The sequence below is a fragment of the Erwinia magellanica genome (assembly GCF_039023495.1).
Taxonomy (GTDB): domain Bacteria; phylum Pseudomonadota; class Gammaproteobacteria; order Enterobacterales; family Enterobacteriaceae; genus Erwinia.
Genome location: NZ_JBCHVC010000001.1, coordinates 632,637 through 689,521, shown reverse-complemented (window position 1 = coordinate 689,521; position 56,885 = coordinate 632,637). Strand labels below are relative to the sequence as shown.

The following is a 56,885-nucleotide window of genomic DNA, read 5'->3' as shown; positions in this document are numbered from 1 at the left end:
CTCAATACGATCAAGCGCGCCCCGCGCTCTCGCCCGCTGCAACCCAATCTCAGGCGTCACGTCAAGATAGAGCGTTAAATCTGGTGCAAAATCACCCAGTACGCTCTGCTTAAGCTGCGCCATCAGCTGAGTATCCATGCCACGTCCGCCGCCCTGGTACGCCTGGGAAGAGAGATCGTGACGATCACCCACCACCCAGGCACCTCTGGCCAGAGCTGGCTTGATAACATTCTCAACCAGCTGAACCCGCGCCGCGTAGAGCATCAGCAGCTCTGCGCGATCGGTCACCTGTTCGCCCTCAACGCCCTGTTTGATCAGATCGCGGAGTTTTTCCGCCAGCGGCGTGCCGCCCGGCTCACGTGTGAAGAGAATGTCGCTGATGCCCTGCTCGCGCAATGTCTCCACCACAACCTCACGGGCCGTGGTTTTCCCTGCGCCTTCAAGGCCTTCAATAACGATAAATTTACTGTCCATTTTTTTCCTTCACGGCAAGACGCCACGCCTGAACCGCACGATTATGGCTGGCAAGATTGGTGGTGAACGTATGTCCGCCTTTGCCGTCAGCAACAAAATAGAGGTAATCCGTTTTCAGCGGATGCGCGGCCGCTTCAAGAGAGGCCTTGCCGGGCATCGCAATCGGTCCTGGCGGCATCCCGGAAATGGTGTAGGTATTATAAGGCGTTGGCGTCTCCAGATCTTTACGCGTCAGCGAACCTGTGTAGCTCTCCCCCATACCATAGATAACGGTTGGATCGGTTTGCAGACGCATGCCAATGCGCAGACGATTGATAAAGACCGAGGCTACTTTACTGCGCTCCTCACTCACCGCCGTCTCTTTTTCGATAATAGAGGCCATGGTGACTAAATCGTTTTTATCTTTATAAGGAAGGCCGTCAATTTTATCCTGCCACTGCGCCTCCACCAGCTTTACCATACGATCATGCGCACGCTTAAGCAGCGCCACATCGGTGGTATTGGCGGTATAAGCATAGGTTTCAGGGTAGAACCACCCTTCCACATCCTGTTCAGGCAGATCCATCGCGGCAGCAACCGTTGCCAGCTTGTCATCTTTCAGCGTGTGTTTGATATAGGGAGCCGCACGGAGTTCAGCCAGCCACTCCTGCATACGGGTGCCTTCGACAAAACGCACCAGGAACTGTGCTTCTTTACCACTGCTCAGCAGCTCCAGCATCTGGCGTACCGTCATACCCTGAGAAAAGCGATAGGTGCCCGCCTTGAAGTTTGCCAGCTCCGGCTCCAGCTTCAGCAGCCAGCCAAACCAGAGCTTTTGCGGCACAATATGCTGCTGATTGAGTTCAGCCTCCAACACCACCCGCCCGGAACCTGCCGGCAGCGTGAAAATCGTCTCTTTATTGATGGTCAGCGATGAATCAGCGAACTGGCGGATCTGCCAGTAGCTGAACGCCAGCAGGGCCACAACAATTACGACCATGCCGGTTACTACTTTTTTTACAACAGTCATGAAATTTCCCTGTTAATCGTCATGCAGGCGTAGCAGGTTAAAAATAGTGCGCGAGGCATAATGCCAGCTATCGATCTGATTCACCGGCAGTAGCGGCATCAGCGCATTGGTGATAAACACCTCTTCTGCCTCTGCCAGCGTCTCTACCGGCAGGCTGACTTCGTGCACTGGCATCCCCAGGCTGTGCAGCTGTTGGATCACCTTTTGCCGCTGAATGCCGTTGACGCCACACTGGCTGAGATCGGGCGTAAAAACCTGATCGCCCTTGCGCCAGAATAAATTTGCCGCACAGCATTCCACCAGGCTGCCGTCACTGTCAAGCACCAGCGCCTCGTCGGCTGCGGTCTGGTCAAGCTCTGTACGGATCAGTACCTGCTCAAGCCGGTTAAGATGTTTGATCCCGGCCAGCAGCGGATTTTTCCCCAGCCTAACGCTGCTCAGCGCCAGCCTGGCACCCGTCTGCTGAAGGCGCTGGTAATGGGCCGGATAGTCAGAGAGAAAAATCATCCGCGAGGGCTGTGCACAGCCCTGAGCGCTGTACCCGCGCCCGCCCGCTCCTCTTGATACAAGCGCTTTCAGCACCCCTTCCGATCGCGTTGCGGCGGCGATCTGCATTTCAGCAGCCAGCGCATCCCAGTCCACGTTGCGGATCATCAACCGTTCGCAACCAGCCTTCAGCCGTGAAAGATGCGCTTTTAGCGAGACAACTTTCCCCTGGAGTATTCTGGCTGTAGTAAAGCAGCCGTCACCAAACTGCACCGCACGATCGCGAGCTTCTACCCTTTCCTGCGGCTCTCCGTTTATCCAGACCATATGTTCCCCTGAGCGATCGTTTCACAGCGGTAAAGATTACCCTGACGCCGCGGCAGATTCATCTGCTTGTCTCCGGAGAATTGTACCGGGATGAAAAAGTGCGGCAGCAGCCGAAAAATCCCACAAAAAAGGCCCGCTAAGCGGGCCTTCAGAAGGTTAAGGCAGCAATCAGATTTTGCGGAAAATCAACGAACCGTTGGTTCCACCAAAGCCGAAGGAGTTACACAGGGCATACTCCAGTCCTTTTACCTGACGTGCAGTGTGCGGCACAAAATCCAGATCGCAACCTTCATCCGGGTTATCCAGATTAATGGTTGGCGGGATCACCTGGTCGCGCAGGGCAAGAATAGAGAAGATTGACTCTACTGCGCCCGCTGCGCCTAATAGGTGACCGGTCATAGATTTGGTTGAGCTGACCATTACGCTGTTTGCACTGGCGCCAAAGATGGTCTTTACCGCCCGTGTCTCGGCTTTATCACCGGCTGGCGTCGAGGTGCCGTGCGCGTTGATATAACCAATCTGTTCTGGCGATAATTGCGCATCCTTCAGAGCGTTTTTCATCGCCAGCGCAGCACCTGCCCCATCTTCCGGCGGCGAGGTCATGTGGTAAGCATCGCTGCTCATGCCAAAACCAACCAGTTCGGCATAAATTTTTGCGCCACGTTTTTTGGCGTGCTCGTACTCTTCCAGCACCACCAGTCCTGCGCCATCGCCCAGCACAAAGCCATCACGATCCCGGTCCCAGGGACGGCTTGCCGTCTGGGGGCTATCATTACGGGTTGAGAGGGCACGTGCTGCGCCAAAACCGCCAATACCCAGTGGGGTACTGCCCTTTTCGGCACCGCCTGCCAGCATCACGTCGGCATCATTATAAGCAATAATGCGCGCCGCCTGACCAATGTTATGCACACCGGTAGTACAGGCAGTAGAGATAGCGATGCTTGGACCTTTCATGCCATACATAATAGTCAGGTGACCCGCTATCATGTTTACAATCGTGGAGGGAACGAAGAAAGGACTGATTTTACGCGGGCCGCCGTTGACCAGCGAGGCGTGGTTTTCTTCAATCAGACCGAGACCACCGATACCGGAGCCGATAGCAGCACCAATACGATCGGCATTCTCATCCGTAATAGAGAGACCGGAGTCCTGCATGGCCTGAATGCCAGCAACTACGCCGTACTGAATGAAGGCATCCATCTTGCGCTGATCTTTGCGCGAGATAAATTCTTCACAGTTAAAATTCTTTACTAAGCCAGCAAAACGCGTTGCGTAGGCACTAGTATCAAAATGGTCGATCGGGCTGATGCCACTCTGACCGGCAACAAGAGCATTCCAGGTAGACTCTACGGTATTGCCGACAGGAGACAACATGCCAAGACCGGTCACAACTACACGACGCTTAGACACGTTCGTCCTCCAGGGAGGGAAAAAATGACAATGACACTATGTGGGACTTTCAGAAAAAACTCAGGCGGTCGAATGACCGCCTGGAGAGGCTCACTTACGCCTGGTGACCATTGATGTAATCAATAGCAGCCTGAACGGTGGTGATTTTCTCAGCTTCTTCGTCCGGAATCTCGGTATCAAACTCTTCTTCCAGAGCCATTACCAGCTCAACGGTATCAAGAGAATCAGCGCCCAGATCTTCTACAAAAGAGGCAGTATTAACAACTTCTTCCTGCTTAACGCCAAGCTGCTCGCCAATGATTTTCTTAACGCGTTCTTCGATAGTGCTCATACTATTAAATTTCCTATCAAAACTCGCTTTCGCGATGGTTTTCGTAGTGTATAAAATGTTGAAAAAGATGCAACTAAATCCCGGCTGGTCCAACCACGATTTTACGCTATTTTGCGGGCATTACCGCAAATAACGCAAATAGTTTCGTGATTATCAGACCATATACATTCCGCCATTGACGTGCAGCGTCTCACCAGTGATGTACGCAGCCTCGTCAGAAGCTAAAAATGCAACGGCATTGGCGATTTCCTGCGCGTCGCCAAGGCGACCCGCTGGCACTTCCGCCAGAATGCCCGCACGCTGCTCTTCAGTCAGCGTACGCGTCATGTCGGTTTCAATGAAACCGGGAGCCACAACGTTAACGGTGATACCACGTGACGCGATTTCACGCGCCAGTGACTTGCTGAAGCCGATCAAACCCGCTTTTGCTGCCGCGTAGTTTGCCTGGCCCGCATTACCCATCGTTCCGACAACGGAGCCAATGGTAATGATTCGGCCTACGCGTTTTTTCATCATAGCGCGCATTACCGCTTTTGACAGGCGGAATACGGAAGTCAGATTGGTGTCCAGGATATCCTGCCACTCATCCTCCTTCATACGCATCAGAAGATTATCACGTGTAATGCCTGCATTATTGACTAAAATGTCCACTTCGCCAAATTCAGCACGAATATTTTCCAACACGCTGTCGATAGAGGCGCTGTCGGTCACATTCAGCAGCATGCCACGGCCGTTGCTGCCCAGATAGGCAGTGATGGCATCTGCGCCACTTTGGCTGGTCGCTGTACCGACCACCTTTGCGCCACGGGCTACCAGTGTTTCTGCAATGGCGCGGCCAATGCCGCGACTTGCACCGGTAACCAGTGCGATTTTTCCTTCAAAGCTCATGTTCATCCTCGTCTGACTGTTAAAGCGCCGCTGACAGGCTGGCCGGATCGTTCACCGGTGCCGCGGTCAGGGTGTCAACAATACGTTTCGTCAGGCCGGTCAGCACTTTTCCAGGGCCAACTTCCAGCAATGACGTTACGCCTTCCTGCGCCATAAATTCTACACAGCCCGTCCAACGGACCGGATTGTACAACTGACGCACCAGCGCACTACGAATGGCCTCAGGCGAGGTTTCGCACTTCACATCAACGTTGTTAACCACCGGCATTTCCGGGGCGTTGAAGGTCAGTTTTTCCAGTGCCTCCGCCAGTTTGTCGGCGGCAGGTTTCATCAATGCACAGTGAGAAGGTACGCTCACAGGCAACGGCAGAGCACGTTTTGCGCCGGCAGCTTTACAGGCTGCACCGGCACGCTCTACCGCTTCTTTATTTCCGGCAATAACAACCTGACCAGGCGAGTTAAAGTTAACAGGTGATACTACCTGACCCTGTGCAGACTCTTCACAGGCTTTAGCAATAGCCGCATCATCCAGACCAATAATAGCCTGCATGGCACCGGTGCCTTCCGGAACCGCTTCCTGCATCAGTTTGCCTCGCAATTCAACAAGTTTGATCGCCTGTTGAAAATCGATCACGCCTGCACAAACCAGCGCACTATACTCGCCCAGGCTGTGTCCCGCCAGCATTGCTGGCTTTGAACCGCCTTTTTCCTGCCAAACGCGGAAAATAGCAACAGATGCGGCCAGAAGTGCCGGCTGAGTTTGCCAGGTTTTGTTCAACTCTTCAGCAGGCCCCTGCTGGACGAGTGACCACAGGTCATAGCCCAAAGCCGTGGAAGCTTCACGGAAAGTTTGTTCAACGGTGGGATTTTCTGCGGCCAGTTCAGCCAGCATGCCTACCGTTTGCGATCCCTGTCCCGGGAAAACCATAGCAAATTGCGTCATTGTTATTCCTGTTAATCAAAAACGAACCAGCGCCGAACCCCAGGTGAATCCACCCCCGAAGGCTTCCAGCAGAATAAGCTGACCGCGTTGTATGCGGCCATCACGCACGGCCTCGTCTAATGCACAAGGCACTGAGGCGGCGGAAGTATTCCCGTGGCGGTCAAGCGTGACCACTACCTTTTCCATACCCATGCCGAGTTTGCGGGCGGTGGCGCTGATAATACGCAGGTTAGCCTGATGCGGCACCAGCCAGTCGATAGACTCACGCTCCAGGTTATTAGCCTGTAGGGTCTCTTCAACGATGTGCGCCAGCTCGGTTACGGCCACCTTGAACACTTCGTTACCCGCCATGGTGACGTAAGAAGGTTGATCCTGATGCTCACGATCCTGGTTGGAAAGCGTTAACAGATGTCCGTAGCGGCCATCCGCGTGCAGATGCGTGGAGATAATGCCCTGCTCTTCGCTGGCACCCAGTACCGCAGCACCGGCGCCGTCGCCAAACAGAATAATAGTGCCGCGATCCGCCGGATCCAGCATACGGGCCAGCACGTCGGCACCAATCACCAGCGCATTTTTCACCGCGCCGTTTTTGATGTACTGGTCGGCAACGCTCAGGGCATAGGTAAAGCCAGCGCAGGCTGCTGCAAGGTCAAAAGCTGCGGCGTCCTCAATTTCCAGCATCTGCTGGATCATGCAGGCTGAACTTGGGAAGGCGTGGCTGGAAGAGGTGGTTGCCACCACGATCAATCCGATGTCATTTTTATCAACACCGGCCATTTCCAGCGCGCGCAGCGCAGCCTGATAGCCCATTGTTGCAACGGTTTCATCAGGTGCCGCTATGCGACGCTCACGGATACCGGTGCGGGTGACAATCCACTCGTCCGAAGTATCCACCATTTTTTCCAGATCGGCGTTAGTCCGCACCTGTTCGGGCAAATAGCTGCCCGTACCGATAATTTTCGTATACATGTACGTCATTCACTCTTAGGTAATACAGCCTGAAGGCGCGCAGCAATTCGCTCTGGAACTTGCCGCTGCACCGCCTGTTCTGCCTGTTCTATCGCCGCAGTGAATGCGCGTTGATTCGCTCCGCCGTGACTTTTAATCACGGAACCGCGTAATCCTAACAGACAGGCGCCATTGTACTGGTCGGGATTGAGGTGGCCGAAGCGCTTCGCCAGACGTTTTTTCAGGACACGTCCTAACAGCGTCATCCACCAGGCCCTTTTTTTACCTTCGCCCTGTGATTTCAACAGCGAAAGAAACATTCTTACCACACCTTCCATGGTTTTCAGGGTGACATTGCCCACGAAACCATCACAGACAAGCACATCCGTTTCACCGGTAAGAAGGTCGTTGCCTTCGAGGTATCCAATAAAGTTAATATCTGGCAATTCACGCAGTATAGCTGCGGCATCGCGAATACTGGTTAAACCTTTGGTCTCTTCCTGACCAATATTTAATAATGCCACGCGGGGATGCGGCACTGACAGGATTTCCTCTGCCATCACCGCGCCCATAATCGCAAACTGCACCAGCATCGTACTGTCTGAGTCGACGTTCGCACCCAGGTCCAGTATCACTGTTTTCCCCTGCTGCTGATTTGGCAAGACCGTCATCAGCGCGGGGCGCTCGATACCGTCGAGCGGCTTGAGCAGCATTTTTGCCAGACCCATCAGTGCTCCCGTATTGCCGGCACTGACACAAGCCTGCGCTTTCCCCTCTTTAACCAGCTCAAGCGCCATGCGCATAGAGGAGCCGCGGCTTTGGCGGATCGCCTGGGAGGGTTTGGCATCACTGGCAATAACCGACTCGGCAGCAATAATCTGTAGACGTGCCAACAGCGCTGAATCAGCTTTTGCGAGTAATGACGAGATGTTGTCGGGATCGCCGACCAGAAGAAGATGCAGTTGCGAGTTAGAGGCCAGTGCCTGCATTGCAGCAGGCACTGTCACGCAGGGACCGAAGTCCCCGCCCATGGCATCTATCGCCAGGGTCAGACGTGGCAAAGTATCGCCTTGCGAATCCGCAAGAATTACTTAACGATGACCTTGCGACCGCGGTAGTAACCATCCGCAGTGATGTGGTGACGCAGATGCGTTTCGCCAGAAACTTTATCTACGGAAAGAGAGGCAGTGGTCAGAGCATCGTGTGAACGACGCATGCCACGTTTGGAACGGGTTGGTTTATTCTGTTGTACGGCCATGGACCTTACTCCTATTACTTACGCTTTAAACTGGCTAATACGGCAAATGGGTTTGGTTTTTCTGCCTCTGCAGGCAATTTTCCAAAGACCATGTCCGCCTCGGACACTTCACAGTGTTCAGAATCATGCACCGGAACGACAGGCAGGGCGAGGATAATTTCATCTTCAACCACTGCCAGCAGATCGATTTCGCCAAACTCGTTGACCTCGACCGGCTCGTACGCTTCCGGCAACGCCTCAGCCTGTTCGTCAGTAACGACCGGGCTGAAACAATACGTCACGTGGACCTGATGCGGGAATGTCTGGTTGCAGCGCTGGCAACAAAGCGTGACGGAAACCGCCGCAGTACCGTTAAGTACCGCTAAACGCTGGTTGTCGATAGCGAACGACATGGAGCATTCTACATTACTGTCCACACTCACTACCGATTCGGCAATACGCTCCACCTGTTCAGGGGTGTAGACGCCCTGATAATCAAGGCGTTTTTGAGCGGTACGAACCGGATCGAGAGTCAGGGGTAATTTTACCTTTTGCATAGGGCGCGCATATTAACTTTGTAACGAGATAGAGTCAAAGAAAAAGGCCGTTTTACAGCATCTTTCACCCAATATTCGCATCCAGTGCGGCGCACAGTTTAAAATGCCTTGAAGTGATTCGCTATCTATTCTGGAAAAAAATATGACTCAACTGGTACTTGCTTCAACTTCTTCCTACAGGAAGTCTCTGCTTGAAAAGCTGGGCCTGCCCTTTATCACTGCTGCTCCACAGGTTGATGAATCAGCGCAACTTGATGAATCTGCTACCGATCTTGTTATGCGGCTGGCTGCGGAGAAGGCCAAAGCCGTGGGGAAAAACTATCCCGCACATCTGATTATTGGTTCCGATCAGGTTTGTGTGATTGATGGCAAAATAACCGGAAAACCGCACACTGAAGAGAACGCTCACCAGCAGTTAAAGCTGGCGAGCGGGCATAGTGTTATTTTTTATACCGGGCTGGCGCTTTTTGACAGTAAACGGAATCAACTACAGGTGGTGTGTGAGCCTTTTAGTGTCGATTTCAGAACGCTAACTGAGAAAGAGATCGTTAATTATGTGGCAAAGGAGCAGCCACTTAACTGTGCAGGCAGTTTCAAAAGCGAAGGGTTGGGTATTACGCTGTTTGAACGGCTTTCAGGGCGCGACCCCAATACGCTGGTTGGGCTTCCGCTGATTGCGCTGTGCGAAATGTTACGTAAGGCTGGCGTGGACCCCTTGATGGGGTAGCGGTTAAGCGGCGGAAGGCGCGTGGTCTGGATGAAGTGGAGACACGGTTCGGGATGATGGCGTTTTATATGGCTTGTTTTGAAGGCACGTTGTCTGAGGGAACTGGTGGTAAGGTTCGGGAAGATGGCGTTTTATATGGCTTGTTTTAAGGGCACGTTGTCTGAGGGATGTGTTGCCTGGTCAGGGAGAGGGGGCTGAACACAAAAACGCCGTGAACCCCTCCCTGGGGGCTGCGAAGCGGCGTCCATGCCGCTTAGCTTTTGCTTATCAGCCCCCTCTCCCTTCCCCACAGCATTGGTGTTGCCTGTTACAGAAAACCAAAACCAACTTCCAAATCCAAATCCAAATCCAAAGCCAAAGGCAAAGCCAAAGCCAAATCCAGCATCAAATCTGGTTTTGACCTGTGTGAACGCCAAACTCACCAACAACACCGAATTCGTTGGGTGGCACCCCGGAGTGCAATAGCCGAGTGTCTGCCGCAGGGATGCGGCAGCCAGGCTTACGCTAATGCCGCGCTAAATATCAAAGTTAACATTTCGCACTGCGGCGTTCCGGATAAGGCACTCCGGAGTGACGCATTTGCACCGATCCGGTTTTGACCTGTGTGAACACCAGACTCCCCAGCAACCCCGAATTCAATGGGTGGCACCACGGAGTACGTTAGCCGAGTGTATGCCGCAGGGATGCGGCAGCCAGGCTTACGCTGATGCCGCGCAACATATCAAAGTTAACATTTCGCACTGCGGCTTCCCGGATAAGGCACTCCGGGGTGACGCCCTTTCCACCGACCAGATTTTGACCTTTGTGAAAACCTGGCCCACCAACAACACTGAATTCAATGGATGGCACCACTTCACCGCCCCCGGTTTTATCTGCACCCTACTCCTGACCAAACAGCGGGATCGCCTTACCGGTAATATAGCGTTTGCGCAATTTTGCGGAGACGATATCCATCGCCATCACAACCACCACCAGAATCAGGGTGATAAACATCACCACGTCCCAGTTCCACAAGCGCATATTCTCGGCATAGACCAGACCGACACCGCCCGCACCGACAAAACCCAGTACCGCAGCCGATCGGGTGTTAGACTCAATCTGATAGAGACTCAATGCCAGAAATGCCGGGAAGGACTGGGTAAAAATGGCGTAACGATGTTTTTGTAATGAATTAGCCCCCACTGCATTCAGCCCCCTGCCCGGCGAGCGCTCTACTGCCTCGTGCCCTTCCGCATAGAGCTTGCCCAGCAGACCCACATCCTGCATCACAATTGCCAGCACGCCAGCCAGCGGCCCCATTCCAACGGCACGCACGAAAATCAGCCCCCAAATTGCCATATCGATACCACGAAGAATATCCAGCAGACGGCGTATCACCATCGCCACAGGGCGCAGCGCTTGGGATGACATCACGTTACGTGCGGCCAGAAACGACAGCGGTAACGCTATCAGCGTGGCGGTAATGGTGCCGGCAAAAACAACTGCCAGCGTGATGAAAATTTGATTGAAATAGTAAGCAAACGGCCAGTTTGCCACATCGTGCCAGACAAACATCCGCAGAAAATAACGACCAATTTGCGAACAGCCCGTGGCTAACTGCGCCCAGGAAATGCCGAACATATTAAAAAAGAAGAGATAATAAAGCAGCACGGCGGTAGCGATCATGCCAAGCCTGCGCAGATAGCGACGTTGCAAAGAGAACAGCTCGCTGTGCTTCGCTTTCATACTGTTTAAAGAGTCAGAACCGGCCAAGGCGATCATGCTGCTCTCCCCTCCACCACCCAGCGGCGCAGATGGCCGGAAAAAGTATCCAGAAGCGACACCACCACAATAATCAACAAAATGGTCATACTTACCTGATCGTAGCGATCCAGCTTGATATTGGTCATCAGCTCCTGACCAATTCCTCCGGCCCCTACCAGCCCGAGAATGGTGGACTGGCGGAAATTTACCTCCAGACGCATAAAGCTGTAAGAGAGAAACACCGGCTTCACCTGCGGCCAGAGCGCAAAGCGCATCCTTTGTATGGGGCCAGCCCCACAGGAGGCCATGCCTCGTCCTGGCTTGTCCGATGCGCTCTCGATAGCTTCATAGAAGAGTTTGGTGAGGCTGCCGATAGTGTGCAGCGCCAGCGCCAGAAAACCTGGGATGACGCCGATCCCAAAGGCCATCACAAACATCACCGCCCAGGCCAGTTCCGGCATGGTGCGTAAAAAGGCTACCGCGGTGCGGATGGCATAGCGTAGCCAGACCGGGGAGTGAGTGTTGTCAGCGGCAAGAAACGCGAGGAAAACGGCAGCCATCACCGACAGCAGCGTTGCCGCCAGCGCCAGATTAAGCGTTTCCCAGATTAACGGCAGCTGAATATGCAGCCGGTAACCCCAGTAAGCCAGCGAGCCTTGGGTATGTCCGTCAGCAAACAGCCGGTTCCAGTGCAACACTGGCAGCGTTTCGCCAAGGTAATCAAAAAAATGAGGAAGCGACGTCCAGAGGGTAGTCAGGCTGAATTCGGCGAGATTGCCGGAAGCCAGATAAAGAGCCAGAAGGATCAGCGACCAGAGGAGCGTATCGCGTTTCTGCCTGCCACGAACTTGCTGATAATAGCGCTCAAAATCAGTGTTATGCATAAATTAACCGGTTAAGAGTTGAAACAAAAAGAGCGCCTGCTCAGTGACCTGAGTCAGGCGCTCCCGCAGGGCGACTTAGCGCGCGCCCTTAGTCAGTTCACGCTTCATATCAATGATATTCTGGTAATCAGCCACGGTAGCGGGGCCGATATGCTGTGTGCCGCCCATCGCTTTGATAAAGCAGCTGTGGTTCTCTGTATCCAGCTTTTTGATGGCGGCGACCAGCTTAGGTTTGAAATCGGCATCCAGCTTGTTGCTCACCAGGATCGGGCCGTTAGGGATCAGCGGCGATTCCCAGATAATACGGATTTGCTTCATCAAATCGGGGTGATCCATGCGGATCATGCGGGTAAATGCCCCGCTGGTGAAGCCGGTGTCGTAATCGCCGATCATGGAAGCCCAGGTCACTGCGCCTTCAAACTGACCATTCAGTACGCCTAAAACATCCTGCTCATGGCCGCCGGAGAAGGTCACGCTTGAGAAGAAGCCGTTGTACTTATCATCCACGCTGCCGCCAAACTCTTTCCTGAAGGTCTGATTAGGGATAAGGAAGCCCGAGGTGGAGTCCGGGTCAGCCATCCCGAAAGATTTGCCTTTCAGATCTGACAGTTTCTTATAAGGGCTGTCAGCTTTCACGATAACCACTGAGTGGTAACCTTTTGATTTATCCGTGTCGTCTACCGCAATACCCACAACCTCTACCGCTTTGGGATCTTTAATATAGACAGAGGCATAGGAAGAGGGAGACATGCTCAGCACCATATCCACTTTGCCGCCCAGCAGCCCCTGAATAACGCCGGAGTAGTCGGAAGAGTTACGTAGTCTGGTCTCTGTCCCCAGCTCTTTATCGAAGAAATCCTTTACGCACTGGTTATCACCGATCTGCTGCGTGGCGTTCTGTCCCCCCAAAATGCCTAAATTCAGTTCTTTTGGCGTGGCAGCCTGAGCAAAGCCGGACGCCATTACGCTGGCCAGAAGTGAGGTTAATAATAATTTTTTCATTGCCGGGTCCCAAAAGATCTTAGTTAAATTGCGTCATCTCTTCGCCATACAGCGTATGGAGAAGCTCTTCGGTTAACTGCGACGGATGTCCGTCAAACACGATGCGCCCCTGGGCAATACCAATGGCGCGGGTACAGTACTCTTTCACCAGCTCAACCGAATGAAGGTTGACCATCACGCTGATGCCGTTGTCGCTCACCTGACGCAGGACATCCATAATGCGACGGGTGTTTTTCGGATCGAGCGAGGCGACAGGCTCATCGGCCAGCAGAATTTTGGGGTTTTGCATCAGCGCACGGCAGATTGCCACACGCTGCATCTGTCCCCCGGAGAGGTTTTCCGCACGCTGTAACGCCTGCGGCAGCATGTTCAGCCACTCCAGCAGGCCAATAGCCCTGGCGCGATCGGCATCCGGGAAGATTTTGAAAAAGGATTTCAGGGTGGAAGTCTGACTGAGACGGCCAAGCAGAACATTAGTGAGCACATCCAGACGCGGAACCAGGCAGAAGTCCTGGAAAATCATGCCGCACTCGCTACGCCATTCGCGCATCTGGCGCGCATTCAGCGCAACGATGTTCTGCTGCTCACCGGATTCGCGATAATTCAGGATCTCGCCCTCTGTGGCGGCAAGAGTGCCGTTCAGCAGATGCAAAAGCGTGGATTTACCCGCTCCGGAACGTCCGACAACGGCCACCAACTCACCGGCATGCAGATCAAAATTAATCTCCTGCAACACAGGATTTTGCGCGTTGTACGCTTTGCCAAGGCCTCTGACGGCCAGAACTTTTTTCTGCGCCGTGCGCAGCGGCGAGACCTCAGGAGCGGGGGCCGGTTTCAACAGTGCCTGTGCCATAATCTTTCCCGTAGTGAGTCAGGCATTACGCCTTGTGCGCCCTATTAACGGCGAGCGCAGTGACGATTTAATGACAGCGGGATGATGAAAAAATGACGCGGGAAAAAGTGACAACGTCACAGTTGCAGCGTCAAGCCGTCACAGGCTGCGGCTACGCCTGGCGGCAGCGCATTCTCTGCCAGCCAGTTATCCACCTCATGCCCGATATGGGTCAGCCAGGTTTGCTGGGGGGCAAGCTGTTGATGTAAAGCCAGCGCCAGCGAAATGTCATTGTGGTTGCGCGGCGGCAGGTCGCTGGGGGCATAACTACAGTCGAGAACCAGGTGATCGATTTTTCGCTGCTGAAGCCAGTGCAGCGTCTCCACAGGCAGCCCGACGGTATCGGTAAGGTATGCCAGCCTGAAACCCTGATGCTCAATCAGATAGCCGAAGGTGATTTTTGAATGAATCAGCGGCAGCGGCGTAAACAGCAGATCGCCGCAGGGAAGCGGATCAAAAGGTCGCAGGAAAGGTTGAAAGGCGAGCAGGCCGGGATGGCGATAGAGATCGTCACATCCCTCTTCATCGGGCGGACAGTAAACCGGAATTTTGGCTCCCATCCCCCAGCGCAGCGCAAACAGCCCCTGCACGTGGTCCATATGAAAATGGGTCAGAAAAATGCGGTCCAGCTCGCCCGGCGCAAATTGCTCCTCCAGATGGCACTGTCCCGCATCCAGTAGCGTGGTTTCGCCACCCTGGCGGATTAATGCGCTGGAGGGCGTGCGCCTTCGCGCGGAGTGCTGCTGAGCACCCAGACAGGCGGCGCAATCGCAGCCAAAAACCGGAACCTGGCGGACGTCACCGGTGCCTAAAAAAGTGAACTGCATGATGTTCGGTCTCCCTTGCAGCATAGTGCTCATCGCTCAGCCATCTGCGCGGCACAAACTCATAATGATCTTTAGCCTGACGACCTGAGACAGAGTGGTTCCGCTGGCGAACCGGCTTCCCTCTCCGCCTGCTCTGCCAGCAGCGCCACCAGCTGATTCAGCGTCTGGCTCAGCGGGCCGTCATTGTTCAGCATCATGCAGCAAGCGGGTGCGCCTTCTGCGGCACGGCGAAGGCGCTGCGCTATCTGCTCCTCTCCTTCCCTGCCGCGCTGCCGCAGCCGCTGAGCCAGCACACCGGGCGAAACTTGCAGGCACACCGGCAGCAGCTGCGTACCATAACGCTGTTCAACGGCTGGCAGGTGTAGCCGTGACCCGTTCACCACAACGTCAAGATCCTGCGCCAGCCAGAAGTCGATTTCGATGCCCACCGCATAGGCCTGTTGATGCGCCAGCCAGTCAATTGCGAACAGCCCTTTTGCGCGCCGTCGGTGAAACTCCGCCTTGCTGAGGGCAATATGATTTTCGCCCCCGGCATCAGCAGCCCTGGTAATGTAACGATGCGCCACCACCACACCTTCGGGTGCGGCCTCGCGCAGCGCGTTCAGCAGGCTGTCCTTGCCTGAACCGGATGCGCCCATCAACCAGATAAGCCTGGCCATCAGTAAACCGCCCGTCCTTTCGCCCAGGTTGAGCGCACGTGGACCTGCCCCTGATGGTGATTCACCAACACCAGATCCGCGCGTTTGCCTTCCGCAATCACGCCGCGATCGGTCAGGCCGATAGCGCGCGCAGGGTTGCTGGTCACCAGCGCCACAGCGGCGGGCAGCTGATAGCCATTGTTCTCATCGCGGGCGATACGGAACGCCGCATCCAGCAGGCTGGCGGGATAATAATCAGATGAGAGAATATCCAGCAGCCCCAGCGCGGCGAGTTGATGCGCCGCCACGTTGCCCGAGTGCGAACCGCCGCGCACAATATTCGGCGCGCCCATCAGCACCTGTAAACCCTGCTTACGGGAAGCGCTTGCCGCCTCCAGCGTGGTGGGGAATTCAGCAATCACGCTGCCCAGGGTTTCAGACTCCTCAACATGCGCCAGCGTGGCGTCGTCATGGCTGGCCAGCGGGATCTGATAGTGCCGGCACCAGGCTGAAATCGCCTCGCGGTTGGGCTTCGACCAGCGCTCAGCTAAGCGCAGCTGGCTGGACTCAAACTCGTCCATTTGCCGATCGTTCAGGTTGTACTTGCCCTGGAAATAAACGCGGTACTTTTCCAGCGAGGTGTACTGGCGCTGCCCCGGCGAATGGTCCATCAGCGAGACCAGCGACAGCTCTGGCGTCTGCATCAGCTGCTCAAACAGCGGCAGCGTCGAGTCATGCGGCAGCTCGCAGCGCAGATGCAGACGATGTTCGGCGCGGTTCAGGCCATGCTGTTCGCTGTAGCGGATGGCATCGATCATCTTTTGCAGATTATCCAGGCGATGGCCCCCATCCCGCACATCCCCTACCCCAATGGCATCCAGTACCGTGGTGATGCCGTTGGCCACCATCAGCGCATCGTGACTGCTCATGGCGGAGTGCGCAGGCCAGTCTACTTTTGGACGCGGCGTAAAGAACTTATCAAGGTTGTCGGTATGCAGCTCCACCATTCCCGGCATCAGCCAGCCGCCCTCACCATCGATTGCCGCCGGCGACTGGCTGCTGGTATCGGAGAAAGCCTGAATAATGCCGTTCTCACACGCCAGCGAGCCGCTGACCACTTCATTTTCCAGAATCAGTTTGACGTTATTGATGATCATACGGCGCGCTCCGCAATGGGGTTCATCACATAGAGACGGTTAGCAATCCGTTCCCGGACGGCGTTATCGTGAAAGATGCCTACTACAGCCGCGCCGCGATCGCGGGCCTGTTCAATCAGGCTGACCACCGCAGCGCTGTTGGCGCTGTCCAGCGAAGCAGTCGGCTCATCCAGCAGCAGTACCGGATAGTCGGCAATAAATCCGCGGGCGATATTCACCCGCTGCTGTTCGCCCCCGGAGAAGGTGGAGGGAGCAAGATCCCACAGGCGGGAAGGCACGTTCAGGCGGCTGAGCAGCAATTTTGCCCGCTCTTCACTCTCCTGCCGCTCCACCCCGCGCTCACGCAGCGGCTGGGCCACCAGATCGAGCGTGGAAATTCGCGGGATGACCCGCAAAAACTGGCTGACCCAGCCAAGGGTGTCACGCCGCAGCGCCAGAATCTGTCGCGCAGGCGCCGTGACCAGATCAACCCACTCCTGCTGATGTTTAACCCAGATATGCCCCTGGTCCGGCAGATAGTTGGCATAGAGCGAACGCAGCAGCGTGGATTTCCCGCTGCCCGAATGGCCATGCAGCACCACGCACTCACCGGCAGAGACTTGCAGGCTGGCGTGCTCCAGCACCGGCAGTTCGGCGCCATGCTGGTTGTGAAGCACGAAGGTTTTAGACAAATTTTCGACGCGCAGTTGAAGACTCATGGCAAATTCCTGTTTAGGTTGGCTCAATGCTCAGGCGAGGACAGATGAGACCAGCAGCTGGGTATAGGGGTGATGCGGATCGTCCAGCACCCTGTCGGTCAGCCCGCTTTCCACTACCTGCCCATCCTTCATCACCAGCAGGCGGTGCGCCAGCAGACGCGCCACGCCCAGATCGTGAGTGACAATCACCACGGCAAGGTTCAGGTCGCGAACCAGGTTGCGCAGCAGATCGAGCAGGCGCGCCTGTACCGAAACATCAAGCCCGCCGGTTGGCTCATCCATAAACACCAGCCTGGGATGGGTCACCAGGTTACGGGCAATCTGCAAGCGCTGCTGCATACCGCCGGAAAAGGTGCCTGGCAGGTCATCAATACGCGACAGCGGAATCTCCACATCCTGCAACCATCGGCCTGCTTTCTCGCGGATATCGCCGTAATGCCGCTCGCCAACGGCCATCAGGCGTTCGCCGATGTTACCGCCCGCCGAGACCTGCGCCCGCAGTCCGTCCATCGGGTACTGGTGCACCACGCCCCATTCGGTACGCAGCAGGCGACGACGATCGCTTTCACTCCGCGCGTAGAGATCCTGGCCCTGATAAATAATGTTGCCCTGCTGCGGTGCCAGCCGGGCAGACAAGGCCTTCAGCAGCGTCGTTTTTCCCGAGCCGGATTCACCGACAATGCCCAGCACCTCGCCCGGAAAGAGGTCAAAAGAGACGTCGCTGAAGCCTTTGCCCGGCGCATAGAGATGCGTTAGCTGGTTGACCGCCAGCAGCGGTTGGTCGCTGATCATGCTTGTTGCGCCTCTTGTTGCTGATGGCAGTAATCGGTATCGGAGCAGACAAACAGCCGGGTGCCCTGGTCGTCCAGCACCACCTCATCCAGATAGCTGTGGCGGGAGCCGCAAAGTGCGCACGGCTCCGACCACTTCTGCACGGTGAAGGGATGATCGTCAAAATCCAGGCTTTCGACTTTGGTGTAAGGCGGTAAGGCATAGATGCGTTTTTCGCGCCCGGCGCCAAACAGTTGCAGGGCTGGCATCATATTCATTTTGGGATTGTCATATTTCGGGATTGGCGAGGGGTCCATCACGTAGCGGTCATTGACCTTCACCGGGTAGGCATAGGTGGTGGCGATATGGCCGTAACGGGCAATATCCTCATAGAGTTTCACCTGCATGATGCCGTACTCCTCCAGCGCGTGCATGGTGCGCGTTTCGGTCTCGCGCGGCTCGATAAACCGCAGCGGCTCCGGGATCGGCACCTGGAAAATCAGGATCTGATCCTCGGTGAGCGGCGTTTCCGGAATGCGGTGGCGCGTCTGGATCAGCGTGGCATCCACCGTGCGTTCGGTAATGGCCGCACCGCTTACGCGCTGGAAGAAACGCCGGATTGAAACGGCATTGGTGGTGTCATCCGCGCCCTGATCGATCACCTTCAGCACGTCATGCTCGCCTATCACGCTGGCGGTCAGTTGGATGCCGCCGGTTCCCCAGCCGTAAGGCATCGGCATTTCACGTCCGGCAAACGGCACCTGATAACCGGGGACGGCCACCGCTTTGAGGATTGCCCTGCGGATGGTGCGTTTGCTTTGTTCATCAAGGTAGCCGGGGTTATAACCGCTGAGTTCAGTCACGGTGCTTCTCCTGGTATTCGGCACGCAGGCGGTTAAGCAGCTCAACCTCCGCCTGGAAATCAACGTAGTGAGGAAGTTTAAGGTGCGAAACAAAGCCCGCTGCCTCAACGTTGTCAGCATGGGAGAGCACGAACTCTTCGTCCTGTGCCGGGCTGGTGATACGTTCGCCGTACCTGTCTGTTTGCAACGAACGATCCACCAGCGCCATCGCCATCGCCTTACGCTCGGCCCGACCAAACACCAGACCATAGCCCCGCGTTAAGTGCGGCGCGCTATCTTCTGGCGTGGTGAAGCCGTTGACCATCTCACATTCGGTCAGCAGGATTTCGCCAATTTCCAGGGGGAAGCCCAGATCTTCCGGCTCGATCTCTACCGTGACATATCCGGTTCTGATCTCGCCAGCAAAGGGGTGGTTGCGTCCGTAGCCGCGCTGGGTTGAATAGCCTAATGCCAGCAGGAAGCCTTCATCGCCGCGCACCAGCTGTTGCAAACGGGCGGAGCGCGGAGCGGGCCAGGAGGGCGGTTCACGCGTGATGTCCAGCGGCTCGCTGCCGTCATCCTCTTCACGTTGGGCCAGCCCTTCACGGGTCATCAGGTCGAAGATGTGTGGACAGCGCTCATCCAGCGGCTGTTCAGCGCGTGGCGCCTGCGGTGCCTTTCCCTCGGCCAGCAGCGTGAAGTCAAGCAGGCGGTGGCTGTAGTCACAGGTCGGCCCCAGTACCTGACCACCAGGCAAATCTTTATAAACCGCAGAGATACGGCGCTCCAGGCGCATCTTTTCCGTCTGCAACGGCAGGCTGTCTGCCAGGCGTGGCAGCGTGGTGCGGTAGGCGCGCAGCAGGAAAATGGCCTCGACCAGATCGCCACTCGCCTGTTTGATGGCCAGCGCCGCCAGTTCACGGTCGTGAATTCCCCCTTCGGTCATCACTCTGTCTACGGCCAGCCCCAATTGTTGATCGATCTGCTGGCATTGCAGTTCGTTGCCCTCGCTACCCCGGCGCAGGTTTTCCTGTAACTGATGGGCGGAGGCAATCGCCTTTTCGCCCCCTTTAACGGCAACGTACATCAGCAGACCCTCACGTCGGTAGTACGGGGCAGCGCCATCATGTTTTCGCCGCAGGTGAAGATCAGATCAATCCCCTGCGGAAAGCGGTGCGGACGTTCGCGCAGATAGTGCAGCACGCTTTCCGGCAGCTGAGGCGCAATCGCGCGGGACTCCATCAGCCCCGGCCCGCTCAGGCGCAGCGTCAGACCGCCGTTAAGGCTGGCGACTTCAATAATTACCGTGGTGCTTTTCTCGGGTGAATGATTGCTGCCTGGCGAGAACTGCTGAATGGCGGTATCAGATTTGGCATGCAGCAGCGCAAAAGGCACATCGGTCTCTTTGCTGACCGGCGCGCCGGTATGAAAACGCAGGTTAGCCAGCAATGCTTCGTTACTCAGCGTGCTGTCGAGATAAAGCGGTGTTTCACGGTCAACCAAAGTCATCAACACCGCGGTTGCAGCGGGAGAAGCATTGCCCCAGGCAGGAAGCTGCGGCAGCGAAACCATCACCCCCGGCTCGCTCATGGCTTTCAGAATACGGCGAAAAGCCCGCTGCGCATCCGCAACGGGATGGGCAAAACTGGCAAGTAAAGTCATTAATTATCTCCCCGGACAAGGGTGAAGAAGTCGACGCGGCTGCTGGCTATTTCGCGTGCACGCAGGGTGAGTTGCTCCTGGCGGGCGGCGGCCAGCGGCGCAATAATTTTTTGCTGGATCAGTTCCGCGCTGCTGCTCTGCTGCAACAGGGCATCCAACAGGGCGCACAGTTCGGCATGCGCTTTATTGCGGGTAATGAGATAGCTGTATCCGCAAATGCCATCGTCCAGACGCACCACGGCGCGGGTGACCGTGGTATCGCCCAGGATAAAGCGGCGACCGGTGCCGCCCATCCTGGCATGCAGGCGCGTCAGGCCAGTTTCAGGCGCGCGCAGCCGTTCATAGTGGGGGTGAAGATCCAGCGGCTGCCAGCAGGCCAGCAGCTGAGCTGGCTGGCTGTGGGCCAGTACCGAAAGCCAGCGCTTTCTTGCTTTAATGGGGTCCATCTAGTGCTCCAGCGTCAGTTCAATCATGTCGGCGCGCGTCAGGCTGACGGAGTATTCCGCCGCCTTTTGCTCACCGGTGATATTCAGCGTGCGTACGCAAAGCAGCGGAGAGTGCAGCGCCACTTCCAGCAGCTTGCTCTCCCTGGCCTGAGCGCGGCGGGCGGTGATTCGGGTTTGTTTGCGTGATAACGCCAGCGAGAGATGCTGCTGCATATAGTCATGCAGCGACCCGCTGCTGAACTGCTGTAAGGAGGGCCACCAGTGCAGATCGGCCAGATAGTGATTAATGACGCAGACCGGCACGCCGTTGACGCGGCGAAGTGTACGCAGATGGATAACCGTCTCTCCCTCCGGAGAACCCAGCGCAGCGGCAATTTCGGCATTGCAGGGACGCAGCACTGCCAGCAGCCGCTCGCTGGTGGGATGACTGCCCTGCTCCAGCAGGTTCTGACTGAAGCGCGCCTGCGAGTGCAGCGGGTAGTTGTAAGGCCGCATCAGCACCAGAATGCCCACGCCCTGCCGCCGTTGAACCAGCCCTTTGCTGACCAGTTCATCTACCGCACGGCGCAGCGTATGGCGGTTAACGGCGTAGCGTTCCGCCAGCTGCTTTTCAGAAGGCAGATAGTCACCGCAGCGATAATGAGTGCTCAGTTCACTCTCCAGCTGGGCGGCAATAGCCTGATATACAGTGGTCGGATGTCTGGACAGGTTCAGCATCTGAAAATCCTCATTCACAGGGAGGCGGCGGCGTCGTCCGGAAGAAAACCGGGCGACCTGACTTTTTCAATGCAGGTATGTTGCAGGCGCAATATGACAACGGGGTTAAGGCAAGGTGTCCGGAAGATGAATTTGGTTTTAGCGCCTGAGGCAGGCGCTTCAGCGAAGGTGAGGTGGTCTACAAAAACAAGGGATCTCAGCGATCAGGCCGCTACTTCTCCCTCCTTAAAAGTGCTTAACAGAGCCTTCTCAAGCTTCGCGGCCGTAATGGTGAACGGCAGGTGTTGCAGGCTGTCTGGCGGAAAGCGGATCTCTTCAGCGAGCATACGGACTTTTTCCTGCCTGCCAGGGTGCGCAAACGGCAGTGACAGCGGCGTATCAAAACGCTGTAATAAACGCAGCAGAGTGGTGTCAGGCTGCCCGCTCTCCTGTTCAACCAGCGACTGCACCAGCAGGCTGAAACCTACCTTCTCGCCGTGGAGCCAGTGATGTAATTCCGGCTGATGCGTCAGACGGTCGTGGATAACATGGGCAAACCCCGGCGTGGAGAGCCGATCCTGAAAGCTGTTCGCCAGCCCGGCCAGCACGATACTGGCTTCGATGACCTTCTCCAGCGCAGGCGTTACTTGCTGATGCAGATTATCCTCAACCGCCTGCTCTCCCCATTTTTCAAAGATATCTACCGCCTGTCGCGCTGCGGCCACCTTCAGATCCAGGGCCAGGCGGTCAGGATTCTGCCGCTGGTAAGGCTCAAATTCATACCACTTCGCCAGCGCATCCACGATGCCGGACTTCAGGTAGCGGACGTCACTGCGGGCAATCACTTCACTGTCCACCAGAACCCGTTCCGGTAGCCGGTTTAAGGGCTGGCTACGAAGATGGCCGCCCTGCTCGTTATAGATGATTGCCAGCGGTGACCAGGCGGCGCAGGTCGCCGCCAGCGTGGCGAAATTGATTAATGTCAGATCGGGCAGCGCATCATTCACCGCCTTGGCGCAATCCAGCACCCGGCCACCGCCAACAGCCAGAACAACTTTTGTATTCTGCGCAACAAGGTCAGACCTGAGTTTCTCTATGGCCGCATCGGTGCACTCCCCCGTCAGGAAGTCGAGCTGCCAGCGGATACCGGCGCGTTCCAGGCTCTCGCTTAACGCCGGGTTTACCGCCTTCCAGGCCTGGGGAGAAGTGAAGAGATGAATGCGGTGCCCAAATGGCGCCACAATAGCGCCCACTTCGGCTCGTAGTCCGGGGCGTTGCAGATAGGCACCGGGCGATTTAAGGGTAAACATGCTGCTTCCTTTTCCAGTTAACGTCGGTAGGCGAGCGATCTCACCACTCTGTCGCCAATCTTTTGTATGACCTGCACCATCACCAGCAGCACCACAATAGTGGCAGCCATAATCTGGTTATCGAAACGCTGGTAACCGTAGCGGATAGCGAGATCGCCCAGCCCGCCACCGCCCACCACGCCCGCCATTGCAGAAAAGCCAATCAGCATCACGATGGTTAGCGTCATCCCGGCAATCAGTGCTGGCAGCGCTTCAGGCAGCAGCACCCGGCTGACGATATGCCAGAGATTGCCCCCCATTGAGATCACGGCTTCTATACGACCCCGATCGACCTCATCCAGCGCATTCTCAACGATGCGGGCGAAAAACGGGAAGGCACCGAGCGTAATCGGCACGATGGCAGCCGTACTGCCGAGCGTGGTGCCCACCAGCAGGCGGGTAAAGGGGATCAGGGCAATCAGCAGCACCACAAAGGGCAAGGCGCGACCAACGTTTACGACCGTATTCAGCACGGCGGCAAGAGGACGGTTGGGCAAAATGCCCTTCTGCCGCGTCAGAAACAGCAGGCAGCCAACCGGCAGGCCAAGCGCAACGGTGAACACGGCGGCGAGCGCCACCATATAGAGAGTTTCATAAGTTGCGGTCAGCAGCAGATCCTGAAAGCGGTCCCAGTTTACGCCACGCATCTGGTCAACTCTCCACGCTGAAATCTGGCGATAAAGGCCCGATCCGCCGCCCCATCCTGCAACAGCATCTCACGCAGTCGGCTCTCGCTGCGGTTCATGATCTCCGCCACGCTGCCGCTCTCTATCAGTCGGCCCTGTTCAAGCAGCGCCGCGCCGTCACAAATACGCTTTACCACGCCCATTTCATGGGTGATCAGCACAATGGTAATGTTGAGCTGCTGCTGAATATCGGCCAGCAGATCAAGGATTGAGGCGGTGGTTTCCGGGTCCAGCGCGCTGGTGGCCTCATCGCACAGCAAATAGCGAGGCCTGGCTGCCAGCGCACGCGCAATGCCTACGCGCTGCTTTTGCCCGCCGGAGAGTTGTGAAGGCCAGGCCTGAGCAAACTGCTCCAGCCCAACCAGTTGCAGCAAAGCATCGACACGTGCGCGGCGCTCTCTGGCTGGCATCCCGGCGATCTCCAGCGGCAAATCGATATTGTCGTGAACGTTACGGGAATGAAGAAGATTAAAATGCTGGAAAATCATGCCCATCTGCTGACGCTGGCGGCGCAGCTGCGGCAGAGTCAGTTTTGCAATCTCTTCCCCATCTATTTCAATCTGCCCGGATGAGGGGTGTTCCAGCAGATTCAGACAACGCAGCAGGGTGCTTTTTCCTGCCCCGCTTCGTCCAAGAATGCCGAAGATGGACCCCTCCTGAATCTCTAAAGTGATCTTATCTAACGCCGGCGCTGAAGCGCCGGGATAATCTTTGCTGAGATTAGTGAGTTTAATCATGCTTCGCATCCGAAACCGGGATCACCGAGCCGTTATAATTTTTACGGATAAAGTCTGCCACCTGCGGTGATGTCAGATCTTTTGCCAGTTGTAATACACGGGGATCTTTCGCCAGCTCTGGCGTAGTGACCAGCAGGTTGGCATAAGGGTTATGTTCCGCTGACTCCAGCCCTAATGCATCCTTAGAAGGCGTTAACCCTGCTTCAAGCGCATAGTTACCGTTAATGATGGCGGCATCGACGTCATCCAGCGAACGCGGCAGCTGCGGAGATTCAATTTCAATGATTTTGATCTGTTTTGGGTTGTCGCTGATATCTTTTGGCGTCACCAGCGTGGAGGCGGCATCCCCCTGCGCTTTCAGGCGAATAACCCCTTTTTGCTGTAGCAACCAGAGCGCCCGGCTCAGGTTGGTAGTGTTATTAGGGACGGCGATGGAAGCGCCCTGCGGCAGAGCAGCCAGGCTTTTCACTTTACGGGAGTAGATCCCCAGCGGTTCAATATGCACGCTGGCCACCACGCTGAACGTCTTGCCAAGCGCCTTTTCCTGATCCTTCAGGTAGGGCAGATGCTGAAAGTAGTTTGCATCCACATCCCCTGCTGACAGCAGCTCATTGGCGTTGACTCCGCCATTGAGTTCAACAATCTTCAGATCCAGCTTTGGGTCGATACTCTTCACATATTCCAGTATTTCGGCATGCGGTACCGGATCGGCCGCGACGCGCAACGGTGCAGCGTGCAGGCTTTGTGCCACCAGTAGTGAAAGGCCAGCCAGGGTAAATAGTGTTTTATTGATCATCATTATTCTCTTATTGTTATTCACTGTTGCTATGTTCCGGGTAGAAGCGTCTTGCCACTTCAGGGTGCGAGCGCAGGCGGCCTTTCAGGTAATTCCAGCCAACCTCACGTAATAAAGGATTCAGGGGATCGCTGGTGGGGCCAATAGCCAGCCGGGCCAGAGAGTCCGGCAGCGGATAAACCGGTACTACCGCATCCAGCTGCGCGCCAAGGAAAAAGGCCACCGACAGCCGCTCTTTATCCGCTTTTGGCGACACGACGCGATGGATAGTGGCGCGCAGATAACCGTTACTGGCAAGCTCCAGAAGCTCCCCGATATTGACCACAAATGAACCTGGCAGCGGCGAGGCGGCAACCCAGTTATCGGGCGTCACTTCCACCTGCAAACCGGGCTGGTCGTCCTGCAACAGCAGCGTCAGGAAACCGGAATCTTTATGCGCCCCCACGCCCTGAGAGGATTCAGACTCCTGTCGTCCGGGGTAGCGAATCAGCTTGATATGCTCGTTGGGATAGTCGCCGTAAAGATTATCGAAGGCGTTGCGAGGCAGCTCCAGCGCCTCTGCAAAGCCCCGCAGCAGCTCCAGCGCCACCTGCGTCATATCCTGCTGCCAGCCGGTGAGCACAGTTTGTAATTCCGGCAAGGCTTGCGGCCACTGATTCGGCCCCTGCATACGCAGCCAGGTAGGTGACTCTGGAGAATTTACAACCGCCTCGCGCTCGGCACCGATATCAAACTGTTCACGGTAATCAGGCTGGCTGCGGGTGATCTCCACGCCTGCAAGGTTATAACCGCGAAAGTGAGGCGAATTCTCCATTTTTACTTTGAGTTTTTCCTCCTGCGGCAGCGAAAAAAAAGTGCGCGCCACATTCTGTACGCTTTCTGATAACGCCTGCACGACACCGTGATTAATCAGATAAAAAAATCCCACTTCACGTGCGGCCTTGCCAAGTTTCTCAACAGCTTCTTTTCTTTGTTGTTCATCGCCGGTTAACAGGGCGAAATCAATAACGGGTAACGCAAGTGAATCTGAATGGCTCATTCTTTAAGTCCCCTGGGTATCACAAAGAATAACAATGCCATTTCCACCGGGGCTTAACTACGAAGGAATCCTGCAATCAATATGCAAAGAGTGGAATTTCATTAAGGGTAATAAAAGCTATTTTTCGGGCAGGCTTTCCGGCCCCCATTTAATAAAGTGCGGAGGCTGATAAGCGGTTATTTCCGGGAGCGGCTGATCGTAAAGCTCTATTTCCACAAAACAGGTCTGCGCACTGCATCCCTGCCCCAGGCGTGAACTGCCCCGGTCTTCCGTCAGCACATTGGGATTCCCCTGCTTATCCAGCGGCGCAGCTTCCCCACTCATCAGCGGATCGTACCAGGCGCCGGTCGCCATCTGCACCACGCCAGGCAGGATATCGCGCGTCAGATGCACGCCCGCCAGCAGCGCCCCACGGGCGTTAAATACTTTCACAATGGTTCTTTCGCCGATACCACGCTGAGTGGCATCATCAGGATGCATCCAGATCGGTTCCCGTCCGGCTATTTTGGATTGCTGGCTGACTTTGCCGTGATCGTACTGGCTGTGAAGCCGCGTGCGCGGCTGGCTGGAGAGCAGATGCAGCGGCCATTGCTGCCTGAGCCGGGCCTGAGCCTCATACTCCGCCTGATGCCAGTACGCATGGCCGGGCGCCTCCTCATACCCAAAACTCGCCACGGTAGCGGAGTAAAGTTCAATCCTGCCGGAAGGGGTGGAAAGAGGTGCCGCTTTGGGATCTTCACGAAACTCCCGCAGCATGATCTGCGGCCCGTCAGGCCGGGCATACTCAAGCTTGCCGCTCGCCCAGAACTCGTTGAAGGAAGGCAGTGAAATCCCCTGCTCCTCTGCACGGGGCCTTGCTTCCTCGTAGATTGCTGCCAGCCACTCTCTCTCCGTCCGGCCCTGGGTGAACAAGGCTGAGAATTCCAACAGCTTCGACAGCTCCGAGAAGATGGCATAATCAGACTTCGCTTCCGCAACCGCAGGAATGTGCTGTTGCATAGCGATCATAAAGCCGTCGTTGCTGGCGCTGCCGATATCCTCACGCTCGAGTGAAGTGCTGGCAGGCAAGACGATATCGGCAAATTTTGCCTGCGCGGTCCAGAACTGTTCATGCACAATAATGGTCTCCGGATGCTGCCAGGCGCTGATAAGCTTGTTCAAATCCTGATGATGATGAAAGGTGTTGCCGCCTGCCCAGTAGATCAGCCTGATATCCGGATAGGTCAGCCGCTTTCCGTCAAAATCGAACCCTTCGCCAGGCTGCAACAGCATATCGGCAATGCGTGCTACCGGAATGCTCGCTTTGATCGGGTTTTGCCCCACCGGCAAACGCGGGCCGGAGAAAACTCGCCGGTCAGCCCCGGCCAGATTAGTCGAGGCGTAGCCAAATCCCAGCCCTCCTCCGGGCGTGCCAATTTGCCCCAGTAAGGCGGTAGTGGCGACAATGGCCCAGAAAGCCTGCTCTCCCTGCCGCGCGCGCTGCACGGACCAGGCAATATTTATCATGGTTTTACTGCCTGCCAGACGACGGGCAAGTTGACGGATTTCTTCAGGCTGGAGTCCGGTAATCTCCGCTGCCCATTCAGGGCTTTTCGTGACGCCATCCGTTGCGCCGCGCAGGTATGCGGCGTAGTGCGCAAAACCCACCGTATAGCGCTCAACAAAGTCCCGATCGTAAAGCGCCTCCTCAATCAGTACCTGACAGAGCGCCAGCAGCAGCGCGGTATCCGTACCGGGTCGAATAGCGAGCCACTCTGCTTCCGGCACCGAAGAGAGATCGTTTTTCACCGGACTGATATTGATAAAGCGGGTGCCCTGCTTTTGCATTTTTTCCAGCCAGTAGGCCAGCGCATGATCGTTCGCCCCGCCGCCGTTAACCTGTGCGTTACGCAGCGGCAGGCCGCCGATTGCCACAAACAGCTCACAGTTTTCCGCTAATACTGGCCAGTGGGTATGGTGGCGCTGCAACTCATCCAGATCGCCCAGAATATGGGGTAGCGTGCGCTCACCGGCGGCGATACTGTAGGTATTGGTACTGGCGGTATAGCCGCCAAACTGATTCAGAAAACGGTGAAGCTGGCTTTGGGCGTGGTGAAACCGCCCGGCGCTGGACCAGCCGTAGGAGCCGCCGTAGATCGCCTGATTACCGTGCTGCTGCTTTACCCGCGCCAGTTCGTCGGCCACCAGCTTTAACGCCACTTCCCAGCTGACTTCGACAAAAGGTTCTTTGCCACGCGCGCTGCGTGAGGCCGCCTTCCCCTGAAGAAAGCCCAGCCTCACCGCCGGTCGCGCTACCCTTGATGCTCCCTGGATTGCACCAGGCAACGATTCGCTAATCTTTGAAGGATTGCGATCCCACTCTACGGGTTTTACCTCCGTCAGCATGCCCTCTTCGACGGTTACCCGGCAGGTGCCCCAATGCATCACGGCTAAATCATTATTCTTCATCTGGTTATGTCTCGCGGCGGATTCGGCGCGCCAGGCGCGTACCAAAGGTCTGAAGCAGCTGGACGATAACGATCAGTACCAGCGCAGTGGAGAAGGTGGCAAAAGCATCAAACCGCTGGTAGCCGTAGGTGATGGCTAAATCGCCAATGCCACCCCCGCCCACCGTTCCCGCCATTGCGGTCGCGCCCAGCAGGCCGATGGTGGCCGTGGTGAGCGCCAATACCAGTGAAGAGGCGACTTCCGGCAGCATGAAATACCAGATGGTCTGTAGCGTGGTAGCCCCCATGGCCTGCGCAGATTCAAGGATACCCTCATCCACCTCCAGCAATGCGCTCTCCACCAGCCGCGAAATATAGGGTGCGATAAAGATGACCAGCGGCACAATGGCTCCCGGCGTGCCAATGGTGGTGTGCACCAGCAGACGCGTCAGCGGCAGGATAGCGATCAGCAGAATAATGAACGGCAGCGAGCGGATAACGTTAACAATCGGGTTCAGCACCTGATGCACAAATCGGTTGGGCAGAATGCCGCCCGGACGGCAAATCACCAGCACGATGCCCAGAGGGATGCCGGCCAGTGCACCAAACCCCAGTGAGACGGCGATCATCACCGCAGTATCGTGTAAAGCGAGCAGGAACTGGTCGCCGGTGACGGCGGTATCAAAAAAGTCAGACATAGGTGATTTTCACTCCCGATTCGCTGAGGACAAGAGTGGCCGCTTCGGTCTGCGACTGTTCGCCTTTGATCTGCACGATCATAAAACCCAGAATAGTGCTCTGCACTTCTGACATATTGGCAAACAGGATATTGACCTCTACGGGGAAGTCGCGGATCAGACGGTTGATAATGGGTTGTTGAGCGGTAGTGCCAATAAATTCCAGCCGCAACGCCTGCGTGCTTTCTTCCTGCCCCAGCAGAGCTAAGGTCTGTTCCGGCAGGCGGTCGTGGATCACCGACTGCACAAAACTGGCGCTGACGGCATGCTGAGGGTTGCCAAACAGACTCAGCACATCACTCTGTTCGACAATGCGCCCCTGCGCCATCACCGCCACTTTATTGCAGATTTTCTGTACCACCGACATTTCGTGGGTGATCAGCACGATAGTGATGCCATAGCGCTGATTTATCTCTTTCAGCAGCAGCAGGATCTGCACCGTGGTCTGCGGGTCCAGCGCCGAGGTCGCTTCATCACAGAGCAGCACAGAGGGATTGGTCGCCAGCGCGCGGGCGATACCGACCCGCTGTTTTTGACCGCCGGAAAGCTCATCGGGAAAGCTGCCAGCTTTATCACTCAGGCCGACAAAGGCCAGCAGCTCTTCTACCCTGGCGCGAATAAACGCTTTTTCACGCCGCTGTAAAATCAGCGGGATCGCCACGTTGTGAAAGACGGTTTTTGCATTCAGCAGATTAAAATGCTGAAAGATCATGCCAATGTCTTTCTTGACCTCATTCAGTCGGGATTTGCTGACGCTCTGCAACGATTCCCCGTTTACCAGCACTTCGCCTTTGCTGGGGGTTTCCAGGTGATTAATCAGCCGCAGGAGCGTACTTTTCCCCGCCCCGCTGGTGCCGATAACGCCAAAGATATCGCCCTTTTCAATAGTGAGGTCGATCTGGTCAAGGGCCAGGAACTCCACGTTCTGACGTGAAAAAGTTTTACTGACGTTACGAAACGCAATGGTTGGCTGGCTCATTTGAAATAGTCTGGCAGCAGATAGCCCTGATACTCAGCATGGCTTTGGATATACTGTTTGAATTCAGCGGAGTGATAGCCAGCGATAATATCTTTGGCAAAGGGGGCTTCTCTGTTTTTGCCGGCGACGGTTACGATATTGATGAAGTTGCTGGTGGGATCTTCCAGCTTAAGCGCAGAATTAAGTTTCATACCGCTGGAGACGGCAAAGTTACCCTGTATGACGCCGTAATCGACGTCAGGCAGCGCCCTGACCTGCTGCGCATTATCCATCTCTTTCAGCACGATTTTATAGGGGTTTTCCGTGACATTTTTCTGGGAGAAGGTGGCAGGATCGCTTTTTGGGCTGATTTTTATCCAGCCGATACTTTGTAATAACAGCGCGGCGCGATACTCATTAGAGGCCTGATTGGGTACCGAAACCGTAGCGCCAGGCGCGGGCTTTGTCGTTTTGTTTTTATCTGAGTAAAGCCCCATCGGCGGCGTGGGCACCTGGACAATCCCGACGTTATCGATGCCTAACCGGTCGTTTACCGATTGCAGATAAATGGGGTGTTGCATGATATTGGCCTCGATGCTGCCGCGATTAACCGCATCATTCACCTGAATACCATCGCTGAAGTCTTTATATTCTATCTTATAGCCTTTTTTAATTAACCAGGGCGCCACCCCTTTTTCAAACTGCTCTTTATAAGGGCCAGGATTGAAACCGATCCTTATCACTTTATTATCATCTGCATGGGCTGCTGCCAGCAGCGTGAATGACGAGAGCAGGCTTAATACCATCCCCGGTAAAAGCTGTTTTTTCATAAATAAATCCTTATTACGGATAATAAAAAGAAAGAGATTAAATCACAGCAAAACCTGGCAGGAGAAGCTAATCTCGCACGTCGCTTCGGCTTTTTTGTACTAAGGATAGTTACTGGCTGAAATAACGTTTAACGGGAATCGATAGCTATTTTTCTGCTAATCAACGGGCTTTATTTCAATGTTAACGCAACGGGAGATATGCCATGCTTGGCGTTTGAGCGTTACCTTATTTCGGGGGATCTATGCCTGACTTTGCCGCATCGCAATTAGTACAGAAACTGGAAGAGAATTTATTTAGCGTACTGGAAAAGCTGGCGGCCCAGGTGGAGAGTTCCTCTTTACCGCTTATCGATCTTTCATCAGGTAGCCCTCGTCAGATAACGCCCCCGGAAATTATCGCCACGTTGCAATCTGCCGCCGAAAACCCGGCCAATCACGAGTACCCTTCGTTCTGGGGCAAACCACAAATCCGCGCGGCTATTGCCGCTTTTTACCTGCGTGAGTATGGCGTGGAACTCGACCCCGACAGCGAAATTGCCGTATTTCAGGGTTCGCATATTGCTGTCAGCGGTATGCCGCGTGCGCTGCTCAACCCCGGCGAGGTAGTGATCTCTACCGATCCCTGCTACCCCATTTACCGCTCCGCCGCTGTTCAGGCACAGGCCGATTTTTACGGTATCCCGCTGGAAGAAAGCAGGGATTTTCTGCCCGATTTCAGCCTGGTTCCGGAAGAGATCGCCCGCCGTGCCGGTCTGCTGCTGCTCAATTACCCGCATAATCCAACAGGCGCCATTGCGACCCCGGCGCTGTTTCAGGCTGCTTTGCAATTTGCCAGGAAGTATCACATCCCGCTGCTGCATGACTTTGCCTACGCCACGATAGGCAGCAGCCAACAGGAACAGCCCATCAGCCTGCTTGCTCAGCCCGGCGCAAAAGAGTGGGGAGTAGAGGTTTACACGCTCTCTAAAAGCTTTCTGATGGCAGGCTGGCGCTTTGGTTTTGCGGTCGGTAATGCCTCTGTTATCGCCGCCTTTAAGAAGCTGCATACCCACAGTTACAGCACAGTCTATGGCGCTGTACAGGATGCCGCCGTAACAGCGCTGACGCTGCCCGCCCCGCGTCTTCGCGAGCTTTCCGCAATTTACCACCAGCGCCGGGAACAGGTGCTGACAAAGCTGGCAGAAATGCGCTGGCCCGTTCGTAAACAGCAGGGAACTTTTTTTCTCTGGCTGCCTGTGCCGCATGGCTATAACGGGGAAGAATTTGTCGCGAAACTGCTACAGGATGCGCATGTGCTGGTCGCACCAGGTTCAGGATTTGGCAGGGGCGGAAGTCAGTATATTCGCATCAGCCTGACGGTGAAGAGTGAGGAGTTAATGACCGCTCTGGAGCGTATTGCAAAACTGAAATTGTTTCCGGCGTGAACAAGGGGAGTGCCCGGAGGCGCTCCCCTGACGACTATTTCGGAAAATCGGTGCCTACGGTAGTCTCTTTCCACGCTTCTATCTGGCTCAGACGGGCTTTGATTTTGGCGGTAACCGCATCATAGCCCCAGGCTCCCATAACCAGATGACGCGGGGCGTCAGCCTCCTCTGCAATGACGATCATCGCCTGGGCAGCCCGTACCGGATCCCCCGCCTGCTTACCGCTGTTTTCCGCTGTCCCTTTCATGCGGGCGGCGGCGGTTTCGGCATAGTCATCGATCTGGCTTGGGGTCTGATGCAGCGAACGACCAGCCCAGTCGGTGCGGAACGGCCCCGGCTCCACGCAGGTCACCTGAATGCCCAGCGGGCCAACTTCAGCCAGCAGCGAGTCTGACCATCCTTCCACCGCATGCTTGCTGGCTGAATAGTAACCCGAGCCAGGGAAGCCGATGATCCCGGCTACCGAAGTGATATTGATGATATGGCCGCTTCCGGCCTTACGCATTGTCGGCAGTACCGCCCGCGTCATGGCAAACAGACCGAAAACGTTAGCATCAAACTGGGCACGGATCTCCGCATCTTCACCCTCTTCCACGGAGGACTGATAACCATATCCGGCATTATTGACCAACACATCAATAGTGCCGAATTTCGCCAGCGCCGCCTCAACCCCCTCTTTGATCGTGCCGTTGTCGGTAACGTCAACCGCCAGCGCCAGTGCGTGCTCTTCCGCACCTGAAACCAAATCCTCCACTTTGGCAAGATCGCGGGCGGTTACCACCACGTTATATTTTTTCTTTATCAGTTCATTTGCCAGTTCGCGGCCAAAGCCCGTTGAGCAGCCGGTAATAAACCAGACCGGTTTTTTTTCTGTAGTCATGTCGTTGTCCTCGTCAGGCCTTTGCGCAGTAACAGCCCCGCCCGGCTAAATTAACCGGGCGGGGCTTAGGGCACAGATGCCTGGCGCAAAGGTAATTTTTTTGTGCGTGCTGCCTTAATGCTTACCCGGCAGAACTTCATTCAGCAGCTGGCTGGCGGTATCGGCCAGGACTTTGCCTGCGCCACGATCGCCTTTCGCCATAGAGGCCATAAATGCTTTTGCCTGTTTAAAGGTAATATGCGGCGGGAGCGGCGCGACTTCCGGGTCGGTTTTCACCTCCAGCACTACCGGTCGGTCGGCGGCAAGCGCTTCAGCCCACGCGCTCTGGAGCTTTTCAGGGTCATCCACATAGATGCCCTTCAGGCCCAGCGACTCCGCAAACTGCGCATAGTGCACATCCGGCACATCCTGACTCGCTTCATAACGAGGGTTGCCCTCCATTACGCGCTGCTCCCAGGTCACCTGATTAAGATCCTGATTATTGAATACGCAGACGATAAGGTGGGGGGTTGCCCACTGCTTCCAGTATTTCTGAATAGTGATCAGCTCAGCCATATTGTTCATCTGCATGGCACCGTCGCCTACCAGCGCCACCACAGGTTTGTCCGGCTCGGCAAATTTTGCCGCAATGGCATAAGGTACTGCCGCCCCCATACAGGCCAGACCGCCAGAGAGGGTCGCCCTCTGCCCCTGCTTCACGCGATAATCACGGGCAAACCAGTTGGCGCAGGAGCCTGAATCGGAGGTGACGATGGCGTTATCCGGCAGCAGCGGAGACATTTCCCAGACAACCCGTTGTGGATTAACCGGCTTAGCGGCAGCCATGGCTCGATCCTCCATCACCGTCCACCACTCCTGCACCTGACGGGCAATCTCCTCCTGCCACTGACGATCTTCTTTATGCGTCAGCAGGGGAAGCAGCGCACGGAGAGTTTCTGCCGCATCACCATGCAGATTCACCTCGCAGGGGTAACGCAGTCCCAGCATGGCGGGATCGATATCAATCTGTACCGCTCTGGCCTGGCCCTCTTCCGGCAGAAACTCCGTCCACGGGAAGCCTGAACCGATCATTAACAGGGTATCGCAGGATTTCATCATCTCGGCCGAGGGCCTGGTGCCCAGCAGCCCGATAGAACCGGTAACAAAAGGCGCATCGTCCGGCAGCACATCCTTGCCCAGCAGCGCTTTTGCCACCCCTGCACCCAGCAGATTGGCGGCCTGTACCACCTCGACGGCAGCGCCTCTGGCACCAGAGCCAATCAGGATCGCCACGCGCTTCCCGGCGTTCAGCACCTCAGCGGCGCGAGCCAGGTCGGCTTCATAAGGCACCACTCTGGGACGTTGATAACCCACCGCAGAATGGGTGAAGCCGTGAGCATGAGCGGGAGATTCCCAGGGTTCATCCTGAACATCTTTTGGCAGAATAAGCACCGCCACGCCATTTTGCGCCTTAGCAATGCGCACGCCACGATCAACCAGATGCCGCAGCTGCGCGGGCGTGGCGGTTTCCTGAACAAAATTGGCTACGTCAGCAAATACCCGATCCAGGTTCATCTCCTGCTGATAGCTGGCCCCCCGCGCGGTGGTTTCCGCCTGGCCTGCAATGGCCAGCACCGGCGCGTGGTCCATTTTTGCATCATACAGCCCGGTCAGCAGGTGCGTTGCGCCAGGCCCGCCGGTAGAGAGGCAAACACCCAGCTCGCCGGTAAATTTGGCATGGCCCACTGCCATAAAGGCGGCCATCTCTTCGTGACGAACCTGGATAAACTCGATGCCTTCACCGCGCTTTTCCGCACGCTGGAGCGCGCCAAGCACGCCGTTTATGCCGTCTCCGGGATAGCCATAAATACGGGTCACGCCCCACGCTTTCAGGCGTTCAACAAAAAAATCGCTGGTTTTGGTGCTCATTATTAGCCTCCAGTTTTCTGGTTCAGGCTAATAAGGATAGATGACAAATGGGGGAGTGAGCGAAATGAGGCGCCGGAGCAGAAAAGGAACCAGCCCTGTTTTCAGGCCATTGCCTGACTCATTAAGCCAAATGTCAGCATGCCGGAAGGTTGCCAGGGAACGCCACGGATCATCGCAACAGGCCCATCAACTTCATGCAGTCCACAGGCGTTCAGCCAGGCGCTCAGAGCCTGTTCGGGCGTATCCATCCGCACAAACTGCCCTTCCAGATCCATCAGCAAGGCGCTCACCAGCACTTTTGCCGCAGCCAGATCGCGGCAGATAACAGGGCCGATAAGAAAGCCGTGACCAAACCGGCGGAGAGAAGCGAATCCCTGAACACTTCCCTGCTCTTCCAGCAGCAAATTACGTTGCGCATGGTGTAACAGATAATGAATGAGTGCAGATCGGCACTGCCCATGTGCCTCTGTATCCAGGGCCACCATGCGCGTTAAGTCGTCAGCGCTGGCCTGGCGCAGCCGTTGCGTTTGTTCTGGCATAACAGGCGCGATTTTGGCGAGTTCAGGGGTCTGATGCTGCCTGACCTGCCCGGTAGCCACAAAGCCCAGCTTTTCATATAAACCCTGGCCCATTTCCGTGGCATGCAGACGAACGTTAACGCCCTGTAGCTTATGCAGTACAGCCTGCATAAGCTGGGTGCCGATCCCCTGGCCCTGCGCTTCATCGGCCACAATAACCAGCCCGGTAGAGGCATAATCCTGCCCCCAGCGCCAGCAGATTACGGTGCCCAGAACCTTGCCGTTCTGCTCTGCAACAACCCCCTCGCCCAACTGCCATGCCTGCTGCCAGTCTTCACGGCGATGGGGCCATTTCAGCTTCTGCGTCAAAAGATAAGCCTGGTCCAGATGCTTTTCCTGCATTGCGGTAATCTTTACGGTCATGCCGTTCTCCCTGATGGCTGTTCCGCCTTATGGGCAGTGAGTCCCGATATCATGACCACTCAAATCTGAAAGTCCAGTACCGGCTCCTCTGCGGTGACGGAAAGCGCCTGGCGCTTGATCTCTTCCAGGGAGAGGTTGGCGTTGCAAAGCTCCAGGAACTGCCAGACGTAGTTACGCTGCAACTGCCCGCGCTTGAGGCCCAGCCAGACGGTGTTGGATTCAAAGAGATGTTTGGCTTCCAGCCGTGTCAGCGACGAATGCTGATCCAGCTGGCAGGCCTGATCGGCCAGCACGCCCACTCCCAGCCCCAGTTCGACATAGGTTTTCACCACGTCGGAATCCTGTGCACTTAAAACAATATCTGGTTTAAGGCTGGCGGCCTGGAAAGCACGGTCAACGCGGGAACGGCCCGTGATCCCCTGCCGGTAAGTGATAAGAGGGTAGCGGCTCAGGGCTGCAAGGGATACCGGCTGCTGCTGCTCCAGCTCATGGCCTTTGGGAACCAGCAGCGCATGGTGCCAGTTAAACCAGGGGAAGGCTGCCAGCGCCGGGTTATTTACCAGCTGCTCGCTGGCTATGCCCACATCCGCTTCGCCCGCGGCCAGCATCGCAACGATCTCCTGCGGCGATCCCTGATTCAGCTCCACGCGCACGTTTGGATAGAGCGCGCGAAACGCTTTAATCACTCGTGGAAGGCTGTAACGGGCCTGCGTATGAGTGGTGGCAATGGTCAGCACACCGCTGGATTCATTTGTAAAGACATCCGCCAGCCGGCGTACTTTGCCCGCTTCATCCAGGATGCGTTCAGCAATGGTTAACAGCGCTTTACCTGGCTCTGTCATACCCAGCAGACGTTTCCCACGGCGAATGAAAATCTCCACGCCCAGTTCATCTTCCAGATCGCGGATATGGCGGCTGACGCCAGATTGCGAAGTGAAGAGTGTATTGGCCACTTCAGTGAGATTGAAATCGCAGCGTGCCGCTTCTCTGATGATTTTAAGTTGCTGAAAATTCACGCGGGCACCCCTTCTGTTATCTGTTGGTTTAGCTCATGTTAAGGAGGCTAACTGATATCAACAAATAATAAAAAAAGGTTTTATATGCTTTTTAGTGCTAAGAAGTGAGGCGCGCTGCTGCGCGCCCGACAGGGGAATCAGCTCACTAACATCAGTTCGCGATCTTCTACTACCGGCTTGTTGAGCAGGGAGAGAAGAATATTTTTCACGGCCTGTGCCGATGGGGAGAGCGGCAGGCGGGCTGACACGTTCAGCGACAGCGGCAGATTCAGCGTGGGGCTGTTGATACGCGCCATCCAGGCATTGGTGGAACTGACCAGCGCACGGGCGGCGGATTCAGGCAACACGGTCACACCCATACCGCTGGAGACGGCGGCAGTCAGCGTAGCGATAGATTCGATTTCGCCAATAATGCGGGCGCTCAGACGCCGCAGAGAAAACGCTTCATCAACACGTTTGCGTACCGCGCTGTAATCTCGCGGCAGGAAGAGGTTCATCAGAGCGACATCGGCCAGATCAATATTCTGTCCGGGACATTCGCTGGCACCAACCAGATAAAGTTCTTCTTTCATCAGCGGCATGCTGGTAATGCCCGCCGTAGGCGCACGATCGTATAACACCGCCATGTCAAGCTGCCCATTCATCACTTTTTCGTTTAATGAGGCGCCGCTGTTTTCATGCAGATAGACCAACACATCAGGGAATTGCTCGCGCACGGTTTGCAGTAAAGGCATGGTCAGAGAAGAGGCTGCGGTGCCGGGGGCAAGGCCAATTGAGACCTGGCCATTTAAAGACTGACCGGCATTAATGACGGCCGTTTGCGCCTGCTCACACTGACGTAAAATGGTACGGGCATGAGCGTAGAGGATCTTGCCAGCTTCTGTAGGCGTCACGCCTCGCTTGGTGCGGATCAACAATTGCTGGTCCAGTTCATTCTCAAGCGTAGCGACCTGCTGGCTGAGCGCAGGTTGCGCAATATGCAGGACTTCTGCGGCCTGGGTCAGACTGCCGATATCGACGATTTTAACGAAATATTTGAGTCGTCTTAAGTTCATGTTGCCTCCGTCACGGATCCCCGCGTGCCATTTTAAGTGGCGATAAGAAATAAGTTTTCACTCTGGTGCAGAGGGGTAATTGCAAAGGACGTGCCAGATTTTTCTTAAGAGCTGACCGGGGCATCAGCTTATGGCTAACAGGCCGAAAAATAAGAGAATCTGATTACTCCTTTAGAGGTAGCGGCAATTTTTCAGGGACGTGAGGTCGGATGAGCCTCGGGCTTTGCACCGTGATGGTGCGAAATATGCTGTTCTGCTGTGCATGTAATCGTTTTCACTGCGGCAAAAAGGGCCAGACTGGTAAGCCTGGCCCTGAATGTGATGCGGAAAACGGCTCAGCGTTTATTGCGGTTGCGGTACATATCAATAGAAACGGCAGCCACAATAATGATGCCTTTGATTATGTCCTGCACGTAAGCATCCACACCAACAAAGGTAAACCCGCTTTTAATCAGCCCCAGAATCACCGCCCCGATCAGCGTACCGGTGATGCGGCCTACGCCCCCCATCAGACTGCTGCCGCCGATAACCGCTGCGGCAATGGCATCCAGTTCGTAAGACATCCCCATACTGGATTGTCCGCTGCTGACGCGGGCAGCCAGCACCACGCCTGCCAGTCCGGAAAGACCACCTGCGATGGTATAGACGATAATCAGGTACTTATTAACCTTGATCCCTGAGACTTTCGCGGAGGTCATGTTGCCGCCGATAGCGTAAACATATTTACCGTAGCGGGTATGCTTCAGAGCGATATGGAAGATAACCGCCACCACCAGGAAGATAATAACCGGCATCGCGCCCTGACCGATGGAGGTAAAGCCGTCAGACAGGAAGCTGATGGGATTTCCCTGCGTGTAGTACTGTGCCAGACCGCGAGCCGACACCATCATGCCCAGCGTGGCTATAAAAGGGGGAATACCGGTTCGGGTAATCAATACCCCGTTAATCACACCGGCGAGAAACCCTACCCCTATCCCGGCAACGATGGGCACCACCGCAGGCATATTTACCAGCGAAGGATAGACTGGCGACAGGCTGTCTGAGGTCTGCGCCAGACTGGCCGCCACAACAGCAGCTAAAGCGATAATCGACCCGGACGAGAGGTCAATACCGGTGGTGATAATGACCTGGGTCACGCCGACCGCAATGATACCGATAATGGCAACCTGCAAAATGATCAGCACCAGACGGTTTGGGTTCATCAGGAAGGATTGATCGCGCACATACCAACCAAACGCCTCAAAGATCAGCGCTATCCCCACCATCACGATAAAAATGCCGGTATCTTTAGGTATTCTGCCTTTCAGGTTACTGAATACGGATCCCGACGGAGCGGGTTGTGGAGTAGTCATTTTTACGTCACTCATAGGGTTACCTTACGTCCTTACTCGGACGCCAACGACAAGATGGTTTCCTGGTCAGCCTCTTCTTTACTGAGGATGCCGGTGATACGACCGCCGTGCATAACCATGACCCGGTCACTCATACCCAGAATTTCAGGCAGTTCAGAAGAGACCATGATGATGGCAACGCCGCGATTCGCCAGTTCGCTTATCAGGCGGTAGATCTCCGCCTTGGCGCCCACATCGATGCCGCGTGTTGGCTCATCGAGGATCAGGACTTTAGGCTGCGCCAGCAGCCAGCGGGCAATCAGCACCTTCTGCTGGTTACCACCGCTCAGGTTATTGATGATTTGATCCATGGTCGGCGTTTTGATGTTCAGCCGTCGGATCTGCTCCATGCAATCTTTCGCCATCTGCACATGGCTGACAAATCCCCCTTTACTGCTGTATTCCGGCATGTTGACGATGCTCATGTTCTCCATCACCGACAGCACCAGAAACAGGCCCGACTTTTTACGATCTTCTGTCAGGAATGCCAGACCCTTTTCAATCGCCGTTGAAGGCGAGTCAATTTTGGTCGGCACACCGTCAATCAGGATCTCTCCGCCGTCAAGGCTGGTCATGCCGAACAGGCTTTCCATCACTTCACTGCGCCCTGCGCCAACCAGCCCCGCCACGCCCAGGATCTCGCCACGCCGCACGCTGAAGTTGATGTCATGGAAAACATCCTTGCGGTGCAGGTTACGCACCGTCAGCACGTCGGCACCGATATCGTTGTTAAATTTCGGGAACAGTTGAGTCAGTTCGCGCCCCACCATCTGGGTAATCAGTGACTGGCGCGAGTAGCTGGCGGTGGTGTCACTGCCAACCCAGGCACCATCACGGAAGACGCTTACTTCATCGGTGATAGCAAAAATCTCATCCATCTTATGGCTGATATAGATGATCGCTTTGCCCTGCTCGCGCAGGTCACGGATGATGGCAAACAGATGCGCAACTTCCGTTTCGGTCAGCGCCGAGGTCGGTTCGTCCATGATCACCACATCGGCATTCCAGGAGACAGCTTTGGCAATCTCCACCATCTGCTGTGAAGCAATACTCAAATCGCCCACCATCCGGTCAGGAGAGAGACGGATATTCAGCTTGTTCAGCAACTCTTTGGTCATTCTGTTGAGCCTGCCGTGGTCGACAAAACCAAACCTCATCGGCTCACGGCCTAACCAGATATTCTCCGCCACGGTCATATGGGGGACTAAGTTCAACTCCTGATGGATCATTGAGATACCGGCACGCAGCGCGTCCATGGTATCCATGAACTGCACCGGCTCCCCTTTAACTTTTATTTGTCCCTCATCGGGACGGTAAATCCCGATGAGGCATTTCATTAAAGTGGATTTGCCCGCGCCATTTTCGCCCATCAGCGCATGGACTGTTCCTGTCTTCACGCGCAAAGAGACATTATTCAATGCCTTTACGCCGGGAAAAAACTTGCTGATGCCTTCGGCTTCAAGCGCATATGCGGCCATGCTTCACCTCCGTACGGCGGGGTTATTTTTGGTTCATGCTGGTAAATTTGGTGTAGTTATCTTTGGTGATCAGCTGGAACGGGATATCGACGACCTTCTGCACTTTCTCACCGTTAGCCAGCTTCACGGCAGTCTTAACAGCCCCTTCACCCTGACCTTTTGCATCCTGGAATACCGTGGCAACCATTTTTCCGTTCTTGATCATCTGCAACGCATCGGGCGTGCCATCGACACCGGCAACCAGTACGTGAGCGTCATTTTTGCCCAGAGCCTGGAGTGCGCCGATAGCCATCTCGTCGTTATTGGCGGCAATAGCCTGGATCTCATCGCCGGCGGTTAACCAGTTGCTCACCACATCTACCGCATCGTTACGCATGAATTTTGCGGTCTGTTCCTTGCTGACTTTCATCCCCGGATATTTTGCAATCACAGCTTTTACGCCCGCAGTGCGTTTACGGGTAGATTCGTTAGCCAGATCGCCCAAGAGAATGGCGATGTTGCCCTTGTAGTTCATATTTTTTGCCAGGGCTTCCATTTGCAGGCGACCAGCCAGTTCAGAATCGGAACCGACATAGGCCATTTTGTCGCCGAGTTGCTGGGCAGGCTGACGGTTGACGAAGATGAGGGGGATGGACGCTTTCGTCGCCAGATCGATGATTGGCTTCACTGCGTTGGTATCTACAGGGTTGACGATAATGGCGTCGACGCCCTGGCCGATAAAGTTTTGCACCTGCGAGAGTTGTTGAGCAACATCCCCTTTCGCGTCTTCAATCTGCCCTTTCACATTCTCTTTCTGCATCTCTTTCTGCATAGAGGTACGCAGAATAGTCAGGAAGTTGTCATCAAAAAGCGCCATTGAGACACCGACCTGCAAATCTTTGGCAAAGACGGAAACGGGTAACATACACACTAACAGCGACGCTAAAATCGTTTTTTTGACGTTCATGGCTAAGCCCTTTTTATCGTTAGTATGCGCAGGCTGGCTGGACATCGAATGAAAAATATTTTTTACATTCACTCAACTTCACCGACGGCTTAATTAAATTACAGGGGAGAAAGTGTTAAAGGTAAGACCAGATCAGGGTTGTTGCTCCTTCTTGTTTTTTCATTTTAAATCAGCTTGTTAATTTCAAACTCACGTTTCAGTTACTGGCCACTGCCTGCGACATCACGCCAGGCAGTTCATTTGTTTCAAAATAAAGTCATTTGAAATTTTCAATATGAAAGCACCGAAACGCCTGTTTTAAAATCAACAAATAACAAAAATTTGACACACCTCTAACATCGGCAAAGGATTCCGATCAAAGTGAGATCTGGCGCAAGAGATTGAAGGTTGCACAATGCAGGTGAAATCGCCCATTCGCTGGTTTTGCCAGCAAACGCACAGGAATTTTGCATAAGGGCTTTGACATCAGAGTGCGCTGTCGATAACATGCGCCCCGTTGAAACAATTCCTCTGTAGTTCAGTCGGTAGAACGGCGGACTGTTAATCCGTATGTCACTGGTTCGAGTCCAGTCAGAGGAGCCATACATAGAAAAGCCCGCTCAGGGAAACCTGAGCGGGCTTTTTGCTTTAGATTGGATGCTAAAGCTCTCAAGCCTACGGGCACAAACACATTTAGTGGCGGGAGAAAAGCCTGTTTTCAGGGATAGATCCCTTTAAAACTGCTCTTTTTCCTTGGGCCAGTCATAATTTCCTCCAACGCCTCGACGCACTTAAGATAATGTGGCGTTTTCTTGTGCGCGGCGACGGCGTCACTATCGGCATAAGCCTCATAGATATAGAATCTGGTAGGCTCCTGCTCGTCTTGCAGCACATCAAACCGCAGGTTTCCCGGCTCTTTAATTGCACCTAAGTGGTTGTCGCGAAACACTTTCATGAACTCATCAACCTTATCGGCTTTGACATTAATTTCTACTAGTGTGACTTCCATCACTCCTCCTCCGGCTCAGCATTGTTGGTCGAGAAACAGCTTGTAGGCGTGGTCTACGCTGGCATTGTCATGCACCACGGCCTGTACCGCTTTCAGCATGGCAATCGGCGATTCGGACTGGAAGATGTTGCGCCCCATATCCACGCCTGATGCCCCCTGATCGATTGCCTGGAAGCACATCTCCAGCGCCTCGCGTTCGGGCAGTTTCTTGCCACCGGCGATAACAATCGGCACCGGGCAGCCTGCGGCGACGCGCTCGAAGCCGCTGTCCACATAGTAAGTTTTGATGATTTGTGCCCCCATCTCGGCGGCAATACGGGTTGCCAATGAGAAGTAACGCTGATCGCGCACCATATCTTTCCCGACGCCGGTCACCGCCATGGTTGGCATCCCGTAGCGGGTGCCTTGATCCACCAGTTGAATAATGTTTTTGATCGACTGATGCTCGTGCTCGCTGCCGATATATACCTGCGCGGCCATGGCTGATACATTCAGGCGTAGCGCGTCTTCAATCGCTACGGCAACCGTTTCATTCGACAACTCGGTCAGAATCGAATTGCCCCCTGAGGCCCGTAGCACCACGGGTTTATTGACAGCAGCGGGCACCACGCTGCGCAAAATGCCGCGCGTACACATCAACACGTCAGTGTGTTCAAACAGCGGCGCGATATTGAGATCGATTCGCTCAAGGCCGGTGGTTGGCCCCTGAAAATAGCCGTGGTCGAATGCCAGCATGACGGTGCGCCCGGAGACCGGATTGAAAATTCGTGCCAGCCGTGACTGCATCCCCCAGTCCAGCGCCCCGCTTCCTTTGAGGAAGAACGCGCGGTTGCTTTGCGGCATACCAATACCAAAATCCTTCCCGTCTTTGATGTCGTCTAAATCAGCCATCTCAAGCTCTCCTTACAGGGACGTTAATGTCAGAAATCGTATTTGCCAATGTTCTCTTTGGAGAACACCACGCGCTCCGGCAGTAGAACAATGCCGCTGCCTTTGGCTTCGTATTGGTAGCCCTGCACGCTGTTCGGCGAGACTTCAACCTGGCCGATTTTTGGCACATTCAGCTTGTCGCCTACGTTCAGCTCGCCCTTTTTCAGCAGCTGTTCAGCGACATAAACCGAAATCTTGCCCTGCGCGACCACGTCCCATAGGCCGAACTGTTTCACTGTGCCGCGCTCGACATACGGACGCATGACGTTTGGTGTGCTAAAGCCGACGATGGCGATATCCTTGCGCCCGAGGTTTTCCGCTGCCTGCGCTGCCGCTGGCAAGGCATTCGCGTCTGGCGCGATGATGGCGTCGAGATCATTCCACGACTTTATGATGCCTTCGGCGGTTTGCAGCGACTTGGTGGCGTCGTTATAGCCATACTGCGTGGTGACGATTTCCCAACCCGGATGCTCTTTGACGATCCTGGCTTTCGCCTCTTTCACCCACTGGTTCTGATCAGTTACCGTCGGGCTGGAGTAGAAAAACGCCACTTTGGCTTTCTCCTTAGTGACCTGGCTGGCAGTCATATCCACCAGCATGGAACCGAGCTGCTGAGGCGTGCCCTGATCGATGTAAATCGAGCGGCACTCGGGCCTGGTGTCCGAGTCCCAGGTCAGGACTTTCACCCCGCGCTGCATGGCGCGTTTCAAGGCTGGGCAGAGGCCATCTGGGGAGACTGCCGCCACTACGATGGCGCCATAACCCTGATTGACGAAGTTGTTGATCATCTGCACCTGCCCCGACACGCTCGGCTCCGTCGGGCCGTCGTAGGTCACATCGACGCCCAGCTCTTTGCCCGCCGCCATTGCGCCATTGCCGCCACTGGTGAAGTAGCCAACTCCCACCAGCTTCGGGATAAAAGCAATGCGATCTGCTGCCTGTGCGTTGAGACAAACGAAAGCTAATGCACTGACAGCGAAAAGGTTCTTCCACGCGGTTATTTTCATCATTCACTCCACATTATTTCGAGGTCAGAGAAGCAGAAGACGCAGACCAACGCCGGTAATAGCGCTGGAAAACACTGCGAAGTAGGCCACGGTTGAGGCTGGCTGAACGGCCAATCACCACCAGAATCAGCAGCGCGCCGGAAAGTGCGCTGGAGACCTGACTGGAAATCCCGATCATCTGTAGCCCTTGTTGCAAATAACCAATCAGCAAGGTCGCCAGCGCCGTGCCGAGCACCGAACCAGAACCGCCGTAAATATTCGCGCCGCCGAGCACCACTGCGGTGATGGCGGGCATGAGTAAGGAGACGCCAAGGTCTGAGCGCGCAGAGCCGAAGTAGGATGTCATGATTATTGCCGCCACTGCCGAGGCCAGCCCGGTCATGCCATAAAGCGCGAACAAGGTGCGGCTGACTGGCAGTGCGCCATAGCGCGCCACGCGGGCGTTTTGCCCAATCAGAAACACATTGCGGCCAGTGCGCGTGCGGTGCATCAAGGCCCAGAAGAATAACGTCGCCAGGAGGAAAATCAGCAGCGGCATTGGCAGGCCCAGCACTACCTGGTTAGCAAAGTCGGTAAAGACCGTCGGGAAGTTGCCGATGCCTTCAAAACCTGTCGCGCCTGCCAGCCCCGAGAGCAGCAGCGCGCTGCCGCCGAACAGATATAACGTGCCGAGGGTGATAACCAGCGGATTAACGCCGGTATAGAAGATCAGTGCGGCATTAAGCAGGCCGCAGGCTCCCCCCAGCGCCAGCGTCAGGCCGATCGCCAGTGGCAGAGGCACGCCCGCCTGACACAGCACACCGAGCGCGATGGCGCACAGGCCGATGGTTGAACCGAACGAAATATCGATGCTGCCGCTGACAATCACCATTGTCAGCGGCAGCGCCACGATGCCAATGGTGATGAAGTCGCTGGTGCTGAACAGCAGCGTGTTGACATCCAGCATGCGTGGGTTGGCAAGGCCGAACAGTAAAATCTCGACCACCAGCAGGGCCAGCAATGCCCCTTCCCAGCCGTAACGCTTCAGATTGTTCATCACAGCACCCCGCTTTTATTGGCGTTCATGCGTCGGGAAGCGCGCGGCTCCGACGGGTTGGTTTTGGCTCTGGCTCCCTCCACCGCTTTCGGCTGGAAACGGACGTACTTCTGGCGGCGCAGGTTTTTGTCGAGTGCCTGACGCAAACGCCCGTCAAACACCAGTACCGCCAGCAACACGATGCCCGCGATGAAGTCGTTCCACCATGCGGGCAGTCGCAGCAGCACCAGCACGCTGTCAATTTGCGTCAGGAAATAAGCCCCCAATACCGCGCCAACAATGCTGCCGGTGCCGCCAAGCAGGCTGATCCCTCCCAGCACGCAGGCGGCAATGGCTTTCATTTCCAGCCCGCTGCCGGTTTGGTTCGGGACAAATCCAATCTGCGAAGCGAAGACAATACCGGCCAGCGCCGCCATCGCGCCACTGATGCCAAAAGCCAAAATACGTATGCGGTTCACCGGCACGCCGAGCTGGCGAGCGCCCTGTAGATTGTCCCCGACGGCGTAGAAGCTGCGGCCAAAAGCCGTGCGCGACAGCATCCACAACATCACCAACAACAGAACAATCACCAGTAGCCCAAGAGGCGAAATACCCAGTAACAGCGGCGTAGAGAGAGATTTCAAGTTAGCAGGCAACCCCTCAATCCACTTGCCACCCGTCAGCAGCAGCATCAATCCGCGATACAGACCCAGTGTGCCGAGGGTGGCGACAATCGCCGGAATGCGCAGCCACGCCACCAGCACGCCGTTGAATAAGCCCGCCGCGATCCCCACCGCCAACGTCGCCAGACAGGCCAGCGGCAAGGCGAGGCCGCTATTGAGCAAGATGCCCAGCGACACGGCGCACAGCCCGGTTATCGACCCCACCGACACGTCGATATTGCGGGTCAGCATCACCAGCGTGGCGCCCATCGCCAGCAGCATCAGGATCTGCGCACTGCCAAAAATCATCCCCAGTGTCTGGAAGCTAAAGGACTGGCTGTCCATCGCGCCGAGCAGGCCGAACAGCGCGACAATCGCCAGTAGCGCGGTAAGCTCCCGGTTATTCTGAATCAGTCTCAGCATCAGGCTTCTCCCTCTAAAGCGTTGGCCAGTGCGGGTGGGTGAGCACTGCCGAAGGCGATATGCATGATGCCGTTAACGTTAATGTCGTCGCCGCGCAGCTCGCCACTCATCTCCCCCTGATGCATAACAAAGACCCGGTCCGCCAGCACTTCTATCTCGTCCAGGTCGGAAGAAATCAGCAGCACGGCGACATTCTGTTTCACCACGCTTTGCAGCAGTTGGTAGATGTCGGCGCGGGCGGAAACGTCCACGCCACGGGTTGGCTCATCGACAATCAGCAGCGCGGGGGCCGCTTCAAGGCATTTGGCAATCAGCAGCTTTTGTTGATTGCCGCCGGACAGCGTGCGAGCGTGCTGCTCGCCGTGGGAATATTTGATGCCCAGCGCACGGTGGTAGCGCTCGAGCACGGCGGCTTCGCGTTTGGGGTTGAGCCACCAGCCTGTGCGGTTAAATGTCAGCGAGGTGGCGTTCCATGACAGCGACGCGTCAAGATATAAACCGGAGGCCTGCCGGTCTTCGGGCAGGTACACCAGTCCCTGTTCCAGCCGGGCCAGGGTCTTGAGCGAAGTGATATCGTGCCCCGCCAGCCACACCTGCCCGGCCCGCGCGGCACGCAGGCCATACAGCGTTTCCGCCAACTCGGTGCGGCCGGCCCCGACCACGCCGGCCAGCCCGACGATTTCTCCGGCATTCACCGTCAGGGAAATATCGATAAAGCCTTCGCCGGTCAGGTTTTCCACCTGTAGCACTGGCGTACCGGCCACGCCAGTGCGGCGCGAACCGGACAGCTCCAGCCATAGCTTCTGTTCGGTGGGCAGCGCCGTTTCGGCCGCCTGCGGGGTAATGGCCTGAATCAGCTGGTCGTTATCGAGTTCGCTCAGCGCGCCGCTGAGGGCAATCTTGCCGTCACGCATCACGCTGACGCGATCGGCAATCTGGCGAATTTCAGGTAGCTTGTGGGAGATAAACACCACGCCGACGCCCTGCGCAGTCAGCTTTTTAACCTGCGTAAACAGCCGGGCGGATTCAGCAGGAGTCAGCGACGCCGTAGGTTCATCAAGGATCAGCAGCTGCGCATTGCGCATCAACCCGCGCAGAATCTCGACCAACTGTTGGTCGGCGACTTCCAGTGTCCCCGCCAGCGCGCCGAGGGGCAAGGAGCAGCCCAACTGGTCAAGGCACTGTTTCAGCTTTTCAGCACTGGCCTGACAGGCGGGCAAACGGAACAAAATGTTCTCCTTTACCGTCAGGCTGGGGAACAGCATTGGCTCCTGTGGCACCAGATAAATCCCCGCCTGATGGGCCTTGCCGGGCGTCATGCCGGTTTGCACTTTGCCGTTCAGCCACAGCGTTCCGCTGTCTGCTACCTCGACCCCGGCGATGATTTTCATCAAAGTTGATTTCCCCGCGCCGTTGCCCCCCAGCAGCGCATGGATCTCACCACCGTGCAGGGTAAAGTCGATATTTTTAAGTACCGCCACGCCGGAAAAGCCTTTGCTGACACCGGAAACCTGTAATAACGCGTCAAGGGAGTCTGTGCGCATGAAATGGCCTCTGAGTGAAAATAGTTTTATATGAACAAATGTATTTGCTATTTAATATTGTTCAAAGGCTAGTCTTCAGCGGCGGATAAAACTTGAGCAGCGATCACAGTTTGTTCAATCCACCGACTCTGCGTTATGATTCCAACAGCAATCATTCACGATTTGCCATATCCATCACAGTTAACATTATTTTGTTAACGAACAATTGATCTCAACTTTGATAAGTGTTCAGTATGAATGACAAAGCAACGCAGTCCAACCTGACTATCCTGATGGAATACGGCATGGGCGAAGAAGAGCTATTGGCACGCACCGCATGGTTCTATTACCACGACGGCCTGACCCAAAATGAAATCGGTGACCGACTGGGGCTGACGCGCCTTAAAGTCTCGCGTTTACTGGAAAAAGGCCGCCAGTCCGGCGTGATCCGCGTGCAGATTAACTCACGTTTTGAGGGGTGTCTGGCGCTGGAAAATACCTTGTTGAATCGCTTTGATTTGCAGCATATTCGCGTGTTACCGCACCTGTCGGAAGGCATTTTAAGCAGCCGTCTGGGCGTGGGTGCCGCGCACATGCTGATGAGATTGCTCAAGCCCGGTCAGCTGCTGGCGGTGGGTTTTGGCGAAACGGCGATGAGCACCTTGCAGCACCTGAGTGGGTTTATCAGCTCGCAGCAGATTCGCATGGTGACGCTGTCCGGTGGCGTGGGGCCTTATATGACTGGCATCGGCCAGCTCGATGCGGCCTGTGGCGTAAGCATTATCCCCGCACCACTACGGGCTTCCTCCGCCAGTGTCGCGGCGATTTTCCGCCAGGAGCGCAATGTGCATGACGTGATGCTGGCGGCCTGCGCGGCGGACATCGCCATCGTCGGCATTGGCTCGCTGAACCAGAAGCACGACGCAACGATCCTGCGCTCGGGCTATATCAGCGAAGGTGAACAACTGATTTTTGGCCGCAAAGGCGCGGTCGGCGACATTCTCGGCTACTTCATGCAGCGCAACGGCGAGCTGGCGGAGAATATGGCGATCCATGACGAGCTGATTGCCGTCTCGCCGGATGAATTAGCCAATATCCCCACCGTGTTGGGCGTCGCCGCTGGGGTGGAAAAAGCCGAGGCGATTGTCGCGGCGCTGAAAGGTAAAAGAATTAACGCACTGGTTACCGAAGAGAACACGGCACAGGCGATGCTGGCGCTACTCGACTGACGCGCAAGGTGTGTTCTGCGTGGCGGAGGTAACGGGTATGGGCAAAAACCGGTATGAGAGGCGACTATGAGCACAACATCTGCGTCAAAACAGGATGCTTATTTGATGGCACTGGATGCCGGCACAGGCAGCATCCGCGCGGTAATTTTCAATCTCGAAGGGGAGCAGATAGCCGCGGGACAGGCCGAGTGGATCCACCTGCCAGTGCCGGACGTGCCCGGTTCGATGGAGTTTGATTTGAGCAAGAACTGGCAATTGGCCTGCCAGTGCATCCGCCAGGCTCTGCATGAAGCACAGATCCCCGCCTCCACTATTCGCGCCGTCGCTGCCTGTTCAATGCGCGAAGGCATCGTTCTTTATAATAAAACCGGTCAGCCCATTTGGGCCTGCGCCAACGTCGATGCACGTGCCAGCCGCGAAGTTTCCGAGCTGAAGGAAATTCATGATTTTGAATTCGAGCGCGAAGTGTATGAATGCTCCGGCCAGACGCTGGCACTAAGTGCCATGCCGCGCCTGCTCTGGCTGGCACATCATCGCCCGGATATTTATCGTCAGGCCGCCACCGTTACCATGATTAGCGACTGGCTGGCCTGTATGCTGAGTGGCGAGCTGGCGGTTGACCCTTCCAACGCGGGCACCACCGGCATGTTAGACCTCGCCACCCGCAACTGGCGCCCGGATCTGCTCGACATGGCCGGGCTGCGCGCCGATATGCTCTCTCCAGTAGCCGAAACCGGCACCCGGCTTGGCTCAGTCACAGCCAAAGCAGCAGAAGCCAGCGGTCTGCTGGCTGGTACGCCTGTGGGCATGGGCGGCGGCGATGTACAGCTCGGCACGTTGGGGCTGGGCGTGGTGCGCGCCGGGCAGACCGCCGTGCTGGGCGGCACTTTCTGGCAGCAAGTGGTTAACCTGCCAGAGCCAGTCACCGATCCGGAAATGAACATACGCATTAACCCGCACGTGATCCCCGGCATGGCGCAAGCCGAGTCGATCAGTTTCTTCACCGGCCTGACCATGCGCTGGTTCCGTGACGCATTCTGCTCCGAAGAAAAGCTGCTCTCCCAGCGTTTGGGGGTCGATACCTACTCGCTGTTGGAGGATATGGCCGCCCGTGTGCCAGTCGGTTCATGGGGCGTCACACCGATTTTCTCCGACGCGATGCATTTCAAAACCTGGTATCACGCCGCGCCCTCTTTCATCAATTTGTCGATCGACCCTGAACGCTGCAATAAGCAAACCCTGTTCCGCGCCCTGGAGGAAAACGCCGCGATTGTCTCGGCCTGTAACCTGGACTTGATTGCCGAGTTCTCCGGCATCCGCGCCAGGTCGCTGGTGTTCGCCGGTGGCGGCTCGAAAGGCAAGTTGTGGTGCCAGATCCTCAGCGACGTGACCGGAATTCCGGTAAAAGTGCCGGTCGTGAAAGAAGCCACGGCCCTGGGCTGCGCGATTGCTGCTGGCGTGGCGGCGGGTGTCTATTCCACCCTCGCCGAAACCGGAGAATCCTTAGTGCGCTGGGAGCGGGAGTACCAACCCGACGCGGTGAATCATGAAATTTATCTGTTGCAGAAGAGTAACTGGCAGGCAGTTTACCTGGACCAACTGGGGTTAGTAGACAGGGCGTTAACAACGTCGATGTGGAAAGCACCAGGGTTGTAGCAGCTGGGCGGCCATGTTGGGCACCGCACTGCCGGGGACCATACCGACGGACACTTGCCCGCTGTGCGCCTGCTCGTACTGACGTAAGTTTGAATATAAAAGGATATGTTTGTCAGAAAACGTTTGCCGGTTTGCATGGCCAGTACAGAACCATCATGGCGCTGCCCGAACATAATGAATCTTATGGCCAGTTAACGCGGATTGCCTTTGGGTAGAGCGGCAAAGAAATCTGCACAGGACGGCTTACGGGTTTGCTCGAGGATTTCCGCCAGTGCGGCGAGAGATAAGTCAGAACAGTCAACGCTGAGATACTGGCGCTGATGGCAGATTTTAAGCGCCGCCGACTTCAGACCACGCTTATCTCCTCCGACCGGCGCTCCGGCAATCATCGCGCTGAGTAGGCGATCGACGAAAGGCAAATTGCCGTTTCGGTCTGGAGGAGCCATACATAGAAAAGCCCGCTCAGGGAAACCTGAGCGGGCTTTTTGCTTATAACTGTTCCGCCAGCGTTTACTCTTTCGCTATTGGTGCTGCGTCTTCATCGATTTTGGTATCGCCCTGAATAGCAGCGATCTTCTTCTCGGTAGCTGCAACCTGCTCGCTGTTGTGCAGTAATGTATAGGTGAGATCAAACTGGGTGCTGGCTCCCGGCTGCAACTGCTTCACGCGTTTTTGCGCCCGCTCAACGGTTACCGGATAGGCATAGCTGGTGCCGGGTTCAATTCCGGTCACATAACCCTGTTTTATTGTGTCAGTGTTTTTCCATAACGTCAGCACGGGCAGCTGACGGGTATCGAACTGGATAGAGGCGCCCTTATCTCCCTTCTTGTTGACTACTGCCGCCAGCGTCTGAGCGTTCTTATCGGAGAGCGGTTTGATGTTAAAGACCATTTCATCATACCCTTTGGTCGGGCCGGCATAAGTTTGCCATGTTTTCAGCCCGGCTTTAGCATAATCATTAAACGGGCTGATACTGGCCATCGGTGCCAGGAAGCGCGCGCCCTCTTCCAGAATCGGGGTGCTGAAATTACTGTGATAGATTATCTGATAATCGTGCGGATAATCTGCATGGTTGGTTAAGCGATCGTGCAGGCTGAAACTGTTACTACCAGGCACGTAGCGCAGTTCAGTCATGGTCTGCAAATCAGCTTTCTTGAAGGTGCTCTCTTTTATCAGGCCACGGATACGAATTTCATAAGGTGCCGTATCTGATACCTCGACTTCTGTCTGGGAGACAGGCGTGTTCCCCGCTTTACCATGCAGCGTGTAGATCTGGCCGTCAGCAGTAACCGGATGACCTGTCCACTCATAGCCACAGCGCACCATCATTTCATTGAAACCTTCCAGCCAGCCTGCGCCGTTACGGCTTTCCAGATTGATAAACGCCGGGTTAACCACCTCTTTAACAGGAGAATCCCACCCCATTCGCGAACCAAACCCCTCTACGCTGAGAAGATTCATGCCACGGGTTGGACTCAGCGTAATGGTCAGCCCATCCTTGCTGCTGATGACGATCACTTTGCTGCCTTCCTGCTTACCGCCATGCAACACTTTTTGCTCGATGCTGAACGTTTTATCTTTGACGTTCAGCTCCTTACTTGAAATCTTCCAGTTTCCTTTCTCTGTGCCAGCTTCAGCACTGGTCAGCACCCAGGTTTTAGCCGCAGCCTGACCTGAAATCATGACCGCAAGCATCGTCAGAACCAGTTTTGTTTTCATCTCTTATCCCTTTTTGCTGAATCGATTTTTGTTTTGCCCGGAAAATATACGGCTAAGAAAGTTAAAGAAATGTGATGGGCTTCAACTGAAGGGAAATTGCACTTAATACGCCGAGAAAATGCTGTGATTATCACAGTTTAATGAAAGCAAACCTGGCTGTTACTTAATAAATGAGGTGCAGAGCACTATTTGCTTTATCGTTTCAGCTTCTCAGAGCTGGCCAGGGAAAGGTTTACGTTTGCAGGGAATCGAACTGAAGAAAGGAAATGTATTAACGGATTTAAGCGGCAAAGAGTCAGCGTTCAGGCCTTATAAATCTGATCTCTTTACCGCATAAAAATAAACGATGGCGACCTGCCGGGCGCTTACTCAGCTACTGTCGTTTTAAAATACGAAAGTAGTTGAGATCTCTTCAGGAGGAGGCATCCCATCGACGAAAAACAACGCTGGCATTCACGCCGCCAAAACCGAAGCCGTTGGATAACGCATAGGTTATGGCAGCATTACGTGCCTTTAACGCCACAAAATCAAGGCCCTGGGCTGCCTCGTCCGGGTTATGCAGATTCAGCGTGGGTGGGATAACCTGATCACGCAGGGCAAGCACAGTAAATATGGCTTCAACGCCACCCGCCGCCCCCAGCAGATGGCCGGTCGCTGACTTGGTTGAACTGATTGCCACGCCTGAATGCGTGCCAAACAGAGCGCGGATCGCCGCCAGCTCCCCTCTGTCTCCTACCGGGGTTGAGGTGGCATGGGCATTAATGTGCTGTATATCTTCAGCACTTACCCCAGCCTGAGTCATAGCCAGCTCGATAGCCCTGCGGGCGCCGCTGCCATCCTCCGGCCCGGCGGTAAGATGCCATGCGTCGGCACTGGTGCCATATCCCACCAGTTCAGCCAGCGGAGTCGCGCCGCGTGCCAGCGCATGTTCAAGAGATTCAATCACTAATAATCCCGCCCCCTCTGCCATAACAAACCCATCGCGATCGCGATCAAAAGGCCTTGAGGCTTCGGCAGGTTTGTCTGCAAAACCGGTGGAGAGCGCGCGTGCAGCGGCAAAACACCCCAGGGTGACACGATCAATTGCGGCTTCTGTACCACCACAAATGGCAATATCCGCTTCCCCACTTTTGATCAGCCGGGCCGCGTCGCCAATTGCCTGCACTCCTGCTGCACAGGCGGTGATCGGTGCGCCAATCGGCCCTCTGAAACCATAACGGATAGAGACGTGACCGGCGGCCATATTGGCAAGAAATGAGGGCGCGGTAAAAGGCGACAGTCTCCGCGGGCCTCTTGTATCGGTGGTGCGAACGGCTTCCGCAATTGCCCCAAAGCCTCCCACTCCCGAGGCGATAATGGTGGCCGTACGTTCTCGCTCCCGTTCATTAGCGGGCTGCCACCCAGCCTGAGTCAGCGCTTCCTGCGCCGCGATAAGAGCAAACTCTATAAAACGGTCCATTTTCTTGCGTTCTTTGGCCGGTATAAACTGCTCTGGCGCATAGCCTGCTTCGGGATCTTCGGAAAGCTCAGGAACCTGTCCCGCTACGGTAACCCCTGTTCCGTCACTGATTTCAGCAGGAAGAGATCTTATGCCAGATTCTCCTTGTAGCAGCCTGCGCCAGACCTTCTCTGTACCACATCCCAGCGGAGTCAGGGTGCCGCAGCCGGTAACGACTATTCGTTTATGGTGTTCAGGAGCCATGGTTAAAACCTCTTTATTCAGTTCGCTATCTACAGGATAGTAAAATCCTGGTACGGGATGAGATCCGTTTTAGTTTCACAGTGGCGCAGGGGCCTTCTCTTCAGCAGGCTTCTGTTCATCAGGACGGATTCTGAACCAGATGGCATACATTGCCGGCAGAAATACCAGGGTGATGAGGGTGCCGCCAAACGTACCGCCAATCAGGGTATAGGCCAGCGTTCCCCAGAACACCGAGTGCGTCAGCGGGATAAACGCCAGAATGGCGGCCATCGCCGTCAGCAGTACCGGCCTGGCGCGCTGAACCGTGGCCTCTACCACGGCATCAAATGGCGTAAGGCCCTCCTGCTCGTTGTGATGGATCTGCCCTGTCAGGATCAGGGTATTGCGCATCAGGATGCCCGACAGCGCGATCAGCCCAACCAGCGCATTAATGCCAAACGGCTGGTTGAAGAGCAGCAGCGTGGGCACGACCCCAATTAATCCCAGTGGCGCGGTAAGGAAGACCATCACCATCGCGGACATTGACCGCACCTGTAGGATGATAATCAACAGCGTCAGGGCGATCATCACAGGGAACAGTGGTAACATCGCTTTAGTGGCTTTTCCTGACTCCTCGATCGAACCTGCCTGCTCAATGCGGTATCCAGCCGGCAGCTTATCGATAACAGGCTGTAACGCTTTCAGCAGCGCTGTGGAGACATCCGGCGGTTGCAGCTGCTCAGCAATGTCTCCCCGCACCGTAATGGTCGGGGTACGATCGCGCCGACGCAGCACAGGCTCTTCCATGCGCACTTCAACTTCCCCTATCTGTGAGAGCGGAATGCGTTGACCTGAAGATCCCACTAAGGTGAAGCCCGCTATTTTTGCCGGGTCGAGCCGGATATCTCCGGCTGCGCGTGCCATAACCTGCACTGAGCGGATATCCTCACGTACCGAGGTAACCGGAACGCCAGAAAGCAGAAACTGAAGCTGCTGAGCAACCGCAGCCGAGGTCAGGCCCACCGCCTGTAAGCGACTCTGGTTGAGGGTGAAATGCAGCGTCGGCACCCGCTGGCCCCAGTCGGTGTTAACGCTCCTCATCATCGGGCTGTTCTGCATTACCGCTTCGACTTTGTCTGCAATCATACGCAGTGTGGCTGGATCCGGCCCCATAACGCGATACGCCACCGGATAAGGAGAATAAGGGCCAAATACCAGCTGCGTCACACGCACGCGTGCCTCAGGTGCCAGACCGTTAGCCGCCGCTTCTCGCAGCCGGAATTTGAGCGCCTCACGATCTTGCTGACTCTCCGTCAGCACAACAATTTTCGCAAAGGAGGGATCGGGCAGTTCCGGTGCCATAGCGAGATAAAAACGCGGTGAACCCTGCCCGATATAGGAGGTAACGATTTTTGCCTCTTTCTGCTTCTCCAGCCAGGCTTCAATTTTCGTGGTGGTGGCGCTGGTCTGCTCAATGGAGGTGCCATACGGCAGCTGCACTTCTACCAGTACCTCCGGTCTGTCAGAGGTAGGGAAAAATTGTTTTTTCACCAGCCCCATACCGAGAAGCGCGACGGTAAAGATGGCAATAACGGTGCCAGCCACCAGCCACTTCCTCGCAATGACGCGGGTCAGTATCCGGCGAAAACGGTTGTAATGGCGGGTGTTATAAATGGCTGCATGGCCGCCCTCCACCGTTTTGATTTGCGGCAGCATTTTCACCCCCAGATAAGGCGTAAACACCACCGCCACTATCCAGGAGGCTATCAGGGCGATACCCACAATCCAGAACATGTTGCTGGTATACTCACCCGCCGTAGAGTGGGCAAACCCGTTGGGCATAAAGCCGACGGCTGTCAC

At 55.6% G+C, this 56,885-nt stretch carries 56 protein-coding genes and 1 tRNA gene (2 of these 57 cut by a window edge); 5 read left to right on the top strand and 52 right to left on the bottom strand.

The window, feature by feature from the left end:
* The 11 genes from tmk to yceD form a co-directional block, all read right to left on the bottom strand.
* Positions 1 to 474, bottom strand: the 5' portion of a protein-coding gene (gene tmk / locus AAH450_RS03145) for a dTMP kinase (RefSeq protein ID WP_342908871.1). It extends 159 nt beyond the left edge of the window; the window shows 474 of its 633 coding nt (coding positions 1-474); the start codon lies at positions 472 to 474; its stop codon lies off the left edge, out of view.
* Positions 464 to 1,483 carry a cell division protein YceG gene (yceG, locus tag AAH450_RS03140; protein ID WP_342908870.1) on the bottom strand — a complete coding sequence of 340 codons (1,020 nt, stop codon included), beginning with the start codon at positions 1,481 to 1,483 and terminating at the stop codon, positions 464 to 466. The genes tmk and yceG overlap by 11 nt, the downstream gene beginning before the upstream one ends.
* 12 nt (positions 1,484 to 1,495) lie before the next feature.
* Entirely contained in the window at positions 1,496 to 2,296 is an 801-nt protein-coding gene (gene pabC / locus AAH450_RS03135) for an aminodeoxychorismate lyase (RefSeq protein WP_342908869.1), read from the bottom strand.
* 168 nt (positions 2,297 to 2,464) lie between these two features.
* On the bottom strand, positions 2,465 to 3,706 hold the full coding sequence (gene fabF / locus AAH450_RS03130) for a beta-ketoacyl-ACP synthase II (protein ID WP_342908868.1): 1,242 nt from the start codon (positions 3,704 to 3,706) through the stop codon (positions 2,465 to 2,467).
* A gap of 94 nt (positions 3,707 to 3,800) precedes the next feature.
* On the bottom strand, positions 3,801 to 4,037 hold the full coding sequence (acpP, locus tag AAH450_RS03125; protein ID WP_004157115.1) for an acyl carrier protein: 237 nt from the start codon (positions 4,035 to 4,037) through the stop codon (positions 3,801 to 3,803).
* Positions 4,038 to 4,190: 153 nt separating this feature from the next.
* On the bottom strand, positions 4,191 to 4,925 hold the full coding sequence (gene fabG, locus AAH450_RS03120; RefSeq protein ID WP_342908867.1) for a 3-oxoacyl-ACP reductase FabG: 735 nt from the start codon (positions 4,923 to 4,925) through the stop codon (positions 4,191 to 4,193).
* A 19-nt stretch (positions 4,926 to 4,944) separates the two neighbouring features.
* Positions 4,945 to 5,868 carry an ACP S-malonyltransferase gene (fabD, locus tag AAH450_RS03115; protein ID WP_342908866.1) on the bottom strand — a complete coding sequence of 308 codons (924 nt, stop codon included), beginning with the start codon at positions 5,866 to 5,868 and terminating at the stop codon, positions 4,945 to 4,947.
* A 15-nt stretch (positions 5,869 to 5,883) separates the two neighbouring features.
* Positions 5,884 to 6,837 (bottom strand): beta-ketoacyl-ACP synthase III, encoded by a 954-nt coding sequence (locus tag AAH450_RS03110; RefSeq protein WP_342908865.1) that lies wholly within the window; start codon positions 6,835 to 6,837, stop codon positions 5,884 to 5,886.
* Positions 6,838 to 6,842: 5 nt separating this feature from the next.
* Positions 6,843 to 7,877 carry a phosphate acyltransferase PlsX gene (gene plsX / locus AAH450_RS03105; protein ID WP_342908864.1) on the bottom strand — a complete coding sequence of 345 codons (1,035 nt, stop codon included), beginning with the start codon at positions 7,875 to 7,877 and terminating at the stop codon, positions 6,843 to 6,845.
* 26 nt (positions 7,878 to 7,903) lie between these two features.
* Entirely contained in the window at positions 7,904 to 8,074 is a 171-nt protein-coding gene (gene rpmF / locus AAH450_RS03100) for a 50S ribosomal protein L32 (protein WP_013201675.1), read from the bottom strand.
* 14 nt (positions 8,075 to 8,088) lie between these two features.
* Positions 8,089 to 8,610 (bottom strand): 23S rRNA accumulation protein YceD, encoded by a 522-nt coding sequence (gene yceD / locus AAH450_RS03095; RefSeq protein ID WP_342908863.1) that lies wholly within the window; start codon positions 8,608 to 8,610, stop codon positions 8,089 to 8,091.
* Between the two features lie 142 nt (positions 8,611 to 8,752).
* Between yceD and AAH450_RS03090 the strand changes: the two genes are divergently transcribed.
* Positions 8,753 to 9,337 (top strand): Maf family protein, encoded by a 585-nt coding sequence (locus tag AAH450_RS03090; protein ID WP_342908862.1) that lies wholly within the window; start codon positions 8,753 to 8,755, stop codon positions 9,335 to 9,337.
* Between the two features lie 879 nt (positions 9,338 to 10,216).
* Here AAH450_RS03090 and phnE (AAH450_RS03085) read toward each other — a convergent pair.
* The 23 genes from phnE (AAH450_RS03085) to AAH450_RS02975 all read right to left on the bottom strand — a co-directional run bounded on the left by phnE (AAH450_RS03085) (position 10,217) and on the right by AAH450_RS02975 (position 31,153).
* Positions 10,217 to 11,098, bottom strand: a complete 882-nt coding sequence (phnE, locus tag AAH450_RS03085) for a phosphonate ABC transporter, permease protein PhnE (RefSeq protein WP_342908861.1) — start codon at positions 11,096 to 11,098, stop codon at positions 10,217 to 10,219.
* Positions 11,095 to 11,964, bottom strand: a complete 870-nt coding sequence (gene phnE / locus AAH450_RS03080) for a phosphonate ABC transporter, permease protein PhnE (RefSeq protein ID WP_342908860.1) — start codon at positions 11,962 to 11,964, stop codon at positions 11,095 to 11,097. The genes phnE (AAH450_RS03085) and phnE (AAH450_RS03080) overlap by 4 nt, the downstream gene beginning before the upstream one ends.
* A 75-nt stretch (positions 11,965 to 12,039) precedes the next feature.
* The gene (gene phnD, locus AAH450_RS03075; protein WP_342908859.1) at positions 12,040 to 12,966 is read right to left on the bottom strand and encodes a phosphonate ABC transporter substrate-binding protein; all 927 of its coding nucleotides are present in this window, start codon (positions 12,964 to 12,966) and stop codon (positions 12,040 to 12,042) included.
* Positions 12,967 to 12,985: 19 nt separating this feature from the next.
* Positions 12,986 to 13,819 carry a phosphonate ABC transporter ATP-binding protein gene (gene phnC / locus AAH450_RS03070; RefSeq protein ID WP_342908858.1) on the bottom strand — a complete coding sequence of 278 codons (834 nt, stop codon included), beginning with the start codon at positions 13,817 to 13,819 and terminating at the stop codon, positions 12,986 to 12,988.
* A 116-nt stretch (positions 13,820 to 13,935) separates the two neighbouring features.
* Entirely contained in the window at positions 13,936 to 14,685 is a 750-nt protein-coding gene (gene phnP, locus AAH450_RS03065) for a phosphonate metabolism protein PhnP (RefSeq protein ID WP_342908857.1), read from the bottom strand.
* A gap of 71 nt (positions 14,686 to 14,756) precedes the next feature.
* The gene (gene phnN / locus AAH450_RS03060; protein WP_342908856.1) at positions 14,757 to 15,344 is read right to left on the bottom strand and encodes a ribose 1,5-bisphosphokinase; all 588 of its coding nucleotides are present in this window, start codon (positions 15,342 to 15,344) and stop codon (positions 14,757 to 14,759) included.
* On the bottom strand, positions 15,344 to 16,480 hold the full coding sequence (gene phnM, locus AAH450_RS03055; RefSeq protein ID WP_342908855.1) for an alpha-D-ribose 1-methylphosphonate 5-triphosphate diphosphatase: 1,137 nt from the start codon (positions 16,478 to 16,480) through the stop codon (positions 15,344 to 15,346). Before phnM ends, phnN begins: the two co-directional genes overlap by 1 nt.
* A complete protein-coding gene (phnL, locus tag AAH450_RS03050; protein WP_342908854.1) occupies positions 16,477 to 17,178 on the bottom strand; it encodes a phosphonate C-P lyase system protein PhnL in 702 nt (233 codons plus the stop codon). The genes phnM and phnL overlap by 4 nt, the downstream gene beginning before the upstream one ends.
* Before the next feature lie 30 nt (positions 17,179 to 17,208).
* Entirely contained in the window at positions 17,209 to 17,970 is a 762-nt protein-coding gene (gene phnK / locus AAH450_RS03045; RefSeq protein WP_342908853.1) for a phosphonate C-P lyase system protein PhnK, read from the bottom strand.
* A complete protein-coding gene (locus AAH450_RS03040; RefSeq protein WP_342908852.1) occupies positions 17,967 to 18,812 on the bottom strand; it encodes an alpha-D-ribose 1-methylphosphonate 5-phosphate C-P-lyase PhnJ in 846 nt (281 codons plus the stop codon). Before AAH450_RS03040 ends, phnK begins: the two co-directional genes overlap by 4 nt.
* Positions 18,805 to 19,878: a carbon-phosphorus lyase complex subunit gene (locus AAH450_RS03035; RefSeq protein WP_342908851.1), complete on the bottom strand. Its 1,074-nt coding sequence runs from the start codon at positions 19,876 to 19,878 to the stop codon at positions 18,805 to 18,807. Before AAH450_RS03035 ends, AAH450_RS03040 begins: the two co-directional genes overlap by 8 nt.
* A complete protein-coding gene (phnH, locus tag AAH450_RS03030) occupies positions 19,878 to 20,453 on the bottom strand; it encodes a phosphonate C-P lyase system protein PhnH (protein WP_342908850.1) in 576 nt (191 codons plus the stop codon). The genes AAH450_RS03035 and phnH overlap by 1 nt, the downstream gene beginning before the upstream one ends.
* Entirely contained in the window at positions 20,453 to 20,899 is a 447-nt protein-coding gene (gene phnG / locus AAH450_RS03025; RefSeq protein ID WP_342908849.1) for a phosphonate C-P lyase system protein PhnG, read from the bottom strand. Before phnG ends, phnH begins: the two co-directional genes overlap by 1 nt.
* Complete coding sequence (gene phnF / locus AAH450_RS03020) at positions 20,900 to 21,613, bottom strand: phosphonate metabolism transcriptional regulator PhnF (protein ID WP_342909561.1); 714 nt, start codon at positions 21,611 to 21,613, stop codon at positions 20,900 to 20,902.
* 206 nt (positions 21,614 to 21,819) lie between these two features.
* Complete coding sequence (locus tag AAH450_RS03015; RefSeq protein ID WP_342908848.1) at positions 21,820 to 22,905, bottom strand: iron-containing alcohol dehydrogenase family protein; 1,086 nt, start codon at positions 22,903 to 22,905, stop codon at positions 21,820 to 21,822.
* 17 nt (positions 22,906 to 22,922) lie between these two features.
* A complete protein-coding gene (locus AAH450_RS03010; protein WP_342908847.1) occupies positions 22,923 to 23,591 on the bottom strand; it encodes a methionine ABC transporter permease in 669 nt (222 codons plus the stop codon).
* On the bottom strand, positions 23,579 to 24,367 hold the full coding sequence (locus AAH450_RS03005) for a methionine ABC transporter ATP-binding protein (RefSeq protein WP_342908846.1): 789 nt from the start codon (positions 24,365 to 24,367) through the stop codon (positions 23,579 to 23,581). The genes AAH450_RS03010 and AAH450_RS03005 overlap by 13 nt, the downstream gene beginning before the upstream one ends.
* Positions 24,360 to 25,163 (bottom strand): MetQ/NlpA family ABC transporter substrate-binding protein, encoded by an 804-nt coding sequence (locus AAH450_RS03000; protein ID WP_342909560.1) that lies wholly within the window; start codon positions 25,161 to 25,163, stop codon positions 24,360 to 24,362. The genes AAH450_RS03005 and AAH450_RS03000 overlap by 8 nt, the downstream gene beginning before the upstream one ends.
* A gap of 16 nt (positions 25,164 to 25,179) precedes the next feature.
* Entirely contained in the window at positions 25,180 to 26,202 is a 1,023-nt protein-coding gene (locus AAH450_RS02995; RefSeq protein ID WP_342908845.1) for an isopenicillin N synthase family dioxygenase, read from the bottom strand.
* A 117-nt stretch (positions 26,203 to 26,319) separates the two neighbouring features.
* Positions 26,320 to 28,650: a molybdopterin-dependent oxidoreductase gene (locus AAH450_RS02990; RefSeq protein ID WP_342908844.1), complete on the bottom strand. Its 2,331-nt coding sequence runs from the start codon at positions 28,648 to 28,650 to the stop codon at positions 26,320 to 26,322.
* 4 nt (positions 28,651 to 28,654) lie between these two features.
* On the bottom strand, positions 28,655 to 29,326 hold the full coding sequence (locus AAH450_RS02985; RefSeq protein ID WP_342908843.1) for a methionine ABC transporter permease: 672 nt from the start codon (positions 29,324 to 29,326) through the stop codon (positions 28,655 to 28,657).
* On the bottom strand, positions 29,319 to 30,344 hold the full coding sequence (locus AAH450_RS02980) for a methionine ABC transporter ATP-binding protein (protein WP_342908842.1): 1,026 nt from the start codon (positions 30,342 to 30,344) through the stop codon (positions 29,319 to 29,321). Before AAH450_RS02980 ends, AAH450_RS02985 begins: the two co-directional genes overlap by 8 nt.
* The gene (locus AAH450_RS02975; protein WP_342908841.1) at positions 30,341 to 31,153 is read right to left on the bottom strand and encodes a MetQ/NlpA family ABC transporter substrate-binding protein; all 813 of its coding nucleotides are present in this window, start codon (positions 31,151 to 31,153) and stop codon (positions 30,341 to 30,343) included. Before AAH450_RS02975 ends, AAH450_RS02980 begins: the two co-directional genes overlap by 4 nt.
* Positions 31,154 to 31,395: 242 nt before the next feature.
* On the opposite strand from AAH450_RS02975, the gene AAH450_RS02970 reads away from it, so the two are divergent.
* On the top strand, positions 31,396 to 32,577 hold the full coding sequence (locus AAH450_RS02970; protein WP_342908840.1) for an aminotransferase class I/II-fold pyridoxal phosphate-dependent enzyme: 1,182 nt from the start codon (positions 31,396 to 31,398) through the stop codon (positions 32,575 to 32,577).
* Between the two features lie 34 nt (positions 32,578 to 32,611).
* On the opposite strand, the gene AAH450_RS02965 is transcribed toward AAH450_RS02970, so the two are convergent.
* From AAH450_RS02965 to AAH450_RS02930, 8 genes are all read right to left on the bottom strand, one after another.
* Positions 32,612 to 33,457, bottom strand: coding sequence for an oxidoreductase (locus AAH450_RS02965; RefSeq protein WP_342908839.1), 846 nt, complete (start codon positions 33,455 to 33,457; stop codon positions 32,612 to 32,614).
* 114 nt (positions 33,458 to 33,571) lie between these two features.
* Positions 33,572 to 35,365, bottom strand: coding sequence for a thiamine pyrophosphate-requiring protein (locus tag AAH450_RS02960; protein WP_342908838.1), 1,794 nt, complete (start codon positions 35,363 to 35,365; stop codon positions 33,572 to 33,574).
* 101 nt (positions 35,366 to 35,466) lie between these two features.
* Positions 35,467 to 36,306, bottom strand: coding sequence for a GNAT family N-acetyltransferase (locus AAH450_RS02955; protein ID WP_342908837.1), 840 nt, complete (start codon positions 36,304 to 36,306; stop codon positions 35,467 to 35,469).
* Positions 36,307 to 36,365: 59 nt separating this feature from the next.
* Positions 36,366 to 37,322, bottom strand: coding sequence for an HTH-type transcriptional regulator Cbl (cbl, locus tag AAH450_RS02950; protein ID WP_342908836.1), 957 nt, complete (start codon positions 37,320 to 37,322; stop codon positions 36,366 to 36,368).
* A 137-nt stretch (positions 37,323 to 37,459) separates the two neighbouring features.
* Complete coding sequence (gene nac / locus AAH450_RS02945; protein WP_342908835.1) at positions 37,460 to 38,377, bottom strand: nitrogen assimilation transcriptional regulator NAC; 918 nt, start codon at positions 38,375 to 38,377, stop codon at positions 37,460 to 37,462.
* Between the two features lie 335 nt (positions 38,378 to 38,712).
* Positions 38,713 to 39,744, bottom strand: coding sequence for an ABC transporter permease (locus AAH450_RS02940; RefSeq protein ID WP_342908834.1), 1,032 nt, complete (start codon positions 39,742 to 39,744; stop codon positions 38,713 to 38,715).
* A 17-nt stretch (positions 39,745 to 39,761) separates the two neighbouring features.
* Positions 39,762 to 41,246: a sugar ABC transporter ATP-binding protein gene (locus AAH450_RS02935; RefSeq protein WP_342908833.1), complete on the bottom strand. Its 1,485-nt coding sequence runs from the start codon at positions 41,244 to 41,246 to the stop codon at positions 39,762 to 39,764.
* A 22-nt stretch (positions 41,247 to 41,268) separates the two neighbouring features.
* Complete coding sequence (locus AAH450_RS02930) at positions 41,269 to 42,192, bottom strand: sugar ABC transporter substrate-binding protein (RefSeq protein WP_342908832.1); 924 nt, start codon at positions 42,190 to 42,192, stop codon at positions 41,269 to 41,271.
* Positions 42,193 to 42,698: 506 nt separating this feature from the next.
* Here AAH450_RS02930 and AAH450_RS02925 point away from each other — a divergent pair.
* Positions 42,699 to 42,774 (top strand) — tRNA-Asn (locus AAH450_RS02925).
* Between the two features lie 115 nt (positions 42,775 to 42,889).
* Here AAH450_RS02925 and lsrG read toward each other — a convergent pair.
* The 6 genes from lsrG to lsrA are packed head-to-tail and all read right to left on the bottom strand — an operon-like array spanning position 42,890 to position 48,761.
* On the bottom strand, positions 42,890 to 43,180 hold the full coding sequence (gene lsrG, locus AAH450_RS02920) for a (4S)-4-hydroxy-5-phosphonooxypentane-2,3-dione isomerase (RefSeq protein ID WP_342908831.1): 291 nt from the start codon (positions 43,178 to 43,180) through the stop codon (positions 42,890 to 42,892).
* Positions 43,181 to 43,195: 15 nt separating this feature from the next.
* A complete protein-coding gene (lsrF, locus tag AAH450_RS02915; RefSeq protein ID WP_342908830.1) occupies positions 43,196 to 44,071 on the bottom strand; it encodes a 3-hydroxy-5-phosphonooxypentane-2,4-dione thiolase in 876 nt (291 codons plus the stop codon).
* A 29-nt stretch (positions 44,072 to 44,100) separates the two neighbouring features.
* On the bottom strand, positions 44,101 to 45,117 hold the full coding sequence (lsrB, locus tag AAH450_RS02910) for an autoinducer 2 ABC transporter substrate-binding protein LsrB (RefSeq protein ID WP_342909559.1): 1,017 nt from the start codon (positions 45,115 to 45,117) through the stop codon (positions 44,101 to 44,103).
* A 13-nt stretch (positions 45,118 to 45,130) separates the two neighbouring features.
* Positions 45,131 to 46,153, bottom strand: a complete 1,023-nt coding sequence (gene lsrD / locus AAH450_RS02905) for an autoinducer 2 ABC transporter permease LsrD (protein ID WP_463322695.1) — start codon at positions 46,151 to 46,153, stop codon at positions 45,131 to 45,133.
* Positions 46,153 to 47,217, bottom strand: a complete 1,065-nt coding sequence (gene lsrC, locus AAH450_RS02900; protein ID WP_342908828.1) for an autoinducer 2 ABC transporter permease LsrC — start codon at positions 47,215 to 47,217, stop codon at positions 46,153 to 46,155. The genes lsrD and lsrC overlap by 1 nt, the downstream gene beginning before the upstream one ends.
* Positions 47,217 to 48,761 carry an autoinducer 2 ABC transporter ATP-binding protein LsrA gene (gene lsrA, locus AAH450_RS02895; protein WP_342908827.1) on the bottom strand — a complete coding sequence of 515 codons (1,545 nt, stop codon included), beginning with the start codon at positions 48,759 to 48,761 and terminating at the stop codon, positions 47,217 to 47,219. The genes lsrC and lsrA overlap by 1 nt, the downstream gene beginning before the upstream one ends.
* A gap of 233 nt (positions 48,762 to 48,994) precedes the next feature.
* On the opposite strand from lsrA, the gene lsrR reads away from it, so the two are divergent.
* Complete coding sequence (lsrR, locus tag AAH450_RS02890) at positions 48,995 to 49,969, top strand: transcriptional regulator LsrR (RefSeq protein WP_342908826.1); 975 nt, start codon at positions 48,995 to 48,997, stop codon at positions 49,967 to 49,969.
* Between the two features lie 66 nt (positions 49,970 to 50,035).
* A complete protein-coding gene (gene lsrK, locus AAH450_RS02885; RefSeq protein ID WP_342908825.1) occupies positions 50,036 to 51,625 on the top strand; it encodes an autoinducer-2 kinase in 1,590 nt (529 codons plus the stop codon).
* A gap of 191 nt (positions 51,626 to 51,816) precedes the next feature.
* Here the strand turns inward: lsrK and AAH450_RS02880 are convergent, their stop codons facing one another.
* The 4 genes from AAH450_RS02880 to AAH450_RS02865 all read right to left on the bottom strand — a co-directional run.
* Positions 51,817 to 52,071 carry a DUF1028 domain-containing protein gene (locus tag AAH450_RS02880; protein WP_342908824.1) on the bottom strand — a complete coding sequence of 85 codons (255 nt, stop codon included), beginning with the start codon at positions 52,069 to 52,071 and terminating at the stop codon, positions 51,817 to 51,819.
* A 64-nt stretch (positions 52,072 to 52,135) separates the two neighbouring features.
* Positions 52,136 to 53,344 carry an aldose 1-epimerase family protein gene (locus tag AAH450_RS02875; protein WP_342908823.1) on the bottom strand — a complete coding sequence of 403 codons (1,209 nt, stop codon included), beginning with the start codon at positions 53,342 to 53,344 and terminating at the stop codon, positions 52,136 to 52,138.
* A gap of 412 nt (positions 53,345 to 53,756) precedes the next feature.
* Positions 53,757 to 55,046 carry a beta-ketoacyl-ACP synthase II gene (gene fabF / locus AAH450_RS02870; RefSeq protein ID WP_342908822.1) on the bottom strand — a complete coding sequence of 430 codons (1,290 nt, stop codon included), beginning with the start codon at positions 55,044 to 55,046 and terminating at the stop codon, positions 53,757 to 53,759.
* A gap of 75 nt (positions 55,047 to 55,121) precedes the next feature.
* Positions 55,122 to 56,885 carry the 3' portion of an efflux RND transporter permease subunit gene (locus AAH450_RS02865; protein ID WP_342908821.1) on the bottom strand. 1,332 nt of this gene lie beyond the right edge of the window, so 1,764 of the gene's 3,096 nt are visible here — the last part of the coding sequence; its start codon lies beyond the right edge, outside the window; it ends in the stop codon at positions 55,122 to 55,124.

Bases quoted from the DNA above. Each gene is read 5' to 3' on its own strand.
- phnP (WP_342908857.1), bottom strand. From the start codon at position 14,685: ATGCAGTTCACTTTTTTAGGCACCGGTGACGTCCGCCAGGTTCCGGTT.
- AAH450_RS02955 (WP_342908837.1), bottom strand. From the start codon at position 36,306: ATGACCGTAAAGATTACCGCAATGCAGGAAAAGCATCTGGACCAGGCT.
- AAH450_RS02940 (WP_342908834.1), bottom strand. From the start codon at position 39,744: ATGAGTGACGTAAAAATGACTACTCCACAACCCGCTCCGTCGGGATCC.
- phnM (WP_342908855.1), bottom strand. From the start codon at position 16,480: ATGATCATCAATAACGTCAAACTGATTCTGGAAAATGAAGTGGTCAGC.
- AAH450_RS02980 (WP_342908842.1), bottom strand. From the start codon at position 30,344: ATGAGCCAGCCAACCATTGCGTTTCGTAACGTCAGTAAAACTTTTTCA.
- AAH450_RS03005 (WP_342908846.1), bottom strand. From the start codon at position 24,367: ATGATTAAACTCACTAATCTCAGCAAAGATTATCCCGGCGCTTCAGCG.
- AAH450_RS03090 (WP_342908862.1), top strand. From the start codon at position 8,753: ATGACTCAACTGGTACTTGCTTCAACTTCTTCCTACAGGAAGTCTCTG.
- lsrD (WP_463322695.1), bottom strand. From the start codon at position 46,153: ATGAACAATCTGAAGCGTTACGGCTGGGAAGGGGCATTGCTGGCCCTG.
- AAH450_RS02975 (WP_342908841.1), bottom strand. From the start codon at position 31,153: ATGAAAAAACAGCTTTTACCGGGGATGGTATTAAGCCTGCTCTCGTCA.
- pabC (WP_342908869.1), bottom strand. From the start codon at position 2,296: ATGGTCTGGATAAACGGAGAGCCGCAGGAAAGGGTAGAAGCTCGCGAT.
- phnC (WP_342908858.1), bottom strand. From the start codon at position 13,819: ATGGCACAGGCACTGTTGAAACCGGCCCCCGCTCCTGAGGTCTCGCCG.
- AAH450_RS02985 (WP_342908843.1), bottom strand. From the start codon at position 29,326: ATGTCTGACTTTTTTGATACCGCCGTCACCGGCGACCAGTTCCTGCTC.
- AAH450_RS02875 (WP_342908823.1), bottom strand. From the start codon at position 53,344: ATGAAAACAAAACTGGTTCTGACGATGCTTGCGGTCATGATTTCAGGT.
- lsrB (WP_342909559.1), bottom strand. From the start codon at position 45,117: ATGAAAATAACCGCGTGGAAGAACCTTTTCGCTGTCAGTGCATTAGCT.
- fabF (WP_342908822.1), bottom strand. From the start codon at position 55,046: ATGGCTCCTGAACACCATAAACGAATAGTCGTTACCGGCTGCGGCACC.
- yceG (WP_342908870.1), bottom strand. From the start codon at position 1,483: ATGACTGTTGTAAAAAAAGTAGTAACCGGCATGGTCGTAATTGTTGTG.
- AAH450_RS03035 (WP_342908851.1), bottom strand. From the start codon at position 19,878: ATGTACGTTGCCGTTAAAGGGGGCGAAAAGGCGATTGCCTCCGCCCAT.
- phnG (WP_342908849.1), bottom strand. From the start codon at position 20,899: ATGGACCCCATTAAAGCAAGAAAGCGCTGGCTTTCGGTACTGGCCCAC.
- AAH450_RS02880 (WP_342908824.1), bottom strand. From the start codon at position 52,071: ATGGCTCCTCCAGACCGAAACGGCAATTTGCCTTTCGTCGATCGCCTA.
- phnE (WP_342908860.1), bottom strand. From the start codon at position 11,964: ATGCATAACACTGATTTTGAGCGCTATTATCAGCAAGTTCGTGGCAGG.
- rpmF (WP_013201675.1), bottom strand. From the start codon at position 8,074: ATGGCCGTACAACAGAATAAACCAACCCGTTCCAAACGTGGCATGCGT.
- AAH450_RS02935 (WP_342908833.1), bottom strand. From the start codon at position 41,246: ATGGCCGCATATGCGCTTGAAGCCGAAGGCATCAGCAAGTTTTTTCCC.
- AAH450_RS03110 (WP_342908865.1), bottom strand. From the start codon at position 6,837: ATGTATACGAAAATTATCGGTACGGGCAGCTATTTGCCCGAACAGGTG.
- AAH450_RS03010 (WP_342908847.1), bottom strand. From the start codon at position 23,591: ATGCGTGGCGTAAACTGGGACCGCTTTCAGGATCTGCTGCTGACCGCA.
- AAH450_RS02970 (WP_342908840.1), top strand. From the start codon at position 31,396: ATGCCTGACTTTGCCGCATCGCAATTAGTACAGAAACTGGAAGAGAAT.
- AAH450_RS02930 (WP_342908832.1), bottom strand. From the start codon at position 42,192: ATGAACGTCAAAAAAACGATTTTAGCGTCGCTGTTAGTGTGTATGTTA.
- phnE (WP_342908861.1), bottom strand. From the start codon at position 11,098: ATGATCGCCTTGGCCGGTTCTGACTCTTTAAACAGTATGAAAGCGAAG.
- phnH (WP_342908850.1), bottom strand. From the start codon at position 20,453: ATGACTTTACTTGCCAGTTTTGCCCATCCCGTTGCGGATGCGCAGCGG.
- lsrC (WP_342908828.1), bottom strand. From the start codon at position 47,217: ATGCTGAGACTGATTCAGAATAACCGGGAGCTTACCGCGCTACTGGCG.
- AAH450_RS03015 (WP_342908848.1), bottom strand. From the start codon at position 22,905: ATGTTTACCCTTAAATCGCCCGGTGCCTATCTGCAACGCCCCGGACTA.
- fabG (WP_342908867.1), bottom strand. From the start codon at position 4,925: ATGAGCTTTGAAGGAAAAATCGCACTGGTTACCGGTGCAAGTCGCGGC.
- AAH450_RS02995 (WP_342908845.1), bottom strand. From the start codon at position 26,202: ATGAGCCATTCAGATTCACTTGCGTTACCCGTTATTGATTTCGCCCTG.
- AAH450_RS02960 (WP_342908838.1), bottom strand. From the start codon at position 35,365: ATGAGCACCAAAACCAGCGATTTTTTTGTTGAACGCCTGAAAGCGTGG.
- fabD (WP_342908866.1), bottom strand. From the start codon at position 5,868: ATGACGCAATTTGCTATGGTTTTCCCGGGACAGGGATCGCAAACGGTA.
- AAH450_RS03000 (WP_342909560.1), bottom strand. From the start codon at position 25,163: ATGATCAATAAAACACTATTTACCCTGGCTGGCCTTTCACTACTGGTG.
- phnN (WP_342908856.1), bottom strand. From the start codon at position 15,344: ATGGCCAGGCTTATCTGGTTGATGGGCGCATCCGGTTCAGGCAAGGAC.
- lsrG (WP_342908831.1), bottom strand. From the start codon at position 43,180: ATGGAAGTCACACTAGTAGAAATTAATGTCAAAGCCGATAAGGTTGAT.
- acpP (WP_004157115.1), bottom strand. From the start codon at position 4,037: ATGAGCACTATCGAAGAACGCGTTAAGAAAATCATTGGCGAGCAGCTT.
- AAH450_RS02990 (WP_342908844.1), bottom strand. From the start codon at position 28,650: ATGAAGAATAATGATTTAGCCGTGATGCATTGGGGCACCTGCCGGGTA.
- lsrK (WP_342908825.1), top strand. From the start codon at position 50,036: ATGAGCACAACATCTGCGTCAAAACAGGATGCTTATTTGATGGCACTG.
- phnD (WP_342908859.1), bottom strand. From the start codon at position 12,966: ATGAAAAAATTATTATTAACCTCACTTCTGGCCAGCGTAATGGCGTCC.
- lsrR (WP_342908826.1), top strand. From the start codon at position 48,995: ATGAATGACAAAGCAACGCAGTCCAACCTGACTATCCTGATGGAATAC.
- AAH450_RS02965 (WP_342908839.1), bottom strand. From the start codon at position 33,457: ATGACTACAGAAAAAAAACCGGTCTGGTTTATTACCGGCTGCTCAACG.
- yceD (WP_342908863.1), bottom strand. From the start codon at position 8,610: ATGCAAAAGGTAAAATTACCCCTGACTCTCGATCCGGTTCGTACCGCT.
- phnK (WP_342908853.1), bottom strand. From the start codon at position 17,970: ATGATCAGCGACCAACCGCTGCTGGCGGTCAACCAGCTAACGCATCTC.
- nac (WP_342908835.1), bottom strand. From the start codon at position 38,377: ATGAACTTAAGACGACTCAAATATTTCGTTAAAATCGTCGATATCGGC.
- phnL (WP_342908854.1), bottom strand. From the start codon at position 17,178: ATGAGTCTTCAACTGCGCGTCGAAAATTTGTCTAAAACCTTCGTGCTT.
- lsrF (WP_342908830.1), bottom strand. From the start codon at position 44,071: ATGGCTGATTTAGACGACATCAAAGACGGGAAGGATTTTGGTATTGGT.
- lsrA (WP_342908827.1), bottom strand. From the start codon at position 48,761: ATGCGCACAGACTCCCTTGACGCGTTATTACAGGTTTCCGGTGTCAGC.